Annotated in this window: 47 protein-coding genes (2 of these 47 running past the window's edge); 19 read left to right on the forward strand and 28 right to left on the reverse strand. The window is 61.0% G+C overall.

All coding sequences use genetic code 11. The annotated features are described in order from the left end of the window. The 8 genes in view from MKZ87_RS02850 to arnB are tightly spaced (each overlapping or abutting the next) and all read right to left on the reverse strand, a layout consistent with a single transcriptional unit that may run on beyond the window. A protein-coding gene (locus MKZ87_RS02850) for a UDP-glucose dehydrogenase family protein (RefSeq protein WP_085696082.1) crosses the window boundary here: on the reverse strand, nucleotides 1-789 show its 5' portion. Its footprint begins 591 nt before the window's first position; 789 of the gene's 1,380 nt are visible here — the first part of the coding sequence; it begins with the start codon at nucleotides 787-789; its stop codon lies beyond the left edge, outside the window. Further along, nucleotides 786-1,190, reverse strand: coding sequence for a 4-amino-4-deoxy-L-arabinose-phosphoundecaprenol flippase subunit ArnF (arnF, locus tag MKZ87_RS02855; RefSeq protein ID WP_085696083.1), 405 nt, complete (start codon nucleotides 1,188-1,190; stop codon nucleotides 786-788). The genes MKZ87_RS02850 and arnF overlap by 4 nt, the downstream gene beginning before the upstream one ends. Then, entirely contained in the window at nucleotides 1,187-1,531 is a 345-nt protein-coding gene (gene arnE / locus MKZ87_RS02860; protein WP_085702031.1) for a 4-amino-4-deoxy-L-arabinose-phosphoundecaprenol flippase subunit ArnE, read from the reverse strand. The genes arnF and arnE overlap by 4 nt, the downstream gene beginning before the upstream one ends. Beyond that, nucleotides 1,528-3,177, reverse strand: coding sequence for a lipid IV(A) 4-amino-4-deoxy-L-arabinosyltransferase (gene arnT, locus MKZ87_RS02865; RefSeq protein ID WP_085702032.1), 1,650 nt, complete (start codon nucleotides 3,175-3,177; stop codon nucleotides 1,528-1,530). The genes arnE and arnT (MKZ87_RS02865) overlap by 4 nt, the downstream gene beginning before the upstream one ends. After that, entirely contained in the window at nucleotides 3,174-4,058 is an 885-nt protein-coding gene (gene arnD / locus MKZ87_RS02870; protein ID WP_085702033.1) for a 4-deoxy-4-formamido-L-arabinose-phosphoundecaprenol deformylase, read from the reverse strand. The genes arnT (MKZ87_RS02865) and arnD overlap by 4 nt, the downstream gene beginning before the upstream one ends. Then, a complete protein-coding gene (gene arnA, locus MKZ87_RS02875) occupies nucleotides 4,058-6,064 on the reverse strand; it encodes a bifunctional UDP-4-amino-4-deoxy-L-arabinose formyltransferase/UDP-glucuronic acid oxidase ArnA (RefSeq protein WP_085696087.1) in 2,007 nt (668 codons plus the stop codon). Before arnA ends, arnD begins: the two co-directional genes overlap by 1 nt. Further along, nucleotides 6,061-7,083 (reverse strand): undecaprenyl-phosphate 4-deoxy-4-formamido-L-arabinose transferase, encoded by a 1,023-nt coding sequence (gene arnC, locus MKZ87_RS02880; protein ID WP_085702034.1) that lies wholly within the window; start codon nucleotides 7,081-7,083, stop codon nucleotides 6,061-6,063. Before arnC ends, arnA begins: the two co-directional genes overlap by 4 nt. After that, the gene (arnB, locus tag MKZ87_RS02885; protein ID WP_085696089.1) at nucleotides 7,080-8,228 is read right to left on the reverse strand and encodes a UDP-4-amino-4-deoxy-L-arabinose aminotransferase; all 1,149 of its coding nucleotides are present in this window, start codon (nucleotides 8,226-8,228) and stop codon (nucleotides 7,080-7,082) included. Before arnB ends, arnC begins: the two co-directional genes overlap by 4 nt. A gap of 431 nt (nucleotides 8,229-8,659) precedes the next feature. Between arnB and MKZ87_RS02890 the strand changes: the two genes are divergently transcribed. Beyond that, the gene (locus tag MKZ87_RS02890; protein WP_085696090.1) at nucleotides 8,660-9,550 is read left to right on the forward strand and encodes a site-specific integrase; all 891 of its coding nucleotides are present in this window, start codon (nucleotides 8,660-8,662) and stop codon (nucleotides 9,548-9,550) included. Here MKZ87_RS02890 and MKZ87_RS02895 read toward each other — a convergent pair whose 3' ends face one another. The 6 genes from MKZ87_RS02895 to MKZ87_RS02920 form a co-directional block, all read right to left on the reverse strand. Next, nucleotides 9,551-10,603, reverse strand: a complete 1,053-nt coding sequence (locus MKZ87_RS02895) for an ABC transporter ATP-binding protein (RefSeq protein ID WP_085702035.1) — start codon at nucleotides 10,601-10,603, stop codon at nucleotides 9,551-9,553. Continuing rightward, complete coding sequence (locus MKZ87_RS02900) at nucleotides 10,600-12,195, reverse strand: ABC transporter permease (RefSeq protein WP_085702036.1); 1,596 nt, start codon at nucleotides 12,193-12,195, stop codon at nucleotides 10,600-10,602. The genes MKZ87_RS02895 and MKZ87_RS02900 overlap by 4 nt, the downstream gene beginning before the upstream one ends. A 3-nt stretch (nucleotides 12,196-12,198) precedes the next feature. After that, nucleotides 12,199-13,212, reverse strand: coding sequence for an iron ABC transporter substrate-binding protein (locus MKZ87_RS02905; protein ID WP_085702037.1), 1,014 nt, complete (start codon nucleotides 13,210-13,212; stop codon nucleotides 12,199-12,201). Nucleotides 13,213-13,409: 197 nt separating this feature from the next. Then, entirely contained in the window at nucleotides 13,410-14,939 is a 1,530-nt protein-coding gene (locus tag MKZ87_RS02910) for an ArnT family glycosyltransferase (protein ID WP_085702038.1), read from the reverse strand. Then, nucleotides 14,936-16,645 carry a lipid IV(A) 4-amino-4-deoxy-L-arabinosyltransferase gene (gene arnT, locus MKZ87_RS02915; protein WP_085702039.1) on the reverse strand — a complete coding sequence of 570 codons (1,710 nt, stop codon included), beginning with the start codon at nucleotides 16,643-16,645 and terminating at the stop codon, nucleotides 14,936-14,938. The genes MKZ87_RS02910 and arnT (MKZ87_RS02915) overlap by 4 nt, the downstream gene beginning before the upstream one ends. Nucleotides 16,646-16,924: 279 nt before the next feature. After that, nucleotides 16,925-17,686, reverse strand: coding sequence for a histidine phosphatase family protein (locus MKZ87_RS02920; protein ID WP_371918954.1), 762 nt, complete (start codon nucleotides 17,684-17,686; stop codon nucleotides 16,925-16,927). Nucleotides 17,687-17,905: 219 nt separating this feature from the next. Here MKZ87_RS02920 and MKZ87_RS02925 point away from each other — a divergent pair, with 219 nt between their 5' ends. Then, nucleotides 17,906-19,219, forward strand: a complete 1,314-nt coding sequence (locus MKZ87_RS02925) for a sensor histidine kinase (RefSeq protein WP_085702040.1) — start codon at nucleotides 17,906-17,908, stop codon at nucleotides 19,217-19,219. On the opposite strand, the gene MKZ87_RS02930 is transcribed toward MKZ87_RS02925, so the two are convergent. The 5 genes from MKZ87_RS02930 to MKZ87_RS02950 all read right to left on the reverse strand — a co-directional run bounded on the left by MKZ87_RS02930 (nucleotide 19,177) and on the right by MKZ87_RS02950 (nucleotide 25,421). Beyond that, nucleotides 19,177-19,728, reverse strand: coding sequence for a PqiC family protein (locus MKZ87_RS02930; RefSeq protein ID WP_085702041.1), 552 nt, complete (start codon nucleotides 19,726-19,728; stop codon nucleotides 19,177-19,179). The genes MKZ87_RS02925 and MKZ87_RS02930 overlap by 43 nt on opposite strands. Nucleotides 19,729-19,744: 16 nt before the next feature. Then, nucleotides 19,745-21,400, reverse strand: coding sequence for an intermembrane transport protein PqiB (locus MKZ87_RS02935; RefSeq protein WP_085702042.1), 1,656 nt, complete (start codon nucleotides 21,398-21,400; stop codon nucleotides 19,745-19,747). Between the two features lie 99 nt (nucleotides 21,401-21,499). Next, complete coding sequence (locus MKZ87_RS02940) at nucleotides 21,500-22,801, reverse strand: NAD(P)/FAD-dependent oxidoreductase (protein ID WP_085702043.1); 1,302 nt, start codon at nucleotides 22,799-22,801, stop codon at nucleotides 21,500-21,502. Further along, the gene (locus MKZ87_RS02945; RefSeq protein WP_085702044.1) at nucleotides 22,798-23,886 is read right to left on the reverse strand and encodes a polyamine ABC transporter substrate-binding protein; all 1,089 of its coding nucleotides are present in this window, start codon (nucleotides 23,884-23,886) and stop codon (nucleotides 22,798-22,800) included. Before MKZ87_RS02945 ends, MKZ87_RS02940 begins: the two co-directional genes overlap by 4 nt. 176 nt (nucleotides 23,887-24,062) lie before the next feature. Beyond that, a complete protein-coding gene (locus MKZ87_RS02950) occupies nucleotides 24,063-25,421 on the reverse strand; it encodes a glutamine synthetase family protein (protein WP_085696443.1) in 1,359 nt (452 codons plus the stop codon). Between the two features lie 162 nt (nucleotides 25,422-25,583). Between MKZ87_RS02950 and MKZ87_RS02955 the strand changes: the two genes are divergently transcribed. Then, nucleotides 25,584-26,492 (forward strand): helix-turn-helix domain-containing protein, encoded by a 909-nt coding sequence (locus tag MKZ87_RS02955; protein ID WP_085702045.1) that lies wholly within the window; start codon nucleotides 25,584-25,586, stop codon nucleotides 26,490-26,492. A gap of 10 nt (nucleotides 26,493-26,502) precedes the next feature. Here the strand turns inward: MKZ87_RS02955 and tspO are convergent, their stop codons facing one another. From tspO to MKZ87_RS02975, 4 genes are all read right to left on the reverse strand, one after another. Further along, nucleotides 26,503-26,949 carry a tryptophan-rich sensory protein TspO gene (gene tspO, locus MKZ87_RS02960; protein WP_266200291.1) on the reverse strand — a complete coding sequence of 149 codons (447 nt, stop codon included), beginning with the start codon at nucleotides 26,947-26,949 and terminating at the stop codon, nucleotides 26,503-26,505. Nucleotides 26,950-27,007: 58 nt separating this feature from the next. Beyond that, on the reverse strand, nucleotides 27,008-29,182 hold the full coding sequence (locus tag MKZ87_RS02965; protein WP_085696103.1) for a hybrid sensor histidine kinase/response regulator: 2,175 nt from the start codon (nucleotides 29,180-29,182) through the stop codon (nucleotides 27,008-27,010). Between the two features lie 161 nt (nucleotides 29,183-29,343). Then, nucleotides 29,344-30,882, reverse strand: coding sequence for a cryptochrome/photolyase family protein (locus tag MKZ87_RS02970; protein ID WP_234205326.1), 1,539 nt, complete (start codon nucleotides 30,880-30,882; stop codon nucleotides 29,344-29,346). Nucleotides 30,883-30,907: 25 nt separating this feature from the next. Then, on the reverse strand, nucleotides 30,908-31,450 hold the full coding sequence (locus MKZ87_RS02975; protein WP_234205324.1) for a DUF3833 domain-containing protein: 543 nt from the start codon (nucleotides 31,448-31,450) through the stop codon (nucleotides 30,908-30,910). A gap of 445 nt (nucleotides 31,451-31,895) precedes the next feature. Between MKZ87_RS02975 and MKZ87_RS02980 the strand changes: the two genes are divergently transcribed. The 3 genes from MKZ87_RS02980 to MKZ87_RS02990 all read left to right on the forward strand — a co-directional run bounded on the left by MKZ87_RS02980 (nucleotide 31,896) and on the right by MKZ87_RS02990 (nucleotide 35,987). Continuing rightward, entirely contained in the window at nucleotides 31,896-33,443 is a 1,548-nt protein-coding gene (locus MKZ87_RS02980; RefSeq protein ID WP_266200243.1) for a class I adenylate-forming enzyme family protein, read from the forward strand. Nucleotides 33,444-33,457: 14 nt separating this feature from the next. Beyond that, entirely contained in the window at nucleotides 33,458-34,621 is a 1,164-nt protein-coding gene (locus tag MKZ87_RS02985) for an acyl-CoA dehydrogenase family protein (protein ID WP_085696107.1), read from the forward strand. Between the two features lie 109 nt (nucleotides 34,622-34,730). Further along, on the forward strand, nucleotides 34,731-35,987 hold the full coding sequence (locus MKZ87_RS02990; protein ID WP_085702193.1) for an MFS transporter: 1,257 nt from the start codon (nucleotides 34,731-34,733) through the stop codon (nucleotides 35,985-35,987). A gap of 34 nt (nucleotides 35,988-36,021) precedes the next feature. Here MKZ87_RS02990 and MKZ87_RS02995 read toward each other — a convergent pair whose 3' ends face one another. Beyond that, on the reverse strand, nucleotides 36,022-36,978 hold the full coding sequence (locus MKZ87_RS02995) for a LysR family transcriptional regulator (RefSeq protein WP_085702049.1): 957 nt from the start codon (nucleotides 36,976-36,978) through the stop codon (nucleotides 36,022-36,024). 216 nt (nucleotides 36,979-37,194) lie between these two features. Between MKZ87_RS02995 and MKZ87_RS03000 the strand changes: the two genes are divergently transcribed. Genes MKZ87_RS03000 through MKZ87_RS03015 form a run of 4 tightly spaced genes read left to right on the forward strand, consistent with a single transcriptional unit; the run spans nucleotide 37,195 to nucleotide 41,054 of the window. Next, complete coding sequence (locus MKZ87_RS03000; protein ID WP_085702050.1) at nucleotides 37,195-39,048, forward strand: DUF1302 domain-containing protein; 1,854 nt, start codon at nucleotides 37,195-37,197, stop codon at nucleotides 39,046-39,048. 26 nt (nucleotides 39,049-39,074) lie between these two features. After that, complete coding sequence (locus MKZ87_RS03005; protein WP_085702051.1) at nucleotides 39,075-40,385, forward strand: DUF1329 domain-containing protein; 1,311 nt, start codon at nucleotides 39,075-39,077, stop codon at nucleotides 40,383-40,385. Then, nucleotides 40,385-40,768: a YidH family protein gene (locus MKZ87_RS03010; RefSeq protein ID WP_085702052.1), complete on the forward strand. Its 384-nt coding sequence runs from the start codon at nucleotides 40,385-40,387 to the stop codon at nucleotides 40,766-40,768. Before MKZ87_RS03005 ends, MKZ87_RS03010 begins: the two co-directional genes overlap by 1 nt. After that, complete coding sequence (locus tag MKZ87_RS03015; protein ID WP_085696112.1) at nucleotides 40,761-41,054, forward strand: DUF202 domain-containing protein; 294 nt, start codon at nucleotides 40,761-40,763, stop codon at nucleotides 41,052-41,054. Before MKZ87_RS03010 ends, MKZ87_RS03015 begins: the two co-directional genes overlap by 8 nt. 17 nt (nucleotides 41,055-41,071) lie before the next feature. On the opposite strand, the gene MKZ87_RS03020 is transcribed toward MKZ87_RS03015, so the two are convergent. Both MKZ87_RS03020 and MKZ87_RS03025 read right to left on the reverse strand, forming a co-directional pair. Next, nucleotides 41,072-43,033 (reverse strand): alkyl/aryl-sulfatase, encoded by a 1,962-nt coding sequence (locus MKZ87_RS03020; protein WP_266200244.1) that lies wholly within the window; start codon nucleotides 43,031-43,033, stop codon nucleotides 41,072-41,074. 102 nt (nucleotides 43,034-43,135) lie between these two features. After that, nucleotides 43,136-44,035 carry a LysR family transcriptional regulator gene (locus MKZ87_RS03025; protein WP_266200245.1) on the reverse strand — a complete coding sequence of 300 codons (900 nt, stop codon included), beginning with the start codon at nucleotides 44,033-44,035 and terminating at the stop codon, nucleotides 43,136-43,138. Between the two features lie 87 nt (nucleotides 44,036-44,122). Here MKZ87_RS03025 and MKZ87_RS03030 point away from each other — a divergent pair, with 87 nt between their 5' ends. From MKZ87_RS03030 to MKZ87_RS03040, 3 genes are read left to right on the forward strand one after another with little or no spacing between them, the layout of a single operon-like run. Beyond that, nucleotides 44,123-45,367 carry a 3-hydroxyacyl-CoA dehydrogenase NAD-binding domain-containing protein gene (locus tag MKZ87_RS03030; protein WP_416383538.1) on the forward strand — a complete coding sequence of 415 codons (1,245 nt, stop codon included), beginning with the start codon at nucleotides 44,123-44,125 and terminating at the stop codon, nucleotides 45,365-45,367. Then, entirely contained in the window at nucleotides 45,364-47,133 is a 1,770-nt protein-coding gene (locus tag MKZ87_RS03035; protein ID WP_266200247.1) for an acyl-CoA dehydrogenase C-terminal domain-containing protein, read from the forward strand. Before MKZ87_RS03030 ends, MKZ87_RS03035 begins: the two co-directional genes overlap by 4 nt. A gap of 37 nt (nucleotides 47,134-47,170) precedes the next feature. Then, nucleotides 47,171-48,334, forward strand: coding sequence for an iron-containing alcohol dehydrogenase (locus tag MKZ87_RS03040; protein WP_266200248.1), 1,164 nt, complete (start codon nucleotides 47,171-47,173; stop codon nucleotides 48,332-48,334). Nucleotides 48,335-48,457: 123 nt separating this feature from the next. Here MKZ87_RS03040 and MKZ87_RS03045 read toward each other — a convergent pair whose 3' ends face one another. Together MKZ87_RS03045 and fnr are read right to left on the reverse strand one after the other, a co-directional pair. Beyond that, the gene (locus MKZ87_RS03045; protein WP_085702057.1) at nucleotides 48,458-49,441 is read right to left on the reverse strand and encodes a zinc-dependent alcohol dehydrogenase family protein; all 984 of its coding nucleotides are present in this window, start codon (nucleotides 49,439-49,441) and stop codon (nucleotides 48,458-48,460) included. Between the two features lie 24 nt (nucleotides 49,442-49,465). Then, on the reverse strand, nucleotides 49,466-50,212 hold the full coding sequence (gene fnr, locus MKZ87_RS03050; protein ID WP_085696119.1) for a fumarate/nitrate reduction transcriptional regulator Fnr: 747 nt from the start codon (nucleotides 50,210-50,212) through the stop codon (nucleotides 49,466-49,468). Nucleotides 50,213-50,642: 430 nt separating this feature from the next. Here fnr and MKZ87_RS03055 point away from each other — a divergent pair, with 430 nt between their 5' ends. From MKZ87_RS03055 to MKZ87_RS03080, 6 genes are all read left to right on the forward strand, one after another. Next, on the forward strand, nucleotides 50,643-50,876 hold the full coding sequence (locus MKZ87_RS03055) for an Lpp/OprI family alanine-zipper lipoprotein (protein WP_085696120.1): 234 nt from the start codon (nucleotides 50,643-50,645) through the stop codon (nucleotides 50,874-50,876). A gap of 72 nt (nucleotides 50,877-50,948) precedes the next feature. Beyond that, nucleotides 50,949-51,869: a universal stress protein gene (locus MKZ87_RS03060; protein ID WP_266200250.1), complete on the forward strand. Its 921-nt coding sequence runs from the start codon at nucleotides 50,949-50,951 to the stop codon at nucleotides 51,867-51,869. Between the two features lie 46 nt (nucleotides 51,870-51,915). Next, on the forward strand, nucleotides 51,916-55,488 hold the full coding sequence (gene mgtA, locus MKZ87_RS03065; protein WP_266200251.1) for a magnesium-translocating P-type ATPase: 3,573 nt from the start codon (nucleotides 51,916-51,918) through the stop codon (nucleotides 55,486-55,488). Between the two features lie 126 nt (nucleotides 55,489-55,614). After that, a complete protein-coding gene (locus tag MKZ87_RS03070; protein ID WP_266200252.1) occupies nucleotides 55,615-56,505 on the forward strand; it encodes a universal stress protein in 891 nt (296 codons plus the stop codon). A gap of 56 nt (nucleotides 56,506-56,561) precedes the next feature. After that, nucleotides 56,562-57,266 (forward strand): phosphoribosyltransferase, encoded by a 705-nt coding sequence (locus MKZ87_RS03075; protein WP_085696124.1) that lies wholly within the window; start codon nucleotides 56,562-56,564, stop codon nucleotides 57,264-57,266. Then, nucleotides 57,259-57,671, forward strand: the 5' portion of a protein-coding gene (locus MKZ87_RS03080) for a dienelactone hydrolase family protein (RefSeq protein WP_085696125.1). Its footprint extends 241 nt past the window's final position; the window shows 413 of its 654 coding nt (coding positions 1-413); its start codon is at nucleotides 57,259-57,261; its stop codon lies beyond the right edge, outside the window. The genes MKZ87_RS03075 and MKZ87_RS03080 overlap by 8 nt, the downstream gene beginning before the upstream one ends.

A 57,671-nucleotide genomic window follows, 5' to 3' on the forward strand; every position in this document is an offset into this window, starting at 1 on the left:
GCCGTAACCGCAACCGGGGTAGATGAAGTGGTAGCCAATACGGCTGTCGGCGCCGATGCCTTGGCGCACCGATTCGATGTCCGCACCCAGGTGTTCGGCCAGCTCGGCGATCTGGTTGATGAAACTGATCTTGGTCGCCAGCATGCAGTTGGCGGCGTACTTGGTCAGTTCGGCGCTGCGCAGGTCCATGAACATGATGCGGTCATGATTGCGGTTGAACGGCGAGTACAGATCGCGCATCACGTCGCGCACTTCTTCGCGTTCGCAGCCGATGACGATCCGGTCCGGCCGACGGCAATCGGCGACCGCCGAGCCTTCCTTGAGAAATTCCGGGTTGGAGACGATATCGAACTGCAACAGGCGTCCGGCCTTGAGTAGCGCTTTGTCCAGATGGGTGCGCAAGGTGTCGCCGGTGCCGACGGGTACGGTGGATTTCTCCACCAGAATCAGCGGCTGTTCACGGTGGCGAGCCACGGCGTCGCCTACCGAGAGCACGTAACGCAGGTCGGCCGAACCGTCTTCTTTCGATGGGGTGCCGACGGCAATGAACGCGACCTTGCCATGCTGCACCGCGAGTTTTTCATCGCAGGTGAATTGCAGGCGCCCGGCGTCCAGGCCTTCGCGGACCAGGCTGGCCAGCCCCGGCTCGAAGATGCTGACGTGGCCCTGACGCAACAGTTCGACTTTTTTCTCGTCGATGTCCATGCACACCACGTCATGGCCGACTTCGGCCAGCACGGCGGCCTGCACCAGGCCGACATAACCGCTACCAAACACTGTGATTTTCATGGCGAACTCCTCAATTCGGGCGCACGGGCCGGACGAGTATTGATGGTGATGACCCCGAGCATGACCAGCGCCACGCCCAGTGATTTGGAGAAACTGAAGGATTCGTTGAACCACGGCAGGCTGGCCGCCAGCAGATACACCAGCGCATAGCTGATGCTCAGCAGCGAATAGGCCCGGCCCAGCGGCAGATCGCGCAGGGCGGCGAGCCAGCAGAGCATCGACAGCGCATAGGCGAAGATCGCCGCGAGCACCACGGCCAGCGCGACTGAATCGACACCGGGCACGGTCAGCCACTGATCCGGTCGGGGCAGGCGCGTCATGCTCCAGCGCATGCTCAGTTGCGCCACGCTCACCAGCAGCACGCTGGCCAGGGCGAAGAAAATTCCATGGCGCCGGTTCATGACTGTTGCCCCAACAGCACCACGCCGCCGATCACCAGCAACACGCCGAACCAGTGCTGAATGTCGACGGGCTCCTTGAACGCGAAACGGGCGATCAGGGTGATGATCACGAAATTCAGGCTGAGCATCGGGTAGGCGATGCCGACCGGCAGGCGCTGCAACACCAGCAACCACACCAGCAATCCGCCGCCGAGGGCAAACAGGGCCAGCCACAGCCACGGCGAGCGCACTTTTCGCGACCACGGCAGGCTCGCGACGCGCCAGCTCTCGACGGCGAATTTCTGCGCGACCTGGCCCAGGCAGGTCAGCAGGCAGGCGAGCAACAGCAACCACAGGCTCATGACGCCTCCTGCGGAAGCATCATGATCACCAGATTGCCTTGCTCATAACGAACGCCGTCCTTGGGCAGTCTGTCGAGTTCGTCCAGTTCGTCTTGCCCCTTGACCCGCATCACCACGCCGACCGAACCGGTCTTGCGGGCTTCGCGCATCCACTGTTGCACCTGATCGGGATCGACCCGTTGTTGAATGCCGTCAGGATAGGCAAGCCCATATTTCAATTCGCCTATCGTGTTGTATAGCGCGACCTGCGGACGTTTCAGGCGCCAGGACAGGGCCGACGCGGCGCCCAGGTCGTTGCTCAGCAGGTGCGTGGCGCTCGCCAGTTCCGTTTGATGGGCGAGGATGAACTGGTCTGGCATCTTGTTCGCCACCACCGATTTGGGCAGTGATGCCGGCAGCAATGCGATCAGCAGCAAACTGCCCACCGCCGGCGCCGCCCAGCATTGCAACGGACGAAACGCTTGCAGCAGGTTGCTGATGATCCAGCCGGTCAGGGCGATGAACACCAGCACCAGACTGTGCAATTCGTGGTCGTACAGCGGGCGCTTGAGCTGCACGTAAACCAGCCCGATCAGCGTGACGATGCCCAGCAACAGGTTCAGCAGGCCATTGAGGCCCAGTGCCCGGCCTTGCTCCAGGCGCAGGCGATCGGCCAGTGCATGGCCCAGCAGCAACGCCAGCGGCAGCAGGCACGGCAAAATGTAGGTCGGCAACTTGCCGTTGCTCAGACTGAAGAACAGCAGCGGCATCAGCAGCCACAGGCCGAGAAACGCAATGCTCGTATCACGACGGGTCTGCCACGCCTGTTTCAGCGCCACCGGCAGCATTCCCACCCACGGCAGACTGAACGCCACCAGCAGCGGCAGATAGAACCACCACGGCGCGTCATGCTGGGCATCGTCGCCGGCAAACCGGCGGATGTGCTCGTGCCAGAAGAAGAATCGCCAGTAATCCGGTTCCTGACCGTGCACCGCCAACACCCACGGCAGGCTGACGATGATCGCTACGGCAATCGCAATCGGGCCGTACAGCAGCAATTCCTTCCAGCGCTTTTGCCAGAGCATCCACGGCAAGGCGATCAGCACCGGCAGCAGCCAGGCGAGAAACCCCTTGGTCATGAACCCCATGCCGCACGCCAGGCCCAGCACCGCCCAACCGGCCATGCGCTGGCCGTTGGAACGGCTGTCGAGGGCAAACCACAGCGCCACCAGACTCAGGTTGACCCAGAAGGTGAATTGCGGGTCAAGGTTGGCGTAACCGGCCTGGCCGGCAACGATGACGAAGCTCATGTAGAGCAGGGCGCAGACGAAGCTTTTGCGCGGGTCATTCCACAAACGGCGGGCGATGAGAAAGCACAGCAGCACGCTCAGCCCGGTGCTCAGGGCCGAGGCAAACCGCACGCCGAACAGGTTCTGCCCAAACACGGCCTGCCCGAGGGCGATCATCCAGTACCCGGCCGCCGGTTTTTCGAAGTAGCGCAGGTTCAGGAAATGCGGCGACACCCAGTTGCCGCTCAGCAGCATGTCCTGGCTGATCTGCGCATAACGGGTTTCATCGGGAATCCACAGACCATGACTGCCCAGCGGCAGTAAATAGGCCAGCAGAAAAATCCCCAGCAACAGCGGTAATGCCCAGCGTTTGCTCATGCGCCTTGCACTCCCAGCCAGCCTTCGCGGCCTTCGAGGGCGCCGCGTTGCACACGACCGACGGGCAGGGTGTTGAGAAACTCGGGCAGCAAGTCGCCCAGCGGCTGAAAGTGGATATGTCGCTGGCGTGCGTCGGCCAGCAGTCGACGAAAATCTTCGGCCATCAGAATCCCTTCTACTTCGGCATGAATGGTGTAGACGTTGAGGTTGTCCGGGCGGAACCGGTCGAGGATGAAAGCGTTGAAATCCTTCGCCGCCACACTCGGCCCGACCACTTCATCGAAGGTCGGCAGGTCCACCGGAATCTGCGGCGCGCCGACCGAGCCGTCAGACAGCAATGGGCGGAACAGCCGCTGCCCACGGCAATCGCTGTTGTAGCGAAAGCCGAAGGCTTGTTTGGCTTCGATCACACGCTCGTCCGCACGCCAACCGGCGGCGGCTGAACACATGACCTTTTCGCCGAGGATGTCGCTCAAGGTGTCGACGCCCTGACGGATCTGCTCGACCAGTTGCGCATCGCTCCAGCGCCCGGCATTGGCCTGCCAGCCGTGGTGATCCCAGGCGTGCAGGCCGACCTCGTGGCCGGCGGCCCGGGCCTGACGCATCAGGTGCCCGAGGTCGCGGCCGATCGGTTTGCCCGGCCACGCCGTGCCTGCGAGCAGGATGTCCCAGCCGTACAGACCGGCGGCGTTGGAGCGCAGCATTTTCCAGAGGAACTGCGGACGGATCAGGCGCCACAGATGCCGGCCCATGTTGTCCGGACCGACACTGAAGAAAAACGTCGCCTTGATCTGCGCTTCATCGAGAATTTCCAGCAAGCGCGGCACGCCTTCGCGGGTGCCGCGATAGGTGTCGACATCGATGCGCAATCCGGCCTGCATCAGCATGCCTCTTTATGAGGGCGCTTCTCGATTTCCAGCATCGCTTCACGCAGGAAGAAATCCAGCGTGTTGCCGATGGTCTCGCGCATTTCCACGGTCGGCGTCCAGTCCAGCAGGCGCTTGGCGTTGGCGATGCTCGGTTTGCGGTGCTCGACGTCCTGGTAGCCGGCGCCGTAGAACGCCTTGCTTTCGACGTCGCGGAAACCGGCGAACGGCGGGAAGTTGGAACGCAGCGGATGCGCTTCGAACTGGCGCAACAGTTCTTCGCCCAACTGACGAATGCTCGCCTCGTTGTCCGGATTGCCGATGTTGATGATCTGGCCGTTGCAGACGTCGTTGTCGTTATCGATGATCCGCGCCAGCGCCTCGACGCCATCGGCGATGTCGGTGAAGCAGCGTTTCTGCTCGCCACCGTCGAACAGGCGGATCGGCGTGCCTTCCACCAGATTGAGGATCAACTGGGTGATGGCGCGGGAGCTGCCGATGCGCGCCGAATCAAGGCGATCCAGTCGTGGCCCCATCCAGTTGAAGGGACGGAACAGTGTGAAGTTCAACCCTTTGGCGCCATACGCCCAGATCACCCGGTCCAGCAGTTGCTTGGACACCGAGTAGATCCAGCGTTGCTTGTTGATCGGGCCGACGATCAGGTTCGAGGTGTCTTCGTCGAAGTGCTTGTCCTGGCACATGCCATAGACTTCCGAGGTCGACGGGAAGATCACGCGCTTGTTGTATTTGACGCAGTAGCGCACCAGCTTGAGGTTTTCTTCGAAGTCGAGCTCGAACACCCGCAGCGGATTGCGCGTGTATTCGATTGGCGTGGCGATGGCCACCAGCGGCAGGACCACGTCGCATTTCTTGATGTGGTACTCGATCCATTCCGAGTGAATGCTGATGTCGCCTTCGACGAAGTGAAAACGCGGATGGCTGCGCAGTCGGTCGATGGCATCGGAACCGATGTCCAGGCCATAGACTTCGTAGCGCTCGTCACGCAGCAGGCGCTCGGACAAATGGTTGCCGATGAAACCGTTGACACCGAGGATCAGCACCCGTGTGCGGCGCGGGCCACGGCCGGATTCGGCACCGCGCAGCAGCGAACCGTCCACCAGACCCAGTTCATTGGCCAGTTGCGGGCCGCTCAGGTACAGGCCGTTGTCGTTGCGCTGACCGGCGTTGATCACCAGCGAGTCCTCACCGCAGGCGATGCGCAGCGGATCGACGCTGATGACCCGGCCCGGCGCCTGGCCTTCGTTGCCTTTGACGACTTCGGCGCTCCACACAATCAGCTTGTGCTCGCCCACGGCGCAGAAGGCGCCGGGGTAGGGCTGGGTCACGGCCCGCACCAGATTGAACAGTTTTTCCGCCGGTTGCGCCCAGACCAGTTTGCCGTCCGCCGGAGTGCGACGGCCGAACACCGTGGCTTTGGATTCGTCCTGCGGAGTTTCGGTGAGTTGGCCCTGAAGCATCGCCGGCAAAGCGTCGCGCAACAGGTCGCTGGCGGCGACGCGCAGTTTGCCGTGCAGGCTCAGCGCGCTGTCGCTGCGTTCGATGGCCACGCGCTGCTGGGCGACGATGGCGCCGGCGTCGGCACGTTTGACCATGCGGTGCAGGGTCACGCCGGTCTCGGTTTCGCCGTTGACCAGCACCCAGTTGGCCGGCGCGCGGCCACGGTAGCGCGGCAGCAACGAGCCGTGCAGGTTGAAGGCGCCTTTTTTGGCCAGCGCCAGCAGGGGCTCGCTCAGCAGGTGGCGATAGTAGAAGGAGAAGATGTAGTCCGGATCGAGCTTGGCAATCCGCTCGATCCACAACGGGTGGTTGGCGTCTTCCGGGGCATGAACCGCAATGCCTTTGTTGGCGCACAGTTGTGCAACCGAGGCGTAGAAGGTGTTCTCCTTCGGATCATCGGCATGGGTAAACACCGCCGCAATGTCATAGCCACTGTCGAGCAGGGCTTGAATGCCGGCGCAGCCAATATCGTGGTAAGCGAAGACAACGGTTTTTGCGCTCATGAGAGAACCTGATCAGACGTGGAGTTGGAATTGAGGCCGTCAACGGTGATGGCTGGAACCGGCTTGGCGGGGTGCCCGCGCAGGACCTTTTCGATGAAGAAACGCGGGCGGGCGCGCACATCGCTGTACATGCGGCCCAGGTATTCGCCCAGCAGGCCCATGCCGATGAACTGGCCACCGGTGAACACGAACAGCACGGCGAACAGCACGAACAGGCCATCGCCGGCCCAGCCGGCGCCAAACGCCAGGCGCATGACAATCAGCGCCGCCGCGAACAGCACGCCGAGCCCGGCCATGGCGAAGCCGACGATGCTCAGCAGGCGCAGGGGCGTGGTGGTCATGCAGGTGATCAAGTCGAACATCAGGTTGATCAGGCGCATCGGGCTGTATTTCGAATCGCCGTGTTCGCGCTCGGCGTGGGCCACGGGGATTTCGGTGGTGTGGCGGGCGAAGCTGTTGGCGAGGATCGGAATGAATGTGCTGCGTTCGCGGCAGGCGAGCATCGCGTCGATGATGGTGCGGCGGTAGGCGCGGAGCATGCAGCCGTAGTCGCTCATGGCGACACCGGTTGAGCGTTGCACGGCGAGGTTGATCAGTTTCGACGGATAGCGGCGCAACGCCGAGTCCTGACGATTGCCGCGCACGGTGCCGACCACGTCGTAGCCCTTTTCGGCCTCGGCCACCAGACGCGGGATTTCTTCCGGCGGGTTCTGCAGGTCGGCGTCGAGGGTGATCACCACGTCGCCCTTGCACTGTTCGAAGCCGGCCATGATCGCGGCGTGCTGACCGTAGTTGCGGTTGAGGATGACCGCCACGAATGGGCTGTCCTCGACTAACGCGGCGTCTTCGAGCAATTGCGCAGAGGCGTCGCGACTGCCGTCATCGACCAGCACAATTTCGTAGTCATGGCGCAATTGCTGGCAGGCGGCGCGGGTGCGGCGCAGCAGTTCCGGCAGGCTGTCTTCTTCGTTGTAGACCGGGATGACGATCGACACGCAATGAATCGGATAAGGTCTCACGGGCGTTTCCCCATCAGGTGTTGAATGGCCCCGACGACCCGGTCCAGATCCTGGTCGGTCATGTCGGGGAACAAGGGAATCGAGCACAGCCGCGCCGAGTTCCACTCGGTGTCAGGCAGGGACAAGTGCGGGTCACGCTGGCGATACCAGGTGTGCAGGTGGGTGGCGATGAAGTGGATGCCGGTGCCGATGCCTTGCTCCTGCAAACCCTTCATGAAGGCTTCGCGATCGATCCCGCAGCGCTCGCTGTCGATGCGCAGGATGAACAGGTGCCAGGCGTGCTGTTGCGCGTAATGCGGAACGGCCAGCGGTTGCACCGGCAGGCCTTCGAGTTTTTGCAGGTATTGCGTGGCCAGTTCGGTGCGGCGGGCATTGATTGCGTCCAGACGTTCCAGTTGCACCAGCGCAATCGCGGCGTTGATGTCGGCCAGGTTGTATTTGAAACCGGGCTCGATCACCTGGGCCTGGGGTTTGCGGCCATGGGTCAGGCGATCGTAGGCATCGACGCCCAGGCCATGGAACTTGAGCATGCGCACGCGGTTGGCCAGGGCTTGGTCGTCGGTGACGAACATCGCGCCTTCGGCGCAGGTCATGTTCTTGATCGCGTGGAACGAGAAGATCGCGGTGCCATGCGAACCGACGTGGCGGCCCTTATAGCGGGTGCCGGCGGCATGGGCGGCGTCTTCGATCACGGCGATGCCGTGCTTGTCTGCCAGCGCGTACAGCGGATCAAGGTCGAACGCGGCGCCGGCGTAATGCACGGGAATGATCGCTTTGGTACGCGGGGTAATGGCGGCTTCGATGCGCGCGGCGTCGGTCATCAGGGTGTCGCGGTCGACATCGACGAACACCGGCGTGGCGCCGAGCAGGGAAATCATGTTGGCGGTGGACACCCAGGTCTGCGACGGGGTGATGACTTCATCGCCGGGGCCGATGCCCAGCGCCAGCAACGTTACATGCATGGCACCGGTGGCCGAGGAAAGTGCCACGGCATGCCGGCAACCGACGTACTGCGCAAACTGTTCTTCAAGTGCCTGGTTTTTCGGCCCGGTGGTGATCCAGCCGGACCGCAGTACTTGCTCTACGGCGGCAATTTCTTCGTCGCCGATACTGGGGCGAGAGAAGGGGAGAAACGCCTGACTCATGCACACCTCATTGCAAAGAAAAAAGAAATAGATCCAATAGGAAATCGGATCCAATCAAAGCGTAGACGCGAAAAAATCCTTTGCATCAATAAGTTGCCAAGACGACATAACGTCGGGTTCGGTTGACATTTCAGGCGTTGCCCGGCAGGTTGGGCAGCGCCGGCACAGGACTCAGTGGAATTAAGGTTATGCCCGTTTTTGTGAAAGGAACATGAAAAACCGGTCGGCGAATCGTTTATCTGAAACCCATACAGCCACTGTTCAGACTTCTACCGCTTATCGCGGTTTTTAGTAGAAAAGTCCTACGGAAGTGTTCCCCTTATATTAAAAATGTTGCAGTTGTTAGTTGCTGTGTTGAACTGTTTTTACTCAAGGCCCGACGTTTGATTGACTTACCCGTTGCATCCCCCGACACCCTGAAAACCAACCCGATGACCGTGTATCTGGCGCGTCTGGCTCCCTCCAGCCAACTGACCATGCGTTACGTTCTGCAAGATGCCGCCGACCGTCTCGGCTTCGAAGACATGAACGTCGAAGACATTCCCTGGCATGCACTGCAACCGGAAGATGTGGTTGCGTTAGTCGCCGCATTGCGCGCCGACAATTACGCGCCGAATACGTCTTCGCTGTATGTAAACGCCATTCGCGGTGTGATGAATGAAGCCTGGCGCATGAGTCTTATCAGCCAGGAACATTTATTGAAGATGCGCTCGGTCAAAGGCATTGCCGGTACCCGACTGTCTCAGGGGCGCAACTTGAAGCGCACGCTGATACATGAATTGATGGAAGTCTGCGCGGCCGATCCGCGACCGCAAGGTTTGCGTGATGCGGCGGTGATTGCGCTGTTGTACGGCACCGGCATGCGCAAGTCGGAGTCGGTGGATCTGGACCTCAATCAGGTGGACTTCAACGAGCGCAGTCTGTGCGTCACCGCCAAGGGCAATAAACAACTGATCAAGTACGCGCCAGCCTGGGCGTTCGCCAAACTGAATGCCTGGCTGGAGTTTCGTCGCTCGGAACTCAAGGAAGGCGAGAGCGACGACACGTTTCTGTTCAACCGCATCCGCCGTGGCAGCCACATCACCCGTGAGCGCATTACCAAGCACGCGATCTATTACATTGCCCGCCAGCGCGGGACCCAGGTCGGTGTGAAAATCATGCCCCATGATTTCCGTCGTTCGTTCATCACTCGGGTGATCGAAGAACACGACCTGTCGATCGCCCAGAAGCTGGCCCACCACAGCAACATCCAGACGACCGCCAGCTACGACGTGCGCGACGACAACGAGCGGCGCCGCGCGGTGGATCGCTTCGACCTGTAGTCAGGGCACCGCAAAGACGTGGGCTGTCCCCAGAATGGACAACTGCACGGTGCTGCCGGCCGGTGGCGCGTGCATGCCGGAGCTGCGTACCAGCAATGAGCGGCCGGGGCTGGCCCGGGAGCGAAGTTCCACGGTCAGGGTGCAGACGTTGCCGCCGAAGTCTCGATCAGTGACCACTGCGTGGCAGCCGTCCGGGTCGGGCGGGATGTCCGAGAGTTGAAGTTGTTCCGGCCGCAGCATGATCTGCGCGGCGCCGGAAAAACCGTTGGTGTTGACCGCCACCCGACCCAGGTCGCAATGGGCCCAGCCGGCTTCGATCCGGGCGGGCATGACCACGGCTTCGCCGAGAAAATGCGCGGTCTGTTCGTCGCAGGGATAGCGGTAGAGGTCCATCGGATGCCCCGACTGCACCAGACGACCGTCGCGCATGACGGCCAACTGGTCGGCGAACGACAGCGCTTCGCCCTGATCGTGGGTCACCAGAATCGTGGTCACGCCGGCATCCTCCAGCAGGCGCGCGACCATTTTGCGCATGGCGCCGCGCAAGCCGGTGTCGAGGGCGGAAAAGGGCTCGTCGAGCAGCATCAGGCGTGGCCGCTGGGCCAGTGCGCGAGCGAGTGACACCCGTTGTTGCTGGCCGCCGGACAGTTCGTGGGGCCAACGCGCCGCCATGTCGGCGTTCAGGGCGACGCTGTCCATCAGTGCCTGAATGCGTTCGGTTCGGCGGCCGCCGGTTTCCGCCAGTCCGAATCCGATGTTGTCGGCCACGGTCATGTGCGGGAACAGCGCACCGTCCTGCGGCACGTAACCAATCTGCCGTTGATACGCGGGTACGGCGTGGTTGCTGTCGACCAGGGTCTGGCCGTTGAGCGTGAGGCTGCCGGCGTCGGGGAATTCGAACCCGGCGATCATCCGCAACAGGGTGGTCTTGCCGGAGCCGGAGGGGCCGACGATCACTGTGCGGCTGCCGGTCGGGACGGACAGGTTGACGGAGTCCAGCGCCGTTTGTGCGCCGAAGGCTTTGCTTAATGAGTTGATTTCGAGAGCGTTCATCGGCCGGCACTGCGCCTGGATTGGTGATAGAGGATGGCCGTGAGCGGCAGCGACAACAGCACCATCAGCAGCGCGTAAGGCGCTGCGGCGGCGTAGTCGATTTCGCTGGTCATGGCCCAGAAACCGGTGGCCAGGGTGCGCGTGCCGTTGGGCGCGAGCAGCAGGGTCGCGGTCAGTTCATTGGTGATCGCCAGAAACACCAGCGCCGCGCCCGCCGCCGCACCGGGCGCCGCCAGACGCAAGGTGATCTGCCACAGGGCGCGCAACGGTGAGCGCCCGAGGCTTTGCGCGATGTTTTCCAGCTCGACAGGCGCTTGCGCAAACCCGGCGCGCAGGCTGACCAGTGCCCGGGGCAGAAACATCAGCAGATAGGCCAGCAGCACGGTGATCGTGGTCTGGTAGATCGGTCGGGCGAAATGGATGGTCACGGTCACCAGTGCCAGCGCCACGACGATTCCCGGCAGCGCGCTGGTGATGTAATTGCAGCCTTCGAGCAGGCGCTGCAGCTTGCCGGGGGCACGAATTGACAGCCAGGCAATCGGGATCGCCGCGAGGCTGGTCAACAGCGCACCGGCCACCCCGAACGACAGCGTTTGCAGCAACGCCGGCAGCCATTCGTTGCCTTGCCAGACCTCGGCGCCGCCGGCGATCAGCCATTTGCCGAGGGTCAGCAACGGCACGCCGAGCGCCAGCAGGCAGGTCAGGCCTTGCAGGCACAAGCCCAGCGCGGCGGTGCGCCGATGCAGGCGCACGGTGCGTTGTTCGCGAGCGCTGCCGGAGCCGACGCGGGCGTATCGCGCATGACCACGGGCGCCGGATTCCACCATCAGCATCGCCAGGCAACACAGCGCCAATACACTGGCGAGCATGTTGGCGGCCGGGCCGTTAAAGGTTGATTTGAACTGGTCGAAAATCGCCGTGGTGAAAGTGTCGAAGCGGATCATCGCGTACAGGCCGTATTCCGCCAGCAAGTGCAGACCGACCAGCAACGCACCGCCGCAGATCGCCAGGCGCAGTTGCGGCAACACCACCCGGAAAAACACTGCCCACGGCTTGAGGCCGAGGGATTCGGCGACGTCTTCAATCGCCGGATCGAGACGACGCAACGTCGCCGCAATCGGCAGGTACAGAAACGGAAAATAGGCGATCACCGACACCAGCACCCCGGCCGGCAATCCATTGATCGACGGAATCAGGCTGACCCACGCGTAGCTGTGCACGAACGCCGGCACCGCCAGCGGGGCGACCGCCAGCAATGACCACAGCCGTCGCCCCGGGAGGTCGGTACGTTCGGTCAGCCACGCCAGAGTGGTGCCGAGCACGATGCAGATCGGCAGCGTGATCAGTACCAGCAGCACGGTGTTGATCAGCAGCTCGGCCACCCGAGGGCGGAAGACCAAAGCTTCGATGGTTGCCCAGCCGGTGTACCACGACACGCCGATCACAAAGCCGATCGGCACCAACGACAACAGCGACACCGCGATGGCCAGCACGACCACCCACGGACTCCCGCGTCCGTTGAGGGCGCGGGTCCTGCGTGACAAATGGGCGGAGGGCGTCGCAACGATCTCCGCGGGCAGCGATTCAGGCATCAATTACAGCAGTCCTGCCTGGGTCATCAGTTCGACGGCTTTCTTGCTGTCGAGCTTCGATGCATCGACTTTCGGCGCGTCCAGGTCCTTCAACGGCACCAGTTTCGGATTGGAACCGGCGTCCTTGCCAACGGCGTATTCAAAAGAGTTGCCGGTACGCAACACATCCTGGCCTTGCTTGCCGGTGATGTATTGGAGGAATTTCTGCGCGTCTTCCTGGTGTTTGCTGGAAGCCAGCACGCCGCCACCGGAAATGCTCACGAATGCGCCCGGATCCTGATGCTTGAAGTAGTGCAGGGCGGTGTTCTTGCTGTTTTCGCCGGTCTTGGCCTGATCGACGAAGGCGTAATAGTGATAGATCACGCCGCTGTCGACTTGTCCGGCGTTCACCGCTTTGAGCACCGAGCTGTTGCCTCGGTAGGCGGTGAAGTTGGCTTTCATGCCCTTGAGCCATTCGAGGGTGGCGGCTTCGCCTTTCTGTTGCAGCACGGCGGCGACGATCGCCTGGAAATCCGCACCGGCAGGCGACGCGGCCCAGCGACCTTTCCAGGCCGGGCTTGCGAGGTCCATCAGCGATTTGGGCAGGTCTTTTTCCGACAGCTTGGCCGGGTTGTAGACGAACACCGTGGAGCGCGCGGCGATACCGACCCAATGGCCGTGGGCCGGGCGATACGCCGCATCGACTTGTTCGAGGGTCGCCGGAGCCACGGGCGCGAACAGCTTGGCGTTGTCCACCAGCACCATGGCCGGGGAGTTTTCCGTCAGGAACACATCCGCTGGCGACGCCGCACCTTCCTGTACGATCTGATTGCCCATTTCCGTATCGTCGCCGTTGCGCACCGTGACCGGAATCCCGGTTTCTTCGGTGAACCCGGCCACCCAGGCCTTGGTCAGGGTTTCGTGCTGGGCGTTGTAGACCAGAAGGCCGACTGAATCGGCGGCAAAGGCCTGCCCGGCAGCAAGCAGCGCAGTCGCCAGCGCGGCCTGTTTCAGGAAGGACGGAAGGGATGGACTCATGGCGGGGCAGCTCCTGTTTTTTAGACGTTCATGGGCAAGCGTTCGCGTGAGTTTCAATGCGAATGATTTGCATATGTTGGCTGGCAATGTAGAGAAGCAAATGAGAAAAAATCGTCAAACCAACCGTTAATACATGTCATTGCCATTCAGGTTAGCAGTCACTTGGCGGGGACGCCGGGCGAACCCGGCGCTGTCTTTCAGAAACGTTGGGGGAGGTAGGCCACGCTTTGATCTTCCCGGCCGTGGAACAGCTGTTCGCCGCGCGTGGGCGTGGTGGTGATGACTTGATGGTCGCGGCTGAGGTGATTCAGCGGAATGGGATCGCCGGTGCGGTACTGGGCGACAAAGAGGGTTCGTTGCGGATCCCAATGCTGACCGCTGGTGCGTTCCAGCCAGGCGAACATGGCGGCGGTATCGCCGTCGCGGGGGAAATCCCGGTTTTCCGGTACGTAGTAGAACGGCGCGCCGCCCGTCTGCAGGTACAAGGGGACTTTGTTGTCGACGTCGACCATGACCAGGCGCCATTGGCTCAACGGTGCGCGTTGGCTGGCTTGCAGAAGGACGGTTTCGCCGAAACGGATTACACCGCCTCCGCTGTTGGTCCACGGGTAAAGCACACCGAGTATGCCGAGCAGCAGGGCAGTAGCCACGCCGAAAGCGATTTTCAGGCCACGCCCGTCGAACGGGCCTGCGCCATTTCGAACCGCCGCGCGCCGGGTGATCCACCACGCCCCGAGCAGTTGCGCGAACGGCACCAGTGGCAGCACGTAATAACTGCGTCGGCTGCCGCTGGCCGTGAAGAACAGCATTAATAATCCCAGGCCCTGAATCAGCCAGCGTGTGTCCGGTTCGATGTGTTTCCAGTTCCGCGCCGCGACCCACAAGGCAACGATCCAGCACGGCGCCCAGGGCAGGGTATAAATCGGCAGGTACAGTAAATAGGTGTAGATCGGGCCGATATTGTCGAATGGCTGGAAAAACCGCACGACGTTTTCCCGCAATACCAGCCCGAGGCCGCTTTGCCCGTAATTCGGCGCGCCGTAGAGGTGGGACAGCAGGAACGGCGTCATGTAGAACACCCCGGCAATCAACAGCGCGGCGAGCAGTCTCAGATTGAGATGACGCTTCCAGCGGCGGTCATTCAACAGGTGCGGCAGCAGCACCAGCCCCGGCAGGATAAAGCCGATCAGCCCCTTGAACAGTGAGGTCAGGGCCAGCAAACAGCAGAACACCACGTAACGCGAAAAACGGGTGTCCTCCGGCCCGCGCCAATACCACCAGACCGCTGCCAGCACCCCGCACACGGTCAGAATGTCGGCCGTGGCGACCCGTGCCCAGAACACGAAGTAGAAGGTGGTTGCCAGCATCCACCCGGCGATCAGCCCCGTGCCCTTGCGAAACAACTGCTCGCCCAGCCGATACACCAGCCACACGCTCAACCACGCGGACAGCACCGAAGGCAGACGCAGCGACCAGTGATCCAGGCCACCGGTCAACCCTGCGGTTGCGGTGATCAGCCAGTACGACAGCAACGGCTTGTCGTAATAGGGATCGCCCTTGAGGTACGGATCGAAGTAATCGCCGCTTTGCAGCATCTGCAACGCGATGTTGGCCCAGCGGGTTTCCGCGCCCCACAGTTCGCGGCTGCCCAGGCCCAACAGCAACATCAGGGCGCTGGCGGCCAGCAGGAGCAGCAGGGCGGTGCGGTCATTGTTGCGCACCGTCATGGTTGACCCTGCGCAAAGATGAAAATGTGCAGATTGCCGCGCCGATAATGCTTGCCGTCCACCGGCAGCCGTTCTACTTCCTGCTCTTCCTGAGTGCTGTTGACGCGCAACACCACACCGACGGCGCCTTTTTTCCGCGCGTCGGTCATCCACTGGTCGACGCTGTCCAGGGTGACTTTGCGTGCCGACATGGCCGGGTCTTCGAGGCCGTATTTCAATTCGCCGATGGTGTTGAACAGGTCCACTTGCGGGCGTTTCAGGCGCCACGCCAGCGCCGAGGCCGCGCCCAGATCGTTGCTCAGCAGGGACGCGGTTTCACTCAGTTCCCGTTGATGCTCGGCAATGAACTGATCGGGCATCTTGCTGTTGACGATCTGCGCCGGCATGGCCGCAGGCAGCAACGCTACGAGCAGTCCGATACCCAATGCCGGCATTGCCCACAACGTCAGTGGCCGCAGCACTTGCAAGGCGTTGGCGATGATCCAGCCCATCACCACGATGTAAGCCAGCGACAGGCTGAACATCTCGGTGTTTTCGTAGATTTCTTTCCTGGCCTGAAGATAGAGCAGGGCCACCAACGCAACACTGGCGAGCACCGTGTTGATCACACCGTTCAGGCGCAGGATCCGGCCATTGCGTTGATCCTGCCACCTGACCACGGTTTGCCCCATCAACAGCGCGACGGGCAGCAGGCACGGCATGATGTACGTAGGAAGTTTGCCGCTGCTCAGACTGAAAAAGGCCAGTGGCAGCAGGAACCACAGTGCCAGGTACGCAATTTTTGCCTCACCCCTTTCGCGCCACATGCGCAGCAAGCTCGAAGGTAGCAGCAGCGCCCACGGCAGGGTTGAGGCAAACAGCAAAGGCAGGTAGAACCACCACGGACGGGCATGTTGCGCGTCGTCTCCGGCGGCAAAGCGACGGATGTGTTCGTGCCAGAAGAAGAACCGCCAGAAGTCCGGTTCCCGGTAATGGACTGCCAATACCCAAGGCAGGCTGACGAGGGCGCAGACCGCCATAGCGACCAGTCCGTAACGCACCAGCTCACCGAACCGTCGTTGCCAGACCATGTAGGGCAGTGCGATCAGCACCGGCAACAGCAGGGCGAGGAAGCCTTTGGTCATCAGACCCATGCCACATGCGACGCCGAGCAGGACCCAGCCACCCAGGCGAGCGCGGGGCGTGCGGCTGTCGATGGCAAACCACGCAGCCACCATGCTCAGGTTGACCCACAAGGTGAATTGCGGATCGAGATTGGCATAGCCCGCCTGACCGGCGATCAGCCCGAAACTCATGTACAGCAGGGCGCTCGCGAGGCTGATTCGAGGGTTGTTCCAGAGTCGACGGGCCAGCAGATAAGTCAGCCAGACACTGGCTCCGGTACTCAGCGCCGAAGCAATGCGTACGCCAAACAGGTTGTCACCGAAAATCGCCTGGCCGATGGCAATCAACCAGTAGCCGGCAATCGGTTTCTCGAAATAACGGATGCCCATGAAATGCGGGGCTACCCAATTGCCACTCAGCAGCATTTCCTGGCTGATCTGGCCGTAGCGGGTTTCATCGGGGATCCACAGGCCGTGGTTCATCAACGGCAGCAGGTAAAACACCACGAACGCCAGAATCAGGCCGGGGATGGCCCAGCGTTCGATAGTTGTTGCCGGGGACAAGAGGGCAGCGTGTCGCAGCGGGTTGTTCTCAGACGTCATGACAAAGCCTTGGTACCGTACGAAATTCTGATGTCGATGACCTGCCCGGCGTGTTCCTGAGCGAGCGTGTCATCGTGCTGAATGAATGCAGGTGTCGGGGCATTTCCTGTATCCAGAGAACTGCCGTACCTCCAGGCCGAAGTACTCGCGATACAGCAAAGCCTGAAAAAAACAGCTGTCCAGTAAATCGGGGGCAGGTACACCGCTTATTACAATTTAATGAAGTCTGCTTTGTTTGATTGAATACAACTCGGAACTGTCAATTAGCTGTCCAAGGCGTTAATCACTATTGAGTTGAGACCAGGCCTCGGCATCCAGAATACCCAGCACTTTAAGTTGCCCCTTGGCATCAAGGCGAACAAACAGCGTGCTTCCATAATCAGCGGCGATCGCGTGAGGGAAACCGGTCTGTTTTTCAAAGTCGCTGATACAGCCGCTGTGGGTGATCAGCACCAGATTGCGTTGCGCAACTTTGTGCGCCACCACCTCGTTACGCAGCGACGGACCGCAGGATTCAAGCCAGGTCTGGGCAGTAGCGTCCTGCCCGAACATGGCACGCGCCGTTTGCACGGTCCGGGTCAACGGGCTGGTCAACACCTGCGCCTGCTGCATGCCCAGCCTCGCAAAACCCTTGCCCACCCGCGCAGCCGAGTCATTGCCTACCTGAGTGATACCGTCTTCCGGGCCCAGACAAACATGGTCGGAGCGGTCGCAACGTTCAGCATGGCGCACCAGCGCCACGACTTCGCCCGCCTGCCAGGCGTTGGTCCAATCAGCTCTTGAGGCCTTCCCCGCATGGCCCAGATCAATGGGCGAGCGGGTTACCCAGACGAAGCCGCTGACCAGTGCAATCGCAACCCCTGCACCGATAACCGTCAGCAGTTTTCCAAGTCGCAATATTCGACGTTGTTTATAGACTGCTGTTAACAGCATCTGTCGCTCCACGCCATACCCCTTAACTTCGCAGGCGCGAGTGGCCTGCGATTTAATCAACTTTATGGTTGCGTACTTGAATGCTGGCTGAATGTTGGAGCTGTTCACGTTGGGCCGCAGTGAAGAACATGTGAAAAATTTGCGAGAGTAGAAAGTGTGCAATTAATCAAGTTTCTGATAACCAGACTCAAATACGCTTTTTTTACCGGGCTGGCTTAACAACTGTTGCTGTTTGAGGTGAAGCTGAATCTGTTCGGTCACATCTACTGAGTACACACCTGATGTTGACCGCTGAGTCTGACAACAGAGGTGGAGTCCTCCAGCCGAATGGATTTCAAGCAAAGCCTGACGAAACGGATCGTCATCGTATTCGCCTCGATGAGTGCGCTGGTGGCCGGCGTATTTGCGCTGGGAATCGTTGCCACCGTGCATGTGGTGGAACACAAGTTGACCGCCACGACCTTGATGGGCGGTCTGCATCGTTTGCTGGCTATGGATGACATCAGTCGCTGGAGCCATCGACCGGAAAAGAGCGAGCTGTTTTTCTTCGAAGGCGGGCCGGGTGCGATGGCGCTGGTTCCGTCACTGGCGTCTCTGTCACCGGGGTTTCAGGAGGTCATGTTCGAGGGTGACGGTTTTTTCGCCATGGTCGAGATGGTGGGTGGACGCAAATACGTGCTGTTGCGTGATCAGGAGAGTCTCGAGCAGCGTGAGCGTCTGTTGTTCATTGTGGTCGCGGTGGGATTCATTCTGAGCATTCTGCTTGCGATTGTGCTGGGCCGATTGCTGGCACGGCGCGTGATGGCCCCGGTCATTCGGCTGGCACGCCAGGTTCGTCACCGCGACCAGCTGCTGGTGCTGGCGCCGCCCCTGCATCCGGACTACGCGGCGGACGAGGTCGGGGAACTGGCGCTCTCGTTCGATCAGACACTGGGCCGGCTGCGCGAAACGCTGAGCCGTGAAAAGCTCTTTACCAGCGACGTGAGCCATGAGCTTCGCACACCGTTGATGGTGCTCGGCGGCGCCTGCGAATTACTGCTCGCCAATCCGTCGCTCGATGCGCGTTCGGCCGCGCAGGTCAACCGTATCGCCCGGGCCAGCCATGAAATGTGTCAGCTGGTGGACACCTTCCTCATGCTCGCCCGCTCGCAGGAGGATACCGGTGGTGACATTTGCGTCACGCTTGAGGAGGTAGCGCGGGTCCAAAGTGAAATCTGGGGTCGGCTGATCCGCGAAAAAGGGCTCGATTTTTTCTGCGACATCAACCCGGCCGGCGCGGCTCGCTACAACCAGACCTTCTTGCAGTCAGTAATGGGCAACCTGCTGCGAAATGCCTGGCATTACACCGATCAGGGTTTTGTCAGGCTGAGCGTCGGGGAAAACGGTTTTGTGGTCGAAGACAGCGGCATCGGTATTCCGGAGGAGCAGCGACAAGCGATGTTTCAGCCGTTCGTGCGCGGTGACGAGCGTCGAGGAGAGGGGCTAGGACTGGGATTGTCACTGGTGCAGCGGATCTGCAACCGGGAGCACTGGCAAGTCCGGCTCACCACGCGCGAGCCCCACGGTTGTCGTTTTGCCGTCTCGCTGAGCCCGGTTCCTCAAGAGGACGGTGGACAGCCGCGCGTAGTGCCCGCTGCCTGACTGATCAGCGCAGCCAGACGCTTGACGTTGTTCTGCTGGGCCACCACCAGATCGTCGATGGTCGGTCCGGACGGGGTTTGCAGCAGCGAACGGCAGGCGAGCAGGGCATCGTCCCCGGCGTTGGCCTGGCGCAGGCGCCATTTGACGTCGATCAGCCCGTATTGCCCGGGAATCGAATCGAAGCGTTGCACATCGATGCGCACGGACGTTTTGCGCGCGCCGCCGGCATTGCTCAGTTGATCCACCAGCGCGCTGCGCAATTCATCACTGAGGCTCGCGCCCCACCATTCGGTCTCAAGAATCGCCAGGCCGCTGTTGCCCTGGCGGATCACGATTTGCGGCCGGTCGACCTGCGGCGGCACGCTGATGCTTTCGATGGCGATCTCCGAATCAGCGCGGCCGGCCACCGGTTGCGTCGGCGTCAGTGTATGAAAGCTGATCGGGGCGCTGCTGCACGCGCCGAGCAACAAGCTGATCGAGAGCACGGTGAACTTCAGCTTCAAAGCCATGGGACAGCTCCTGTGCTCAGTTGCGCGGCGGCCCTTTGAGGTCCAGTGGCGCGGCGTTGTCGGGACGGCCGCGAATCAACGATTCCGGATGACGGCCCAGATAATCGGACAGCTCACGCAGCGAACGGGACATGCGCCCGAGCTCGTCGAGGGTCTGGCTCAGTTGTTCGCGTTGCGGTGAATCTTCGGCCAGGGTCGAACTGGCCGATTGCAAGGTCTTGCTCACGTCGGCGAGGGTGTTCTGCACGCCGGGCAGGGTCTTGGCGTTGAACTGGGCCAGGCCTTTGCGCAATTCCACGAGGTTGCTGTCGAGGTTGCCGGCAATCCGTTCCACCGGCAGCTTGTTGAGTTTGTCGACCATCGCTTCGAGTTTTTCCTGCAACTGTTCGAGGCTGCCGGGGACGGTCGGAACGCTGACCGGGCGGGCAGTGGGGTCAAACGCGACTTTTTCGGCTTTGGGGAAGAAGTCCAGGGCAATGTACAACTGGCCGGTCAGCAGGTTGCCGCTACGGGCCTGGGCGCGCAGACCGTTGTCGATGAAGGTGCCGATCAGGCGCACGGCCGCCGCTTCGTCGTCCGGATTGTGCTCGAGTGCCTTGAGCATCTTGATATGAGCCTGGCCGAGGCGTGCGGGGTAGATCACGATGCCGACGTTGAGCGGGAAGCTGCGTTTTTTCGCGTCGAAATCGAGGTTGACGCTGACCACCCGGCCGATCTCGATGCCGAGAAATTCCACCGGCGCATCGACTTTCAGCCCGCGCAGCGCCTGGTCGAAACGCAAACTCAGGTACTGCGCCTTGCCGTTGGGCGGGGCGAGGGCGGTTTGCTGATCGTCGAACAGGTCATAGGTTTTTTCTTCGGCGGCAGCGACATCGTTGGGGCTGTACTCCGGCGCGCGGAAGGCGATGCCGCCGACCAGCAAGGTCGACAACGATTCGGTTTTCACCGCAAAGCCGTTGGCGCCGACGTTGACGTCAATGCCGCTGGCGTTCCAGAACCGGGTGTTTTCGGTGACAAAAGCATCGTTTGGCGCGTGGATGAACACCTCGATGTTCACCCCTTTGCCATCGGCGTCCAGTGCGTAGGCCACCACCTGACCGACTGGAATCTTGCGGTAATAGACCGGCGAGCCGATGTCCAGCGAGCCGAGGTCCGAGGCGTGCAGGTTGAAGCGCTTGCCTGGTTCGCCGTAGGTGATCGGCGGCGGGTTTTCCAGGCCTTTGAAGTGTTTTGCGCGCGAGTTGGACTGACCGATGTCGGCGCCGATGTAGTCACCGGACAGCAACGTGTCGATGCCCGAGACACCGCCCGCACCGATGCGCGGGCGCACCACCCAGAACTGTGAGTCTGCGCGGGTAAAGGTTTCGGCCTGCTTGGCCAGTTTGATCGTGGCGTTGACGTGTTTCTGGTCGTTGCTCAGCTCGACATCCGTGACCTGGCCGATCACCACGTTGCGGTATTTGACCTCGGTCTTGTTGGCGGTCAGGCCGCTGCCGGTCTTGAAAGTGACGATGATGCTGGGGCCTTCCTGCATCAGGTTGTGCACTACCAGCGAAATGCCCACCAGCACCGCGATGATCGGCACGATCCACACCAGCGAAATGCTGAAACGGCGGGTCTTGACCGACGCCTGGCCGGGCGCTCGCGGTTGATCGGCGGCTGACGACTCCATCCATGACCTCCAGAGTGTATCGGGCACTGAGCGTCAGGAACGCCAAAGCACTTCATCAATATAGAAGTGCTTCGCGATAGAGCAAATGTGCAGGACGCCTTATCCCAACAACTCTCGCAGGCGATACCAGAACATGCCCAGTGCCAACAATGGCGAGCGCAGCGCCGGACCGCCGGGGAAGGTCATGTGCGGTACGTGGCTGAACACGTCCATGCCCTGACTGTGACCGGCGTGGATCGCCTCACCCAACAGCTTGGCGCACCAGTGGGTGACGTTCAGACCGTGGCCGGAATAGCCCTGGGCGTAGAACACGTTCGGCTGTTGCTTGAGTCGACCGACCTGCGGGAAACGGTTGGCGGTGATGCCGATCTTGCCGCCCCACTGGTAGTCGATGCGTACGTCCGCCAGTTGCGGGAAGACCTTGAGCATCTTCGGGCGCATGTAGGCGGCGATGTCCGCCGGGTCCCGTCCCGAATAATGGCAGGCGCCGCCGAACAGCAAGCGGCGGTCCGCCGAGAGCCGGTAGTAGTCGAGGCCGACTTTCTGGTCGCACAGCGCCAGGTTCTGCGGAATCAGTTCGGCGGCGCGCGCCGCCGACAGCGGTTCGGTGGCGATGATGTAGCTGCCGGCGGGCAGCACCTTGCCACTGAGTTGCTGTTCGAGTTCGTCCAGGTGCGCGTTGCAGCCGAGCACCAGGCTGCCAGCGCGCACGGTGCCGCTCTGAGTGCGAACCTGAACGGTCGAGCCGTGGACGATTTTCAGCACCGGGCTCTGCTCGAAAATCCGCACCCCGAGGGTGGCTGCCAGCCGCGCTTCGCCCTGCACCAGATCCAATGGGTGCAAGTGGCCCGAGCCCATGTCGATCAGGCCGCCCTTGTAGGCACCCGCGTTCACCACTTGCTGACGAATCAGCTCACGGGCAACCAGCCGCGTTTCATGGCGATAACCCAGCTGCGCGAGACTGTCCTGCTCGGCCTTGAAGGCGTCGAACTGCGCCGGCGTGTTGGCCAGCTCACAGAAGCCCCAGCGCAGGTCGCACTCGATGGCGTTGTCGGTGATGCGCTGGCGCACCAGCTCCACCGAGTCGATCCCGGCCCGGTGCAGGTAACGCACGCCTTCGCTGCCGACATGCCGTGAGAAACCTTCGACGTCATGACCGATCCCGCGAATCAATTGCCCGCCATTGCGCCCGCTGGCGCCCCAGCCGATGCGCCGGGCTTCGAGCAGGATCACCGAGAGCCCGCGCTGCGCCAGTTCAATGGCCGTGTTGACGCCGGTGAAACCGCCGCCGATCACGCAGACATCGGCGATCAGGTCATCCGCCAGTTCCGGATAGGGTGTGCTGGCACGGGCCGACGCGGCGTAATAGGAGAGGGCGTGTTCCTGGGTGTACTGATTCATTTGTTCGACTTCACTTTGCTCCAGGACCGGGTCATCAGACGCATGATCGACTGAGGCGGGGTAGAGGAGATATAGAGCTTGTCGAGGACTTCCTGGGACGGATAGACCTCGGCATTGTTGACCAGCTCGGCATCCATGTATTGCTTGGCCGCGGGGTTCGGGTTGGCGTAGCCGACCGAGGCGCTGACCTTGGCGATCACTTGCGGGTCGAGCAGGTAATTGATGAAGGCGTGGGCTTCCTTGGTGTTGCCGGCATCGGCAGGAATCGCCAGCAGGTCGAACCACAGGTTCGCGCCTTCCTTGGGAATCGAGTAAGCGATGTTCACGCCGTTCTTGGCTTCCTTGGCGCGGTTGGCGGCCTGGAACACGTCGCCGGAGTAACCGAAGGCCACGCAGATGTCGCCGTTGGCCAGGTCGGACACGTATTTCGAGGAATGGAAATAGGTGATGTACGGCCGGATGCTCAACAGTTTCTCTTCAGCCTTCTTGTAGTCTTCGGGTTTTTCGCTGCGCGGGTCCATGCCCATGTAGTTGAGGATGGCCGGGAACACTTCATCGGCCGAGTCCATCATCGACACGCCGCACTGGGTGAGTTTCTTCAGGTTCTCCGGTTCGAACAGCACGGCCCAGGAATCGATGTGATCGATGCCCAGCACTTGCTTGACCTTGTCGACGTTGTAGCCGATGCCGTTGGTGCCCCACAGGTATGGCACCGAGTGCTCGTTGCCCGGATCGTTTTTCTCAAGCAGGGCCAGCAGTTTCGGGTCGAGGTTTTTCCAGTTCGGCAGCTGCGAGCGATCCAGTTTGAGGAATGCACCGGCCTTGACCTGACGGGCGAGGAAGTGGTTTGACGGCACCACCACGTCATACCCGGTACGGCCGGCGAGCAGTTTGCCTTCAAGGGTTTCATTGGAGTCGAAGACGTCGTAGATCACCTTGATTCCGCTGGTGGACTGGAAGTCGGCGAGGGTGGTTTCGCCGATGTAATCGGTCCAGTTGTAGACGCTGACCTGGGGTTGGGCGATGGCACCGGCACTGCACGCCAGGGCCAGAGCGGCGGGGATCAAGGATTTCAACAGACGCATATCGACACCTCTTCGAATTATTGGATTTTTCAGGCGACTCTTGCTGATCGTTCCCACGCTCTGCGTGGGAATGCCTCAATGGACGCTCCGCGTCCGCTCTTGGGACGCAGAGCGTCCCGGGCTGCATTCCCACGCAGAGCGTGGGAACGATCGTGGGTTGGTTTTTGTTGTTTTAATCAGACGCTCAGCAACAGGAACTCCCGCTCCCAGGAACTGATCACGCGCTTGAAGTTTTCATGCTCGGCGCGTTTCACCGCGACGTAGCCGCGTACGAATTTGCTGCCCAGGTATTGCGCGACGGTGTCGCACTCTTCCATTTGGGTCAGGGCTTCTTCGATGGTGATCGGCAGGCGCAGGTTGCGGCGCTCGTAAGCCCGGCCTTCGACGGCAGCGCTCGGCTCGACGCCTTCGACCATGCCGATGTAACCGCACAGCAGGCTCGCCGCGATCGCCAGGTACGGGTTGGCGTCAGCACCCGGCAAACGGTTTTCAACCCGCATCGCCTCAGGCCCGGAGGTCGGCACACGCAGGCCGACGGTGCGGTTTTCTTCGCCCCACTCGACGTTGACCGGCGCCGAAGTGTCCGGCAGGAAGCGGCGGAACGAGTTCACGTTCGGCGCGAACATCGGCAGCACCTTCGGGATGTATTTCTGCAGGCCGCCGATGTGGTGGCGGAACAGGTCGCTCATGCTGCCGTCGGCATTGGCGAAAATCGGTTGGCCGCTGGCGATCTCGACCACGCTCTGATGCAGGTGCATGGCGCTGCCGGGCTCGTCGCCGATCGGCTTGGCCATGAAGGTTGCGGTCACGTTGTGCTTGAGCGCGGCTTCACGCAAGGTGCGCTTGAACACGGTGATCTGGTCGGCCAGATCCAGCGCATCGCCGTGACGAAAGTTGATTTCCATCTGCGCCGGGCCGTCTTCGTGGATCAGCGTGTCCAGGTCCAGGCCTTGCAGTTCGCACCAGTCGTAAACGTCTTCGAACAGTGGATCGAATTCGTTGGCGGCATCGATGGAGAACGACTGACGACCACTCTCGGCACGACCGGAACGGCCCAGCGGTGCCTTCAACGGCAAGTCCGGGTCTTCGCAGCGCTGGGTCAGGTAGAACTCCATTTCCGGCGCCACGATCGGCTTCCAGCCTTTGTCGGTGTACAGCTGCAGGACTTTCTTGAGCACGTTGCGCGGCGACAGTTCGATCGGGTTGCCGAACTTGTCGAAGGTGTCGTGGATGACGATGGCGGTCGGCTCGATGGCCCACGGAATCACGTACACCGCGTCGCTCACCGGCTTGCAGACCATGTCGATGTCGGCCGGATCGAGCAGATCGTAGTAGACGTCGTCGTCGACAAAATCCCCGGTTACCGTTTGCAGCAGCACACTTTCCGGCAGGCGCATGCCTCGCTCATGCAGGAACTTGTTGGTCGGTGCGATCTTGCCGCGGGCGATGCCGGTCAGGTCGCTGACCACGCATTCCACTTCGGTAATCTTGTGATCTTTCAGCCATGTGAACAGCTGATCGAAAGGGGCATTCATAAAGACCTCGTCGTTGGTTTTGTTGACGCGGGGGAAAAGCGATTTCATCTTTCGCAGGCTTCCCCTGTGGCGCGTTGACGACTATCTTGGGCGGGCCTTGACGTTCCATCTATCCACTTTCAGCAGTACCAAAGCGCACCAAAAGAGTGCGCAAGGTCTCCCATGACGACGTGTAATCCGCTACAGGTTCAAGCTTTCAACACCGCCGATGTCACCGAACAGATCCGCGCCACGCCGGGTTGGGTTCAGCATTACCAGCAGATGTCGCCGGGGCATTTCGCCGGGCAGATCCGTTATCTGGACTTGCAGGGTGTGGAGGTCTACGAAGAACAGATGAACACCCGGGTCGAGCAGAATTTCAGCGCGCCGGAAGGCTCGCTGGCGTTCTGTTTCGATCGCAGCGACAACGCGCTTTATCTGCTCAATGAAGAGAGCCGCAACATCTGGATCACTCCGGAGAACTACCAGGAGATCGCCGTGGTGTTCGGCCCGCAATTCGTCCAGCGCAATGGGTTGGACATGGCCAGGCTGGAAGGTCTGTTCATGGCGCCGCTCAATGGCGCGCAGAACGGATTGTTCAGTCGCTGGTTAAGCTCGACACTCACGAAGTTGTCGCAAACCCTTGATCAACCAAGCAAAGAAGCGCTGACCCAGCAGTTGCTGGAGGACTGCCTGTTCATCCTCGACAACGCGAGCGTGTGCCTGGACGGCGGTGGTTTGCAGCGTCGCGCCGAAGAACGAATCACCCTCAAGCGCGTGGGCGAGTGGGCGGCAGATTCACCGGAGCAAACCCTGAATCTGCTGGAACTGTCGCGGGTCGCCGGAGTTTCCCTGCGCCAGTTGCAGCAGACGTTCAAGGCGTACACGGGGATGTCGCCGAGCCATTGGCTGCGTTTGCGCAGGCTCAACAGTGCCCGGCGAGAATTGCTCAAACGCTCGCCGGCAGATACGACAGTGGCAGAAGTCGCGATGAACTGGTCGTTCTGGCATTTGGGCCGCTTTTCAAGCAGTTACCGGGCGATGTTCAAGGAGTTGCCGAGCGAGACCTTGAAGCGCTCGTCGTCTTTGTGACGGGCGCACACTAATTCACCCGGTTATTGCGCACGATCGAGAAGTTCAGCGCCGCGGCGACACACAGCCAGGCCAGATAAGGGAACAGGATCAACCCGGTGATGACATCCAGGCGCAAGGCCAGCACCACCATCACGGCGACGACCAGCCACAACAGTACGAGAATGATCATCGCGGCAACGATCCGCTGGGCACCGAAAAACACCGGTGTCCACAGCGTGTTCAGGGCAATCTGCGCCGCCCACAACGCCAACACCATTTCGCTGCCGGGAATCAGGGTCAAGCGGTAGCCAACCCAGGCCAGCAGCAGGTAGATCGTCGTCCATGCCACCGGAAACACCCAGTTGGGCGGGGTGAACTTCGGTTTGTCGAGCTGCGCGTACCATTGGCCTGGCTTGAAAACCATGCCGGTGGTTGCGGCCGCGCCGCAGGCGATCAGGAAAATCAGGAAAGTCACCATTTCATACTCCTTGGCCGCAGCCCGTCTGCCTGGTTTGTTCCGCCGCAGCGGTCGTTCATTCGGATCTTGAGCACATCAATTCACTGACCCGCGCCACCAGCGTGTCGATCGCGAAGGGCTTGGTCAGCACCTGCATGCCGGGGCCCAGTTGACCGGCGCCGATCACTGCGTTCTCCGCGTAACCGGTAATGAAGAGGGTCGTCAGGTTCGGCCGGATCTCTCTGCCGGCGTCAGCCAGTTGTCGGCCGTTCATGCCACCCGGCAGGCCGACGTCGGTGATCAGCAAGTCGATATGCACGTTCGATTGCAACACTTTCAGGCCTGCAACGCTGTCGCTTGCCTCAAGCAGGTTGTAGCCGAGATCGCCAAGCACTTCGGTCAGCAAGGCGCGCACCGTGGGTTCATCGTCCACCACCAGAATGGTCTCGCTGGCCTTGGGAACTACAGCCGGTGCGATGTGCTTGTCATCGAGACTGTGCACGGGGTCGCCGCAGTGACGCGGCAGGTAGATGCACATCGTGGTGCCCCGGTCGACCTGCGAGTGCACGCGCACCTGGCCGCCGGATTGCTTGGCGAAACCGTAGATCATCGACAGCCCGAGCCCCGTGCCCTGGCCCAGCGGCTTGGTGGTAAAGAACGGGTCGAAGGCCTTGGCGACCACATCCGCCGACATGCCGATGCCGGTATCGGTGACGCACAGACACACGTATTCACCTTCGGGAATATCCAGCGCGGCGGCGGTCTCGGCATCCATGGTGCGATTGGCCGTTTCAATGGTAATGCGTCCGCCATCGGGCATCGCATCGCGGGCGTTGATGCACAGGTTGAGCAGCGCGTTTTCCAGTTGACTGGCATCCACCAGCGTCGGCCAGAGCTCCGGCGAGCCAATGGTTTCCAGAAAAATGCTCGGGCCCACGGTGCGCTGGATCAGTTCGGTCATGCCGGTCATCAGCATGTTGACGTCAGTGGGGCGCGGATCGAGGGTCTGGCGTCTGGAGAACGCCAGCAGGCGGTGGGTGAGGGCAGCAGCACGCTTGACCGCGCCCTGAGCGGTGACCATGTATTTGTCGACTTCGCTATACCGGCCCTGACTGATCCGCGTCCCCATCAATTCCAGCGCGCCAGAAACGCCGGCCAGCAAATTATTGAAGTCATGAGCCAGGCCCCCCGTCAGTTGGCCGACCGCCTCCATCTTCTGCGACTGACGCAGTTTTTCTTCCGCTTGCATCAACTCGGCGGTGCGCGATGACACCCGCTGTTCCAGTGTGTCGTTGAGCGCACGCAAGGCGGCGATAGCCCCGTCGCGCTCCGCCTCAACGGTGCGGCGTTCCTCGACGTCGATCAGGACGCCGGGGAAGCGTAGTGGTTTGTTGTCATCGGCACACTCAACGCGGCCGTTGGCTTCGATCCACTGGTATCTGCCGTCGGCGCGGCGCACGCGGTACTGATGGGAATAGGCGCCGCCGCGACCAATGGCTTCGTCGATCGCCGTGGTCAGCGCATCCCGATCGTCGGGGTGCACGCTGGTGATCACTTGTTCGAGGCTGAGGCCCTCGCGCCCCAGACTCGGGTCGAGGTTGAACACCTGGGCGAAGCCTTCGTCGACGGCAAAACGATCAGTCAGCAGGTCCCAATGCCAGGTGCCGATAATGGCACCGGCAGCGAGGGCCAGTTGCACGCGTTCGACGTTCTCCCGGGCGATCGCTTCACTGGCGCGCAAGCGCTCCTCGGCATCGCGTCGCTCGGTGACGTCGTTGAACAGGATCGCGATCTGCCGGTCGGCCGGATCGCCGACCCGCACGGCGCGCACATCGAACCAGCGTTCAAAGGTATTGGCGTAATTTTCGAAGTTCGCCGGTTCCCCGGTCTTGGCCACATGGCCGTAGGTTTCGAACCAGAAGCGTTCCAGATTGGGCGCGAATTCGGTAACCCATTTGCCGCGCAGGTTGACCCCGCACTGGCGCTCGAACGCCGGATTGGCCTCGACGAAGTAGTAGTCGACGGGATCGTCGTTGGCGTCGAATTTGACTTTGACGATGGCAAATGCCGATTCGATGGTTTCCAGAATGGTGCTGAAGCGTTCCTCACTGCGGGCGAGCGCAGCTCTACTGGCCTGCAGTTGGGCCGCCACATTTTGCTCAGTGTCGACTTCACTGCTCAGCAGCGCGGCGCGTAATCGCTTTACCTCGGACTCAAGTGCTTCGCGAGTAAGGTGTTTGAGGGTATCCATCTCACCTGCTTTGTTAGGTTTTTCAGGGGCCGGTTTCATGGGGCGGACAGGCCGGACTGGGACAGTGGTCATCGCAAAACGGTCAGGCTTGATTGCTGTTCATTCGTTGACAGGTGGCGCCGTCGTTAAGTTTCACCGATGGTTTCGGGCGAACACCGAGTTCAGATCGACTCCCCCTTGTCCAGGCGGGCCAACAGCTTCTCGCCGCGTTGCCACAGTGCCTCTTGCCTGGCCTGCGGCATGCGATCGAGGTTCTTGTACATCATGCTCATGCGCTGATTGCCCCGCAGCAGCTCACCGTGGCGCATCAGGAAATGCCAGTACAGCGAATTGAACGGGCAGGCATTGTCCGCCGTGCTTTCGCTGACCTTGTACGTGCAATCGCGGCAGTAATCCGACATGCGATTGATGTACTGGCCGCTGGCGCAATAGGGTTTGGAACCGAGATAACCGCCATCGGCGTGCATGACCATGCCCAGTGTGTTGGGCAGCTCGACCCAGTCGAAGGCATCCATGTAGATCGCCAGATACCATTCGCAGATCTGGCTCGGTGCGATACCGGCGAGCAGGGCGAAATTGCCGGTGACCATCAGCCGCTGAATGTGATGCGCGTAGGCGTGCTGCAAGCTTTGCCCGATGGCGTGGCGCATGCAGTTCATCTGCGTATCGCCGGTCCAGTAGAACTCGGGCAGTGGCCGGGTGTTGCCGAACGAGTTGCCCAGCGCGTAATCGGGCATTTTCAGCCAATACACGCCTCGCACATATTCACGCCAGCCGATCAGTTGCCGAATGAAGCCTTCGGCGGCGTTGAGCGCAACGCTGCCGGACCAGTATGCCGACTCCACGTCGCTGCACAGCTGCCGCAAGTCCAGCAGGCCGATATTGAGTGCTGCGCTGATGCGCGCATGAAACAGGAACGGCTCATCACTGGCCATGGCGTCCTGGTAATCGCCAAACCCGGCCAGACCGTAATCGAGAAAGTACGCCCACAGTGCCTGCGCATCGGCATGGGTGACGGGATAGTTGAAGTCATCGAGCGCGCCGTAGTGCTGGCTGAAACGCGCCTTGACCAGTGCCAGTACTTCGCTGGTGATGGCGTCGTTATGGAAGCGCGCGGGGTAGGGGGCTTTCACGCCTTTGGGCAGGGCCTTGCGATTCTCGGCATCGAAATTCCACGCGCCGCCCACTGGCGAACCGTCGCCATTGAGCAGCAAGCGGCTCTTGCGACGCATCTCCCGGTAGAAGAACTCCATGCGCAGCTGTTTCTTGCCCTCGGCCCATGCAGCGAACTCTTCGCGACTACACAGAAAACGCGTATCGGCGTGCCAGTGAATCGGCAAGCCGCATTCCTTCATCGAGTGCTCCAGCCGCCAGTCGCCGCACTCGGTGACGTGCACTTCTTCGGCCTGCAACAGCGCTTGCCAGCGCTGTAACTCACCCGGCACCAAACCGCGGTTATCTGGGTCATCCAGGGTGACATATTCAACACGTACACCCTGGTCTCGCAGCGCCTTGGCGAAGTGGCGCATGGCGCTGAAGATCAGGGCAATCTTCTGTGGATGGTGGGGCACATGGCTGGCTTCTTCCATGACTTCGACCAGCAACACCGTATCGCGCTCGGCATCGAGTGCCTGTAATGAAGCCAGGTCGAAGGACAACTGGTCGCCCAGTACCAGGCACAGACGGCGGGTTGCGTTCATTCAACTGAGCTCTGCGTTGTACGGATCATGGGCTTGCTTCTGTGCCCTGACGACGGAAGAACAAAGTCACCTGACCGACTTCCACGCCAAACTTGGACATGCTGGTGCGGTTGATCAACGTGTCCTCATCCATCAGATACATCCAGTCGTCCATGCTCATTTCATAGGTCGAATCGTCGACGGGCAGGTTCAGGCGATAACGCCAGTGCAGGGCGTTCCCGGCAATCTGGCCCTGGGCCACGCCGACCACATCGCCGGCGCGACCGCTCCAGCGTCCCTGGCCCTCGGGCGTCAAGGTCCAGACGCGCTGCTGGCGGGTACCGTCGCTGTACAGGAAGCGCTCGTCGAGAATCAGGTTGTCGCCTTCGCGACGGCTGACGATCGTGACTTCGAAACGCTTGGTCACTTCGCCGCTGCGCTTCTGGAACATTCCCCAGGCCTTGACGGGCTGGCTGAAAAAACGATGCAGATCCAGGGCTGGCTGTTGATCGGCATAACGGTTGACATCCACGCCGGTGCAGCTTGCGATGCTGAGCATCAGTGTCAGTAACAGCAGTAATCGAGACATTGCCTTACTTCCTGATTGCAGAGGTACCGGGGGAAGTATTCGCCCCGCTTTCTTGTACGCCATGCATCGCACGTACAGGGTTGTGGCCATCAAATTTCGCTTTCTCGCGGCAGGAGGGCCCGTAAAAATAGGTTGGCAGCAGAAAATGTTGTACGCATAAGATCATTTTGTATAGGTATTAAACAAGATAGGCGGAAAAACAGCACCTGACAATGAAGCGGCAATTTTTCGTGTGTATCCGAAGCCTCACATCACGACGTGAAGGCTTGGTTGAGTAGCGGGGGACGGGACGAATAGTGATCGTGACGCTCGTGAGGTCTTGCTCAACGGATCCATCGTGCTCCAGTCAAAAACGTTATAGCCCCCATCCGTAACTGTTATTACCGCCGTTGGGTTTGCGCTGTTTAGCATCGATCGGGTTTTTACTGTCGACGAGAACAACAACGTGAACCTCGGAAAAATAATTAGTCGAAGTGCCAAGTACTGGCCGCAGCATATGGCGGTCATTGATCACCGAAGCCGGCTTACATTTGCTCAGCTTGAGCGACGCACCAATCAGCTTGCTTCCAGCCTGCTGGAGAAGGGTATCCGCACCGGTGAGCATGTCGGCATTCTTGCGCCCAACCGAGTCGAGCTGGTGGAGGCCGAGGTGGCGTTCTACAAGGCTGGGCTGGTCAAGGTCCCGATCAACGCAAGGCTGTCGCTGGATGAAGTCGTTCAGATCCTCAACGACTCCTGCAGCGTGGCGCTGATCACCACGGCGGCATTCGCCGAAGCGCTGATCGCCCGACGTACCGAAGTGCCTGCACTGCGCTTGATCGTATCGCTGGACGAAGGTGGCGCCGACATCGATTATCCGACCTTGCTCAGCCAAGGCTCTGACAAGCCTGTCAGCTGTGATCTGCCTGACGACACCCTCGCCGTTTTGCATTACACCTCTGGCAGTTCCGGCGTGCTCAAGGCTGCCATGCTCAGCGTCGGCAACCGCAAGGCGCTGATCCGCAAGAGTATCGCCAGCCCCACGCGACGAGCAGTGCCGGGCGATGTCATGGCTCACGTCGGTCCGATCACCCATGCCAGCGGCATGCAGTTGATGCCGTTGCTGGCCGTCGGTGCCTGCAACCTGCTGCTGGAGCGTTACGACGATCGGCAGTTGCTGGAAAGCATTCAGCGCGAACGGGTAACGCGCCTGTTTCTGGTCCCTGCGATGATCAATCGGCTGGTGAATCTCCCAGACGTGTCACGGTATGACCTGAGCAGTCTGCGCCTGCTCATGTATGGCGCCGCGCCCATGGCACCGTCGTTGGTAAAACGCGCTATAGAGGTGTTCGGGCCGATTCTGGCGCAGGGTTACGGCGCAGGTGAAACCTGCTCGCTGGTGACCGTGCTGACCGAACAGGATCACTTGTGCGAGGACGGTGACTACCGGCGTCTGGGCTCGTGCGGGCGTTGTTATTTCGAGACAGACCTGCGGGTGGTCAATGATGAATTCGACGATGTAAAGCCCGGTGAGATTGGCGAAATTGTCGTCAAGGGGCCCGACATCATGCAGGGCTACTGGCGGGCGCCACAGCTGACCGCGGAGGTGATGCGCGACGGTTACTACCTCACTGGCGACCTGGCGACGGTGGACGAGGAGGGTTATGTATTCATCGTCGACCGCAAAAAGGAAATGATCATTTCCGGCGGCTTCAACGTCTACCCGACCGAGGTCGAACAGGTGCTTTACACCTTGCCGCAGGTCTTTGAGGCGGCGGTGGTCGGCGTCCCCGACGAGCAGTGGGGCGAAGCGGTGCACGCCGTCATCGTACTCAAGCCCGGCGCCGAGATCAGCGCAACCGAAATCATCGAGCATTGCGCCCGGATCCTGGCCGGCTTCAAGAAACCGCGCGGCGTGGATTTCGTCAGCGAGTTGCCGAAAAACCCCAACGGCAAGGTGGTCCGCCGCCTGATCCGCGATGCCTATTGGCAAAACAGCGAACGCCGCATCTGACCGAGGACATCATCATGTATCAACCAAGTGAAAAGGCGCGCGGCATTATCGAAGGCATCGAGGGCTTTGTACGCGAAGAAATCCGCCCGCTTGAACAGCGTGAAGGCCTCAGTTGGGCCGAACCGCATCCCCGCCAGGTATTGCAGCAGGTCTGGCAGCGTTCGTGCGAATTGGGTTACTACAACATCATGCTGCCCGAAGCCATCGGCGGCGCGGGGCTGAGCGTCGCCGATCTGTGTGCGGTGAAGGAGGCGACGGTGCTGACCGGTTCGATGCTGGCGCCACACATTCTGGGCGAACTGTCCGGTCCGCCGCGCATTGGTCATCTGTTCAAAGTCGCAAGTCCCGTGCAGGTCGAAACGATCCTGCAGCCCATCTGCAAAGCGCAGAAAGCCGTGTGCTTCGCCCTCACTGAAAGCGAGGCCGGTTCTGATGCGGCGGCCATTCAGACCCGTGCGCGGCTGGAGGGTGACCATTACGTTCTCAACGGCGGCAAACGCTTCATTTCAGGCGCACCTTACGCCGACATTGCCGTGCTATTGGCGGTCACCGGACCGGGCACGGGAGCACAAAACATTTCGGCTTTTTTTGTCGACCTGAAAGCACCCGGCGTACGCATCGAAAGCGACTATTCGGTGATGTCCGGCGGCGGTGCGCATGGGGATATTTTTCTCGATGAAGTTCGCGTACCGGTGACCCATCGCATCGGCGAAGAGGGGCAGGGCTTCAAATTGGCGATGGGCCGCATTACCCTCAACCGCCTGCTCCATTGCCCGACGTTGCTGGGGCTGGCCGGTCTGGCGCTGAACCTGTCGATCGACTACGCGCGAACCCGCAAGCAGTTCGGTCAGCCGATCGCGATGTTCCAGTCGATCAATCACATGATCGCCGACATGGCCACCGAACTGCACGCTGCCCGAAGCATGGTGTACGCCACTGCGGCAGTAAATGACAGCGGTGGCGACATTCGTACCCAGGCACCGATGTGCAAGCTGTTCGTCTCGGAGACCGCGTTCCGGATCGCTGACCGTGCGGTGCAGATCCACGGCGGTGCCGGTCTGTTGCGCGGGCATCCCGTGGAGTGGATTTTCCGTGCGACGCGGATGATGCGCATCCTGACCGGAACCAGTGAAATCCAGCGCAACACCATCGCCAAAGGCGTGCTGATGCCCGCTTAGGGTCGCTTGCTGTACGTCCGGCCTTGCGGGCCGGACGCTCCGATAAAAACAATAACGAGAGATGACCATGACTCACACTGACAAACCTGCGCGTCCGGGCACGGCCTGGATGATTGCGGTACTGCTGGCGGTTTTGATGCTGGTGAACTTCCTCGACAAAGTGGTCATTGGCCTGGTCGCGGTACCGATGTCCAAGGAGCTGGGCCTGACCCCCACCGAATTCGGTCTGGTGGGCGGCGCCTTGCACTGGTTTTTTGCCATATCCGCTGTGATCGGGGGATTTGTCGCCAACCGCCGCCCCACGCGCACATTGTTGCTGGGCATGGGGGCGTTCTGGGCGGTGATCCAGTTACCGATGCTGTTCGTCAGTTCGCTGTGGGCCATCATTGCCTGCCGGGTGTTGCTCGGCATTGGCGAAGGCCCGGCGTCGCCAGTTGCGACCCATGCGCTGTACAAATGGTTTCCCAATGACCGTCGCAATCTGCCGGTTGCGCTGCTGCACACGGGCAGTGCGCTGGGGCTGCTGGTCGCCGGTGCGATGATCCCGTGGATCAGCGTGCATTACGGCTGGCGCATGAACTTCATCGTGCTCGCGGTGATCGGTGCAGTGTGGTGTGTGTTGTGGTGGTTGCTTGGCAGCGAAGGCACCCTCGACAGGATTCGCACCGGGCAATTGAGACTGGACGAAGGGAGAGTCGCTTATCGGCGGCTGCTGCTCGACAGCACGGTACTGAGCAACTACCTCTGTCATTTCGCCGCCAACTGGTCGCTGGCACTGACCCTGACATGGGTGCCGAGCTACCTGCAGACCGGTTTGGGCATTGACCCGATCATGACGGGGCGGGTGTTTGTACTGTTCGTGGTGGTGACGACACCGTTGAGTCTGTTTCTGGCCTGGTTATCGCAACGGTTCATGCGTGCGGGCATCACGACCCGCTGGTCGCGGGGCGCATTCGTTGCCATTTGCCTGGTTGTCAGCGGCCTGCTGTCCGCCGCGCTCATGCTTGAGGGACTGAGCAACGTGGAGCGGATCGTCTGTCTGACGTTCAGCGGGGGGCTGGCCCTGGTGATGTATTCGGTCGGCCCGGCGATGCTCGCCGAGTTCACGCCGGGCAGCCAGCGTGCAGGCGTCCTCGCGATTGGCAACGGCATTGCGTCGCTGGCCGGTCTGTCGGCTCCGGTGGTCACCGGATTGTTGGTGCAGGGTGCTGGCGCCGAGCATCCGGCGGGTTACGCCGAAGGGTTTCTGGTATGCGGGGCGGTGCTGGTGGTTGCCGGGCTGGCAGGCTTGTTGTGGATGAATCCGCAGAAGACTCGCCAGCGCTTGCTTCAGGTCGACGCTGTCGGGCGGCCGGCAGTGATTTGAGCAAACGGCGCCGTCCGACTGCGCCGTGACAGCTTCAGGCTTCGCCGACAAAACTCAGCGGTGGCTCGATAGTGCGTTCGATCAGGCTGCCTTTCCAGCGGCCTTCGATGACAGCGTCTACAAGCAGGCTGCGCACCAGGTCGCGCATGCAGGTGGCGGCGAACGACAGTGGCTTGTGCTGCGAATGGGCGAGGGACACGGTGCGCGTGATGCGCGGCTCGACGATCAGTCGCGCTGAGATCGGTTCAAGCAGATCCGTCAATGGCGGCCAGTTGCTGATGGTCGCTGCCAGTCCCGCGCGCACCAGACTGCTGATGCCCGGCGCCGACTGTTGTTCGTAGCTGGAATCGAGTGTCACGCCGGCTTCCATTGCGGCCTGTTCGATACGCCGGCGCAGATGCAGTGCACGCGGCGGCATCACCAGGCGCGTCGCGGCCGCTTCGGCGAGGCTGATCGGTGAGTGATTGGCTTCTTGCGCGGTGGCACCGACCCAGAAAAGGTCCTCGGTAAACACCGGTTCGGCGATGACGTGTTCCAGCTCCTCGGCATTGGGCACCACACCAAAATCGACCTTGCCCAACTCGATCGCCTGGCCGCCTTCACGGCTCAGGCCGTCCCACACCGTCAATTTGATCCCCGGAAATTTGTTCTGCGCCTGGGTGATGATCGCTGGCAGCAGCAGTGCCGACGCCGTCGCCGGAATGGAGATCGACACGTGCCCCATGGGATTGCCACGGCTTGATTTGAGCTCATCCTTCACCGAGTCGACTTGCTGAATCACCGAACGCGCCACCTCATACAACTGCCGGCCGGCGTCGGTCAATTCGATGCCGTCATGCAGGCGCGACAGCAATTGCATATCCAGTTCGCTCTCCAGCAAGCCGATCTGTCGACTCAACGCCGGTTGGGCAATGAAGGCGCGTCGCGCGGCGCTGGAGAAGCTTCCAGCCTCGACAATCGCGATGAGGTAACGCAGCTGTTTCAACGTCATGGGGACAATCTCTGGTATGCCGAAGTGTTATGGCAACTATCTGAAGACGCTATTTGTTCAGGTCGGGGCGCCTACTTAGTATCCATAGAGACATAACAAGAGGCCCAGATCAACCCGCAACAATCCGCTTGCCTGCTGAGTCAGCAGCCGCTGTCCCCGCTACAAGACATCCCCGGAAATCTCACTCTCGATAAACACAATAAGAGGTAAAGAGTGATGCAATTGCATATTCGCGGTCTCGCTCGACCGTCGTTTTTTTTATTGTCTTGCTGTTGTGTTTCCAGTCCTGCCGTCGCCCTGCAATTTCAATGGAACGATCTCGAAGCCCAGTTCGATTCGGCGCTGAGCCTGGGCACGAGTATTTCCACGGCTAACCCTGATCCGGCGTTGCACAACAGCGCCAACAGCGACGATGGCAAACTCAACTTCGCCTCCGGCGATGTGTTCTCGGCGGTGTTCAAGGGTACCCATGACCTTGAGCTGAAGCGTGACAACATTGGCGTGTTTTTACGCGGCACATATTGGTACGACACCGCGCTGCGCGATCGTGACCAGCGCTTCAAGAAGGTCGCCGACAACAACCGCAAGCGATCGGCGAAAACCGCGGGCACTCAGTTGCTCGATGCTTTTGGCTACTACCTCTACGACATCGACGGCCAGCCGGGCTCGGTGCGCCTGGGCAAGCAAGTGGTGAACTGGGGCGAAAGCACCTTCATTCAGGGCGGGCTCAACGTCATCAACCCGTTCAACCTGTCCGCGCTGCGCCGTCCGGGTTCCGAAGTCAAGGATGCGCTGGTGCCGGTCAACCTGTTCTATGTCACGCAAAACCTGACCGAGGCACTGTCGTTCGACGCTTTCTATCAACTTGATTGGGAGCAGACTCAACTCGACAACTGCGCGACGTTTTTCTCCAACAACGATTTTCTGCCTGACGGCTGCGATGGCCTTGATGTCGGCGCCAAATTGCTGGGTAACCCTGCCGCCGTGGCCGGGTTGACGCCGTTGGGGGTCAACCTGACGGAAGAGGGCGTGCGCATTCCCCGCGCAGCAGACGATGACGCACGCAACGGCGGGCAATGGGGATTGTCGCTGCGCTGGTACGTCAGCGCTTTGGACACCGAATTCGGCGCCTACGCGGCCAACTATCACAGCCGCACGCCTTACATGGGCACCGTCAGCAGCCCGTATTTCAACAACACCGCGTTCGCTCCACAGTTGTGTGCCAACCTGGGTATTGGCGCTGCCGGGTGCGGGGCATTTGTGGCCTCGGCCGCAGGCCAGTCGCTGACTGGCGCACTGCGTCTGGGGACTTCGCAATATCAGGTCCAGTACCCGGAAGACATTCGCCTGTATGGGCTTTCGTTCGCGACCACCCTGCGTACTGGCACGGCGCTGCAGGGCGAACTGAGCTATCGGCCGAACATGCCGATGCAACTCAATGGCACGGACATTATTCAGTCACTGCTCAATATCGACGGTCGCTCGCCATTGCTGGGCGAAGGTTTGAGAACCGACCGCGACAGTGCGCTGTTCGATGGCTACCGGCGCAAGGAAATGACCCAGGCACAAATCACCGCCCTGCATTCGTTCGGTCAAATGATGGGGGCCAGTCAGCTGCTGCTGGTGGGCGAAATCGGCGCCACGTATGTCGGCGGTCTGGAGGGGCGCGGCGGCCCCCGGTATGGACGCTCGGGCACATTCAACAGCGGAGAACTGGCCGATCCTCGCGTTTGTCAGGCCATCTCGAAAACGCCGCAGCACTGCAACAACGAAGGGTTTCTCACGCCGTTTTCCTGGGGCTACCGCGTGCGCGCAACGTGGACCTATCCCAATGTTCTGGCCGGTTTCGATTTTCGCCCGAACCTGTCCTGGGCTCATGACGTGCACGGCACAGGGCCGGTGGAGGGCTCGGCATTCAGTGAGGGCTCGAAAGCCATCAGCGTCGGTCTGGACGCGACGCTCGCCAGTACCTACAGCGTAAGTCTCGCTTACACCGATTACATCGATGGCGATTACGGCACGCGCGGCGACCGCGATTTTCTCTCACTGAGCTTGGGCGTCACTTTCTGAAGGGCACGACGATGAAGACCACATGCATGATGCTATTCGGTTTGCTCTGGATCACCGGTGCGATGGCGGCGGACGGCCTTGGCGAACACCTGACCCCGGCGGGAGCGGAACGTGCCGCCAGCGCCGATGGCAGAATTCCAGCCTGGCAGGGCGGACTCGACACCGCGCAGTTTAGGTTGGCCAGCAATGGTACGCCGCTTGACCCATACGCCGATGAACAACCGCTTTATGAGATCACCGCCGCGAATGCGCAGCAGTATCAGGATCAGTTGACACCAGGCCAGATCGCCATGCTCAAGCGGTTTCCCGAAACAATGCGATTGCCGGTCTACCCGACCCATCGCAGTGCCGGCGTACCTTCAGCGGTGGCCCTGTCGGCAGCACGCAATGCTGCCAATGCAACGCTGGTGGATGGTGGCAATGGCTTGAAGGGTTTTTCCGGGGCGATTGCCTTTCCCATTCCTGCCAACGGCCTGCAGGTGATCTGGAACCATCTGACACGCCCACGCAACGCCAGTTACAGCCTGATGTCCGACAGCGTGACGCCGCTGAAGAACGGTCGCTTCGTGCGCATGAGCTCGCGTCAGGACGTCGCTCTCCCGCAACCCGTCTCAGATGATGCGACAGATAATATCCTGTACTACTTCACCTACCGGATGACCGCGCCGTCACGTGTAGCCGGCGATGCCATCGTCGTGCACGAGACGCTCGATCAAGTCGCCCAACCACGCCTTTCTTGGGTCTACAGTGCCGGCCAGCGACGGGTGCGCCGCGCCCCGGGAGTCGACTATGACACCACCGGCCCCGGCACGGCAGGCCTGCGTACCGCAGACAGCCGCGACATGTTCAATGGCGCACCCGACCGGTACGAGTGGAAATTGCTCGGCAAAAAACTGCTGCATGTGCCCTACAACAGCTACCGGCTGGCGTCACCGGACCTGCGCTACAGCGAGCTGATCCAGCGTGGTCATCTCGACCCGGGGCCGACGCGCTACGAACTGCACCGTGTCTGGGAAGTGGTCGCTACCCTGAAGCCCGGCGCCAGGCACATCTACACCCAACGCCATTTCTACGTTGATGAAGACACCTGGGCGATTCTGGAGGCGGACGTCTACGACCAGCACGGCGAGCTGTGGCGCACCACTGCGGCACACAGTTTTTATCACCCGGTCGGGCAGGTGGCAGTGAACGCGCTGGAGGTCACTTATGACCTCAAGAGCTCGCGCTATCACGTCTCCGGATTGATCAACGAACAACAGCGCCCGTTTGTGTTCAACCTCGCCACCAGCCTCTCGTACTTTTCGCCCGGCGCATTGCGCAGCTTCGGAGTGCGTTGATGAGCGAGCGATCAACCCGTTGCTGGACCGAACGGCTGCTGGGCGAGGGCGAGCCGCCGGACCCACGCTTTACATTAGCCAACGAGCGAACCTTTCTTGCCTGGATGCGCACCTCCCTGGCATTGCTCGGAGGGGGCATCGCAGTCGAAGCCCTGGCGGTGAACGCCTTCGCGCCGCCATTGCGCATGGGCATGGCGCTGAGCCTGATGCTCGTAAGCCTGTTGATCAGTTCGGGGGCTTGCTTGCGCTGGCTGCGCGTGGAGCGAGCATTGCGACAGCGCCGGGCGCTGCCACTGCCGACGTTGGTGCCCTTGTTGACCCTCGCTTGCGTCTTTGCGGCATTGATGCTCGCGGTAGTGTTGTGGCCGCGTTGGCATGGTTGATCCAGGCTTGCAGGCCGAACGTACTGAGCTGGCGTGGCGACGCACGACCGTCTCGCTGCTGGTCGTAGCGGTGCTGGCGTTCCGGGCGGGCGATTGGCTGCAGTCCGCCGTCGCAATGGTGCCGGTGCTGGTCATGATGTGTCGGCCCGGACGGCGATATCGGCAGGGCCTGGCGATGCTGGAGGCGGAGCGTGCAATGCCGGCGCCGGGTTCGATATTGAGCCTCGGCGCTGGCGTATGTGTCATGGCAGTCATTGGCGTGGCGGGATTGTTGAGCGGTGATTGACACACCGCTCGGCCTATTCAAGGGGTGACGATGTTGAATCGCGCATCCGCTTCGTCGAGACCGCCCATGAACTGCAAAAACTTCAAACGTTCGCCTTGAATGGAAATGTCGCCCAGGGTGGCTTCCTTGAGAAAACCGGTCTGCTTGAGGGCAATGCGGTCGAGCGTTGACTTGGCCATGCTGACCTCGACATCGGCGTGCTCGTGGCGGGTTCGGTCACGGTGGGTCAATACACCGTTGCGCAGGGTCAGGGCGTAATCCTCGTTCAGGTCGGTAAAGCGCCAGTTGATGGTCAGGTCGCGATCAGCGGCCTTGAACGCATCAATGCGCACCGCCAGGTAATCAAAAAACAGGGTGGGTGTGAGGGCTCGCACCATGTCATCGGCGTTGCCACCGGCACCGCTTGCCGCAGCTACGCCATCGCGCAATTCCTGTGCGCCGCTGAGGTAGGCATTGCGCCACGTGGCGTTTTCGCTTTGATAACCCAATTGTTCCAGTGCGTCGGCCTGCAGTTGTCGCGCCTGAACGTTGTCCGGTTCGGCAAACACCAAGTGGTTGACCAACTGCGCCACCCAGCGATAGTCGCCTGCGTCGAACGCGGTATGCGCTTGCTTGAGTACCTGATCGGCACCGCCCATGGCCGCCACGTAACGCTTGCCGGCATCGCGTGGCGTCAGCGGGTCGAGATTGGCGGGATTACCGTCATAGAACCCCATGTAACGCTGGTAGACCGCGCGTACGTTGTGGCTCAACGAGCCGTAGTAGTCACGGCTATACCACTTGCTCGCCAATTGCGGCGGCAGACTTGTCAGGGTCGCCGCGATTTCCATTGGCGTCAGGCCCTGGTTGATCAGGCGCAGCGTCTGGCTGTCGATGAAAGCGTACATGTCACGTTGATCGGCGAGGTAGTCGCGTATTTGCTGGCCACCCCAGGTCGGCCAGTGATGCTGGGCGAAAACGACCTGCGCCTGATCACCGTATTGGCGTAATGACTGATCGAGATAATGTGCCCAGATTTTCGGGTCACGTACCAACGCGCCACGCAAGGTCAGCACGTTGTGCTGAACGCGCGTGGCGTTTTCGGCCATGCACAATGCCTTGAATCCTGGAAAATAGATGTTCATTTCTGCTGGGGCTTCGGTGCCGGGGGTGAGCTGGAACTCGGCCTCAATGCCGTCCAGTATCAGCCGTTCCAGCGGCTGGGTGATTTCCCGTGTGGGGGCGATGAGGCTGATGGTGGCATTGGCCGGAATTCCTTTGCCCAGGCCCGCATCCACCTGACCGCGCTCACTGCGCGGCAACGCGGCGCCGTACATGTATTGGGCGCGACGCTTCATCGCCGGCCCGGCCAATACGTTTTCACCGATGGCGTGCTCGAAAAACCCCTGCGGTGCAATGACCTGAACCTTGCCCGCCTTGACGTCGGCCTCATCGATCACCCCGCGCACGCCGCCAAAATGATCGACGTGCGGATGGGTGTAAATCACTGTGTTGACCGGTTTGCGCGGTCGGTGTTTGAAATACAGCGCCATGCCAGCTTTTGCCGTCTCGACCGACAGCAGCGGATCCATCACGATCAGCCCGCTGTCGCCCTCGACAATAGTCATGTTCGCCAGGTCCAGGCCGCGGATCTGATAAATGCCTTCGGTGACCTTGAAGAGCCCCGCGATGCTGTTGAGTCGGGCGATCCGCCACAGACTCGGATTGACCGTGCCAGGCGCGTCAGCGTTGTTGAGAAACGCGTATTGACCTGGGTCCCAGACACTGTTGCCCGCGCCATTGCTGACCACTGCGTCATAACGCTCGATCAGGCCACGGTTCGCGGCCTCGAAATCACTACGGTCGGCAAATGGCAGACGTTGCAGCCATTGCGCGTTGCTGTCGAGGGTGATGGCCGTTGCATCCTTGGCTGGCGTAGCTGCCAGGCCGGACAACGGTGCAAGCACGGCCAGTGCCAGCAATGAGGGTCGCAAACGCATGGGGTGTTCCTTGTTATTGTTGAGGGCCAATCACTCTAAGTAGCCTGCCAAAGCGCAGCCAATACCAGAGCGGCATGGTGGCCATCTCATTTTTCGATGCTTTCAAGACTGCGCGATGGCGAGGATCTGCTCCGACAGCCAGGTCAGCGCCGGGTCATGTTGGCGATGGCTCAGATACACCAGATCCAGTTCGAACGGATCCAGCGCAAACGGCAGATCATGCAAGTCCAGTGGCAGCAATTCGGCGAACTGCTGGGCGAGCTGAGTGGGCAGCACAACGCAGAGGTCGGTGGCTGCTACAAGGTGCGCGGCCTGCAAGTAATTGGGTGTGGTGTACACGATCTGTCGTTGCAGATTCTGTTCGGCCAGCCATTGATCGACCATTCCGCGGGTTTGCCCGCCGTGCACCCAGAGGTGGCGCAACCGCAAGAAGGTTTGAAGATCCAGAGAGTGGTTGACCTGCGGATGATTGCGGCGCACGGCAACCCGCAACGTTTCCCGGCGCCAAAGTTGCCGGGTGAACCTCGCCGGCAGCTCGTTGAAGCGCCCGAGCACCATGTCCAGATCGCCGCGGTCCAGCGCATCGGCCGGCAGATTGGGTGCCAGGTGCACAACGTCGATGCGCAGGTGCGGCGCCGCTGTCTGCAGATGCGCCAGCAAGGGTGGCATGCACAGCTGTTCGACAAAATCGGTCAACGCAATGCGCAACTGGCGGTGGCTGAGCAGCGGCTGGAAGACATCGCCGATAGCCAGCGTCTGCTCAATTTGCCCGAGTGCCGCGCGAATTGGCCCTTCGAGGGCGAGTGCGCGAGGCGTCGGGCACATGCGACGGCCGACACGCACCAGCAGCGGATCGTCAAGCAGGTCACGCAACCGCGCCAGTGCATTGCTGACCGTAGGTTGCGTCAATGCCAGCCGCTCAGCTGCGCGCGAGACATTTTGCTCGCGCAACAGCATGTCAAGGACGCGCAATAGATTCAGATCAAAGTTCGACATATTCATGGGGAAAATATATTCAATGGTTAATCTAAATTTCAAAAATATCTGATGCGTGCTTAGGGTGGCGGCTGTTCTTTTCGTCTCTGGAGCATGCGTGTGAGTACCTCTTTGGATATCAGACAGGTTGCTGTCATTGGTGCCGGCACCATGGGCCGCGGCATCGTCATTAGCCTGGCCAGCGCTGGACTGTCAGTGCTTTGGCTGGACAGTAATAGACCGACTCTCGACGCAGGGTTGAGTGCGATCGAGCAGATCTGGTCGCAGCAGGTCGTCAAGCAGCGCATCAGCCAGCCTGAGGCTGAAGCCAACCGCCAGCGTGTCCAGGCCGTTCACGATTATGCGGCGCTGGCCGAGGTCGATCTGGTGATCGAAGCGGTGTACGAGAGCCTTGAGCTCAAACAGGAAATCTTTCGCGCACTCGACCGCCAACTCAAGCCGCAGGCCATTTTGGCCAGTAATACGTCCGCGCTGGACATCGACGCCATTGCCGCCGTCACGGCTCGCCCGCAGCAAGTATTGGGACTGCATTTCTTCAGCCCGGCGCACGTCATGAAGCTGCTGGAAGTCATCCGTGGTGCACGCACCGACAACGCGGTGCTCGATGCTGCGTGCAGGCTGGGCGAGCGGATCGGCAAGGTTGTGGTCGTCGCAGGGAACTGTCCCGGCTTCATCGGTAATCGCATGCTCGCCAGCTACGTGGCCGAAGCGCGCAAGCTGTTGCTTGAGGGCGCATTGCCCCATCAGGTCGATGCGGTATTGCAGCAATTCGGTTTCGCCATGGGCCCGTTCCGCATGTATGACGTGGTCGGTATCGATCTGGAGTGGCGCGCGCGGCAACTGGCCGGGGAGGGCATGGAGGCACCTTTGGTACAGGTTGATAACGCGCTGTGCGACCTTGGCCGTTTCGGTCAGAAAACCGGCCATGGCTACTACAGCTACCCGGAGGACAGCCGTCACGCCGAACACGATCCTCAGGTCGACGCGCTGGTGCTCGAAATCTCTCATGGGCTGGGTTATCGCCGCCGCGAGATCTCCAAACAGGAAATCCTCGAGCGCTGCCTGCTGGCCTTGATCAATGAGGGCGCGAAAATCCTCGAAGAAAAGATCGCTGCCAACAGCCATGACATCGATCAAGTCTGGCTCAACGGTTACGGGTTTCCCAAGGACGCAGGTGGCCCGATGCGCTGGGCTGACGCACAAGGTTTACCCCTGATTGCCGCACGGCTCGAACATTTGCAAAGCCTGTTCGGTGAGTGCTGGCGACCGGCAGCGCTGATCCGCCAATTGATTGCTGACGGCAGGCACTTCTTCAATGTCCAGGAGGGTGAGGTATGACTTACCAGGCGCCACTGCGTGAAATGCGCTTTGTTTTGCACGAACTGTTCAACGTCACTGAACATTGTCAGCAAATGCGCACTGAGCTCGACCGCGACACGATTGATGGCATCCTCGAGGAGGCGGCGCGTTTTGCCGGCGAAGTCATCGCTCCGCTCAATCGCAACAGTGACGAGCAGGGCTGTCAGATGCATGGCCGTGAAGTCAGCACGCCACGAGGGTTTCGCCAGGCGTATCGACAATACGTTGCTAACGGTTGGGCCAGCATGACCGGGCCGCTGGCGTTCGGGGGGCAGGGCGTGCCGCAGATGGTTGCGGCATGTTTTCACGAAATGCTGATGTCGGCTTCCCTGGCCTTTCGCATTTACTCAGGTCTGACTGAAAGCGCGGTGCTGGCCGTTCATCGACACGGCAGCCCAGCGCTCAAACAAGCGTATCTGGCGAAAATGGTCAGCGGTGAATGGACCGGAACCATGTGCCTCACCGAACCTCAGGCCGGCACCGATCTGGCCCTGTTGCGCACCCGTGCTCAGCCCGAAGGTGATGGCAGTTACCGGGTCACGGGTACCAAGATTTTCATCAGCGGTGGCGAGCAGGATCTGACCGATAACATCATCCACCTGGTACTCGCCCGTCTGCCGAGCGCGCCGCCGGGGGTGAGGGGGATCAGCCTGTTTCTTGTGCCGAAAATTCTGCCCGATGGCCAGCGCAACAGTCTTGGTTGCGGTGCGCTGGAACACAAGATGGGCATCAAGGGCACCTCGACGTGCGTGATGAATTTCGACGGTGCGCAAGGCTGGCTGGTTGGTGAGGCGAATCAGGGATTGGCCTGCATGTTCACCATGATGAATGACGCGCGTTTCCAGGTGGGCCTGCAAGGCCTGGGTATTGCCGAAGCGGCGTTTCAGGGTGGCCTGAGCTACGCCCGTGAGCGTTTACAGTCCCGCTCCCTGGCCGGTGCGGTCGCGCCTGATCAGGCCGCCGATCCGATCATTGTTCATCCCGACGTGCGCCGCATGCTGTTGACGCAAAAAGCGCTGACTGAAGGTTGCCGGATGCTCGCTGCCTATACCGCGCGGCAGCTGGACCAGGAAGGGGGAATGGGCGAGGAACATAACGCGGCGAAGCGCCGTGCAGCGCTGCTGATTCCGATTGTCAAAGCGTTCTTCACCGATGTGGGTCAGGAAGTCGCCAGCCTTGGCGTGCAGCTCTATGGCGGACACGGCTATATCCGCGAGTGGGGCATGGAGCAGTTAATGCGCGATAGCCGCATCACTCAACTCTACGAAGGCACCAACGGTATCCAGGCGCTGGATCTGATACGCCGCAAACTGCTGGCCGACGGCGGTGCCGAACTCGATGCGTTGATCGATGAATTGGCAACAGGGCTTGATACCGCCCAATCCCATGAAACGCTGCAGGAAATGGCCCGGGTTGTCAGCCTGCGGTTGACCGAATGGCGCGCACTCGGCACCTCGGTCATCGAAGCCTGTCAGCGCGATCCGCAGGAAATCGGCGCGGTGTCGGTGGATTTTCTTGCCTACTCGGCATACGTCCTGCTGGCCGCTCTTTGGCTGCAGGCTGCTGTCCGCGCGCAGCAGGCCTTGTCGCAAGGAAGTCCTGATCGTGAGTTTTATCAAACCAAATTGCACACTGCTGACTTCTATTGGCGACGTCTGCTGCCCCGCGCCGGCGCTCATCGCGAAGCGTTACTGGGCGGAGCGAATTGCCTGATGGCAATTGCGGCCGGCGATTTCAACGCCTGATCAGGCCTGTCACTCATAAAAACAAGGAATCGTGTCGATGCAGTCCTTCAGCTTTGTCACCGCCGCGCAGATTCTCTGCGAAGCCGGCGCGGTGCAACGACTCGCCAACCTGTGCCGGGAACGCGGTGCCCGGCGCGTTTTGATCGTCACCGATCCGGGAATTGCCCGGCTCGGTTTACTTGACGACCTGCTGCCAGGGTTCAGTACTGCGAAAGTCGCTGTGGCGATTTTCAGTGATGTATCCGCCGACCCCCATGAAAACTGCGTACTGGCGGCGGTCGAGCGCGCCCGGCATATCGGTGCCGACCTGATTGTCGGTTTCGGTGGCGGCAGCTCGATGGACGTCGCCAAACTGGTCGCGTTGCTCGCCCATCCCGACAATGCCCAGACACTCAACCAGTTGTACGGCGTCGATCAGGCCAAGGGCAGGCGCCTGTCGTTGATTCAGGTGCCGACCACGGCGGGCACCGGTTCGGAAGTCACGCCGATCGCCATCGTCACCACCGGCGAAACCAGCAAAATGGGCATCGTTTCGTCATTGCTGCTGCCGGATCTCGCCATCCTCGACGCCGTCTGCACCCTGGGGCTGCCACCACAGGTCACGGCCGCTACGGGTATCGATGCGATGGTCCACGCCATCGAGGCTTACACCAGCAAAATCAAACGCAACCCGCTGTCCAGCCTGCTCGCTCGCGAGGCGTTGCGACTGCTGGCGACGAACCTTGATCAAGCGGTACATAACGGCGGTCATCTCGCTGCACGTCAGGCCATGCTGCTCGGCGCCTGCCTTGCCGGGCAGGCGTTTGCCAACGCACCGGTTGCCGCAGTGCATGCCCTGGCTTATCCGCTGGGCGGGCACTTCCATATTCCCCACGGCTTGTCCAATGCGTTAGTGCTGCCGCACGTTCTGCGTTTCAACCTGCCCATGGCCCAAGCGGATTACGCTGAACTTGCCGCGCCATTGCTTGGGGACCGGTTGCAGGCAGGTGATCGCAGCAGCCTCGCCGAGCAGATGATTACGGAACTGGAGCAACTGACGCAGCGCTGCGGCCTGCCGGCTCGCCTGCGTGATATCAACGTCCCCGGGAATTGCCTCGAACAATTGGCCAGTGACGCGATGCTGCAGCAACGACTGTTGGTGAACAATCCGCGCGAAGTCAGCCATGACGATGCTTTGGCCATTTACAGGGCGGCTTGGTGATGAGCGATCCGCGGTCTGGTGCCAGCTACCGCAACTTCACCCAGATCACTATTCAACCAGATCACTACGCGTTGGCATGACAACGATGCCTGTGGTCACGTCAACAATGTGGTCGATCAAGCATCAGGGAGTGAGCACGATGGCGCCGTTGAACCGACCACTGCGCAAACAGGCCAAGGCCTGATTGGCCTCATCCAGCGCAAACCGGGTGACGTCGCAGTGCACTGACGTGTGTTGCAGCTCGGCGAAAAACGCAGTGCCGTCCTCACGGGTCAGGTTTGCAACCGAGCGCAGGATGCGTTCGCCCCAGAGCAGACGATAGGGGAAAGCGGGGATGTCGCTCATGTGAATTCCGGCGCAGATCACGCAACCGCCCTTGACTGTTGCCGACAGCGCCAGAGGCACCAGCGCGCCGACCGGAGCGAAAATCAGGCCGGCATCCAGCGGATGAGGCGGCAGTTGATCCGAAGGGCCGGCCCATACGGCCCCCAGCTTGCGGGCATAGGCCTGGCTTTCGTGATCCTCGGGCCGGGTGAAGGCGTACACCTGTTGGTGGCGGCCCCGGGCGATCTGGATCGCCAGGTGGGCTGCCGCGCCAAACCCGTAGAGACCGAGGTGGCGGGCGTCACGGGCCATTTGCAACGCACGAAAGCCGATCAGTCCGGCACACAGCAGGGGCGCGGCCTGCAGATCGCTCAGGGCATCGGGAATCGGGAAGCAGAATCGCGGATCGGCAACGGTGTACTCGGCGTAGCCGCCGTCGAGTTGGCAGCCGGTGAACTGCGCCTGATCGCAGAGGTTTTCTCGGCCCGATCGGCAGAACGAGCATTCGCCACAGGTCCAGCCCAGCCAGGGAACACCGACCCGTCGTCCGATCCACTCAGAGGCGACGTCGCTACCCACTGCGGTGACTTCACCGACGATTTCATGCCCCGGCACCCGAGGCAGCACGGCTTGCGGCAGTTCGCCGTCCAACAGGTGCAAATCGGTACGGCACACACCGCAGGCCAGGACTTTGATCAACAGTTGCCGTTCGCCGGGAACGGGAACCGGACGTTCTTCCCGTTGCAGCGGCTGTCCGGGCGAGTGCAGAACCATGGCGCGCACAGGCAGGCTCCAGATTGGACGAGATCAATGCCCGACAGGGCGATGGCAACCGGCGATCATCTGCTTGAGCCCTTCCAGGTCGAGGACCTTTACGTCACGCCCGGAGATCTCCACCAGATCCTTGTCGCGCAAGTGCGCGATGCCCCGGCAAATGGTTTCCAGGCGCAAACCCAGGTACGAGCCGATTTCCTCGCGGCGCATTTTCAGTACGAAGTTTTTCGCCGAGTAACCGCGCTGGTTCAGGCGTTGCGAGAGGTTCAGAAGGAAGGCTGCCAGGCGTTCGTCGGAGTTCATCGTACCGAGCAACATGAGCATGTCGTGGTCTCGCACGATTTCCCGGCTCAGCAGCTTGGTCAGGTTGTGTTGCAGCGAGGGCAGTTGCTGCGCGAGTTTTTCCAGATGGGAAAAATGGATCGGGCAGACTTCGCTGTCTTCCAGTGCAAAGGCGTTGCAGGTATGGGAGTCAGTGCTGATGGCGTCCAGGCCGAGCATTTCTCCCGGCATTTGAAAACCGGTGACCTGCTCACGCCCGTCGAGGGACAGCAAATTGGTCTTGAATGAACCCAGGCGGACGGCATACAGGGATCGCAACGGATCACCTTCACGGTAAAGGGCCGCGCCTTTCCTGACTTTGAAGCGCTGGGCGATGAGTGCATCCAGCCGCTCTACCTCCGGCCCGGACAGGCCGATCGGCAAACACAGCTCCAGCACACTGCAGTTGGAGCAGGCCGACTTGAGGCGACGAAATTGCAACGCTTTGGTGTCGGACATGAATGTGATCCCCATCACACGGGCGTTTAATTATAGTTGCCCGTCTGTCAGGGGCACTCAAACCGGCGTCGGCAAAGAAAAAAAACGACCAATGGAATATGTCACTCATCATCTACTTTCGCTTCAGGGCGAGTCGTCAATTGAACCTGTGCGCTGAGGGTGACGCTTGATTTAAATCAAGTTACGGCGGGGGCCGCCCTCCAGAATCGATCATTTGATCGGGACCTTCGACCTTGACGCGAATAGCCTTGGCCAAGTCTTTTTTCTACGCCTGGCCGACAAAATTTCGTTGAGGAATATCAACAATGGCGCTTCGGGCCGCAGCGGCCGCAAGCGAGCGATTTGTTGACAAAGATCAGAGCCGGCGGCGGCCAACGCCAGATACTCAAGCCAACACGGCCTTCAGCATTGATCCATTGAGGAGAAAACCATGAACAGGCGCTTGGTCATCGTCGTGCTCGGTTTGCTGGTGGCGGCGACTGGCGGTTGCGGTCATCGCCAGACCGAAGAATTCGACGCTCGGCTGGAGTCCGCCGAGGACAACGCCGCAACCGCCAGGCTTCGGGCCGATGAGGCGTTGCTCAAGGCAGAGCAGGCGCAGCGAGCGGCTGAAGAGGCGTACGAGCGCGCAAGACGCATGGCCGAAAAAGCGGTGCGCAAGTAATCGAGATCGGTCACGAGTCGGAACAGGGACGTCAGGCTGGCAGGATCAGCCAAGCATTGCCGGGGAAAAGTGATGCTCAAACTCAAACGCATTTTGTTGATCGCTCGCCCCGAGATGAATCGTTCTCCGGCCTTCGAACGTGCCGAAGCGCTGGCCAGGGCAACCGGAGCGCTTTTGCACATCGTGGCATTCGATTATGTCCAGGCGCTGGCGGTAGCGGGCCTCTTGGACCCGAATGCCATGACCCAGGCGCGGGAGGGCTATCTGCAAGTGCACCGGCAGTGGCTGGAACAGCAAGCGCAGTTTCAGCGCAGCGCCGGACTGCCAGTCAGCACCGAAGTGGTGTGGGCCAGGACCACGCCCGCCCATGTACTCGAATACATCAATGACTTCCATGCCGATCTGGTGATCAAGGACATGCAGTATATGCCGGCACTCGAGCGTGCCTTTCATCGGCCGCTGGACTGGGTATTGCTGCGCGACTGTCCGGCTCATCTGCACCTGGTGAGCGAAGGCGCCAATCCCGTGCCTGCGAAAATACTGGCAGCCATCGACCTTTCTCATCTGGAAGAACTGACCCAGGGCCTCAACGACCGGATTCTTGATCTCGCCAAAACCCTGGCAGACGCAACCGGCGCGACGTTGCAGCTGTTGAACGTCTGTAACTGGTCGGTGCTGGGGGACGCCGCGATGAGTGTGCCGACACCAAGTCTGGACCACAGCTTGTGCGAGGCGATTACCGATACCCAACAAGAGGCATTCGATGCGCTCGCCGAACGCTACGGCATCGACAAGCCTCGGCGGCATCAACTGACCGGCATTCCCCACAAGGTGATCGAACTGTTCGCCCGCCAGAATACTTTTGACATGCTGGTGCTGGGGTCGGCCTATCAACGCGATGTCGATGGTTTTGTCGGCAGTACAGTCGAAACGTTGACGAACCGGGCACCGTGCAGCCTGATGATCGTCAAGCCCACTTCCGGTTTCGACTGATGGCAGCGCCAGTACCCGGGTGCCTTCATTTGCGCAGGGGCACGGCATGTCGTTAAAACCACCCGTTTCAGAGATCGACCGACAGCCAGCACTGGAACGTGGCCGGCATTACAGCCGGTCGGCCCTGTGGCTGACCTGGCTGCTGGGCGCCGCGATGTTTGCGACGGTGGTAGGGGTTGCTCTGCATTTTACCGATGTCGAATCCTTCAGCCGCTTGCTGACGCAGGCTCAGCCGCAATGGCTCATCGTTGCTTTCGTTCTGCAGGCCCTGACATACGTCGCCCAGGGCCAGGTCTTTCGCGTAGTGCTCAAGGCCGGGGGCCAGGACCTGTCCCTGTGGGTCGCGGGCAAGCTCAGCGTGATGAAGCTGTTTGTCGACCAGGCGCTGCCATCCTCCGGGATCAGCGGGGCGTTCGCTGTCGTGGCCTCGTTTGTTCGTCTGGGCTTTGTCAGGCCGGTGGTGCTGGCGTGTCTGGTACTGGACCTGTCGGGGTATTTTCTGGCCTATGCCTTGTCGGTGGGCCTGGCGTTGCCGGTCATCATTGTTCAGGGGCACGGTACCACCGCCGTGCTGACCACCTGCGTGATCTTCGTCGCACTCAGCCTGCTGCTGGCGCTTGTCACTCCGGGGCTGGCGGGCAATGCACGACTGATGACCCATGTGCCGGGCCAACGGTTGGCGATCGTTGCCAGAAGCCTTGCCTTGCTGACCGGCGCGGACCGGCGTCTGGTGCGCAGCCGCCTTCTGCTGTTGCGCATCACCTTGCTGGAACTGGCAATCATCCTTCTGGACAGTGCAACCCTGTGGGTGCTGGTGCGCTCGCTAGGTGTTTCGGCGCCGCCCTTGGGCCTGTTTGCCGGGTTCATGCTCGCCAGCGTCTTGCGCAGTATTGGCATTGTGCCGGGTGGTCTTGGGGCGTTCGAGGCGGCTGCCGTCGTCACCATGCACTGGGCCGGTATCGACGTGGCGGTGGCGCTTTCCGCAACCTTGCTGTTTCGCGGCCTGACGTTCTGGTTGCCGATGCTTCCCGGCCTTTGGCTGGCGCACCGGGAATGGCATTCCTCCGCTCACGGGCACGGCCTTGCGGCAAACCCGGATTACTGGAGTCCGGCGGTCAATCAATTGTTCATTAGCTTGCACAGTGGGCCAGCGGGATTGAGTCACGCTCAAGCCAGGGCACGACGGCGTCGAGCCCCCACCCCAATCAAGGATCGACCCAAGGGACTGGGCAGGCTGGTGCTGGAGCAGATGCGTACGCCGTTGGTATTGATTCTGATCGCCGGCGCCGGTATTGCCGTGTGGGTGGGGGACTGGCTGGATGCGGCAATCGTTGGTTGCATTGTGCTGATCAGCGCGGTGCTCAGTGCCTGGTACGAGAATCGTGCCAGCCGTGCGGTTGAGCAGTTGCGCAGCAAGATTGCCTTGCGAGCGACCGTGCGGCGAGAGGGCCACTTGCTGGATGTTGCCGCCAGCGATGTGGTGCCCGGGGACATTCTGGTGCTCAGCGCCGGCAGCCTGATCGCTGCCGACGGTCGTATCCTGCAGGCACTCGATTGTTTCATCGGCGAGGGCCTGCTGACCGGCGAAACCTACCCGGTGGAGAAAACACCGGGGGATTGCGCCCCGGAAGCCACCCTCGCGCAGCGTCACAATTGTGTGTTCATGGGCACGTCGGTGCGCAGCGGTTCGGCCGAAGTTCTGGTGACCCGCTACGGCCAGGACAGTGAAATCGGTCATATCGCCAGAACTCTTGCGCTACGCCCTCCGGAAACGGAGTTCGAGCGAGGCCTGCGGCACTTTGGCGGCCTGCTGCTGCGCGTAATGCTGGTGATCACCATCGTCGTGTTCGGCATCAACATCCTGCTGCATCGTCCCCCCCTCGACACGCTCATGTTTGCGATTGCCCTGTCCATCGGACTGTCGCCGGAACTGTTGCCGGCGATCCTCAGTATCACCCTGGCCAAAGGTGCGCAGCGCATGGCCGGCAAGGGGGTGATCGTGCGTCACCTCAATGCCATTGAAAATCTCGGGACCATCGACATTCTGTGTACCGACAAGACTGGAACCCTGACCCGCGGGGTTGTGGTTCTGGACGCAGCGATGGATGTCGAAGGCATCGCAGCACCGAGCGTTCTGCAACTGGCAGTGCTCAACGCGAGCCTGCAGACCGGCATGCGCAACGCCATGGACGATGCCATCACCCTCGCGGGCAAAGACCTGGGGACGGACGACGGGGTGCGGAAAATCGATGAAATCCCTTATGACTTCGTGCGCAAGCGCCTGAGTGTGGTGGTCAGCCAGAAGCCGCCGGCTCCCCGCTTGATGATTACCAAGGGAGCGTTGGACAACGTGTTGCAGGTCTGTACGCAGGTGCGGCATGGGGGCCAGAGCGTGGCACTGGACACCGCTGAACGGGCATTGATCGCGCAACGCTTCGGCGAGTGGAGCGAGCAGGGCTACCGCGTCCTGGGACTTGCCACGCGTGAGCTGCCGGAGCAGATGCATTATGGCCGCGAGGATGAGCGAGACATGAGCTTTCGCGGTTTCCTGTTGTTTTTTGATCCGCCGGAACCGGGAGTCACGCAAACCATCGCCACCCTCGACAGGCTCGGAGTGCAGGTGAAAATCATCAGCGGCGACAATCACCTGGTGGTGCGGCATGTCGGCACGGCAGTCGGCCTGCCTGTGGAGCGCATCATTACCGGCGCCGAGCTGGCAGTAATGAAGGACGAGGCGCTGATGCACCTGGCGGCGCGCACGACCCTGTTCGCCGAAGTCGACCCCAATCAGAAGGAGCGCATCATCCGCGCCCTGCAGAAGACCGGTCATGTGGTGGGGTACATGGGGGACGGAATCAACGATGCCCCGGCGCTGCAAGTGGCGGACATCGGGATCTCCGTGGACAACGCTGCCGACGTGGCCAAGCAGGCCGCCGACTTTGTGCTGCTGGAGCACGACCTGGACGTGCTGCGCGAGGGTATCGAAGAGGGGCGGCACACGTTTGCCAACACCTTGAAGTACATTTCCATCGTTTCCAGCGCCAACTTCGGCAACATGATCAGCATGGCCCTCGCGTCGCTGGCGCTGCCCTTTCTGCCGCTGCTCGCCAAGCAGATCCTGCTTAACAACTTCCTGTCGGACATTCCCTCCATGGGTATCGCCAGCGATAACGTTGACCGGGAATGGCAAAGTACCCCGCATCGCTGGGACATCATTCAGATCCGCAATTTCATGGTGGTCTTCGGGCTGGTGAGCTCGTTGTTCGACATCGTGACGTTCGTGGCTTTGTACCTGCTGTCGCAGATGGTGCCCGAGGTTTTTCGCAGCGGCTGGTTCGTGGAGTCGCTGCTGACCCAGCTGCTGACGATTTTCATTGTGCGTACCTACAAACCGTTCTATCGCAGTCGCCCGGCAACGCTACTGACGGTCAGTGCCCTGGCGGTCGGGCTGCTGGCGATCGGGCTGCCGTACAGCTCAATCGCCGCTTCGCTGGGATTGGCGCCTTTGCCGTTACCGATCCTGGCATCGGTGCTGGCGATCAGTCTGCTGTACACGGTGTGTGCCGAAGGCGCGAAGCGTGCGCTTGACCACAAGTCGCCTGCTCGTACAGGCACTTGACATAAATCAACGTCAAGGCCGCCTTCACGGTGGATTCTGAAATCCATACAGGTGCCTGGTCACCGGACAGCAAGCGGTTCGTTCAGGGTGGCGGGCAGCGACAAGCAAGTTTCGTGGAGTCCGATCATGAGCCAGTATCAACGATTATTGCTGATCATCAACCCGGCCCTGCGCCAGTCCAAAGCCCTGGATCATGCCGCCGCGCTGGCCAAGGCCAGTGGTGCCAGCCTGCACGTCGCCGCCTTGATCCCAACCTGGAAGCTCTTGTCGCTACTCGAAGAAGGCGATCGGGAAAAAGCACGTGAAGAGTACCTGCAAGACCAGCGCAACTGGCTCGAATACCACGCCGGTCACCTGCGCAGCAGGGGGCTTGAGGTGACGGCGGAGGCGAAATGGGCCGATGACCTGCAGCAAGACATTCTCGATTATGTCGCGGAAATGCAGCCCGACCTGTTGATCAAGCAGGTGCAGCGCGAGCCCGCGCTCAAGCGCGGTTTCTTTACCCCACTGGACTGGCGTCTGTTGCGTCATTGTCCGGTACCGGTGTACCTGCCTGGCGAAGGTGATCATCCTTTGCCGCGCAAGGTAGTGGCAGCGGTCGATGTGGCCGACACCCTGGAACAGGAGGACGGGCTCAATGAGCGAATCATCCAGCAGGCGTCCAGCCTGGCTATCCAGTGTCAGGCCGAGTTGCACCTGGTGTATGCCTGCGACGCATCTGCGCTGTTCCTGGGTGATATGGGCGGCGGGGGCCTGACCCTCCCGGATCTCTACAGTCAGTTGCGCCAAGGCCATGAAAAATCCTTCCTCGACCTGGCTGGTCGGTATGGCGTGCCGGCTGACCGGCGGCATTTCATCGAGGGGCATCCCGTAGCCGTGCTGCAAGCGTTCGCCGATGAGCGAGAGATGGACGTGATTGTGATGGGCAGAGTCGAGCGCCACGGCATGGACAAACTGTTGGGCAGCACCACCGAACATGTCCTGTACCAGGTGACGTGCAGCATCCTGGCCGTTTAGCGCGGTCATGAATCGCCATTGTTCAACTTCCTTCTTCAACTCCCCAGGAGGTTAACGTGATCCACAGTCCCTCACTGCAAACGACCTTGCCTAACCGCGCCGAAGCCGGTCGGCGCTTGGTCGAACCCTTGCTCAAATACGCTGACAGGCCTGAGGTAATCATCCTGGCCTTGCCCCGTGGCGGTGTCCCGGTGGCCTATGAAGTCGCCACCGCCCTGCGTGTGCGGCTGGACCTGATGCTGGTACGCAAGCTCGGCGTCCCTTCGCATCCCGAATACGCCATGGGCGCCATAGCCAGTGGCGGTGTACAAATCCTCAACGAGGATGCGCTGCGGGCGCACCCGATCGATCGAGCCGGTTTCGAGGCGGTGGTCGCCCGGGAAGCGCAGGAACTGTCGCGACGTGAAAAAGCGTATCGGGGAACCCGCCCGCCACCGAAAGTAAGGGGCCAGGTGGTCATCCTGATCGACGACGGTCTTGCCACAGGTTCTTCGATGATGGCTGCGATCCAGGCGGTAAAGATGCAGGCGCCGGAGCGCGTCATCGTTGCGGTACCGGTTGCTCCTCGGGAAACAGTCGAGGATTTATCGATGCAAGTGGACGAAGTGATCTGTCCGCTCATTCCTGACTGGATGATGTCGATCGGCTACTGGTATCTGGATTTTCCCCAGACCTCGGACGAAGAAGTCATCGATCTCTTGCAACGCGCTTGGGAGCGAAAATTGCCGAGCGTCTCCTGCACGGAACATCGCGATGCCTGAAGCTGAATTTAGATGCCTGGATCTGCCTGGCGTTGAATTGTCCGCCGATTTGCGTTTGCCGGAGAACGCGCGCGCCCTGGTCATCTTCGTACACGGCAGCGGGAGTGGTCGATTGAGCCCGCGCAATCAATACGTGGCCGATGTATTAGCCCTTCGGGGCTTGGCCTCGCTGCTGTTCGACTTGCTGACGGAACCGGAGCAGCGCCTGGATAATCTTAGCGGGGTCCTGCGCTTCGATATTTCCCTGCTGGCTAGACGGTTGATCGATGTGATCGATTGGGTCGGGCGGGACCGTGAGTTGTGTTCTTTGCTCATGGGTCTGTTCGGCGCCAGTACCGGTGCGGCGGCAGCAATGGTGGCTGCCGCCGAGCGGGCGTCAGTGGTAGGGGCAGTGGTCAGCCGGGG

Origin of the sequence: Pseudomonas sp. MCal1 (assembly GCF_026341415.1) — a bacterium.
Classification (GTDB): Bacteria; Pseudomonadota; Gammaproteobacteria; order Pseudomonadales; family Pseudomonadaceae; genus Aquipseudomonas.

What these genes read in the sequence shown, in the direction of transcription:
- arnF (WP_085696083.1), bottom strand. Translation starts at nt 1,190, where the DNA reads ATGAACCGGCGCCATGGAATTTTCTTCGCCCTGGCCAGCGTGCTGCTG.
- arnE (WP_085702031.1), bottom strand. Translation starts at nt 1,531, where the DNA reads ATGAGCCTGTGGTTGCTGTTGCTCGCCTGCCTGCTGACCTGCCTGGGC.
- arnT (WP_085702032.1), bottom strand. Translation starts at nt 3,177, where the DNA reads ATGAGCAAACGCTGGGCATTACCGCTGTTGCTGGGGATTTTTCTGCTG.
- arnD (WP_085702033.1), bottom strand. Translation starts at nt 4,058, where the DNA reads ATGCAGGCCGGATTGCGCATCGATGTCGACACCTATCGCGGCACCCGC.
- arnA (WP_085696087.1), bottom strand. Translation starts at nt 6,064, where the DNA reads ATGAGCGCAAAAACCGTTGTCTTCGCTTACCACGATATTGGCTGCGCC.
- arnB (WP_085696089.1), bottom strand. Translation starts at nt 8,228, where the DNA reads ATGAGTCAGGCGTTTCTCCCCTTCTCTCGCCCCAGTATCGGCGACGAA.
- MKZ87_RS02890 (WP_085696090.1), top strand. Translation starts at nt 8,660, where the DNA reads ATGACCGTGTATCTGGCGCGTCTGGCTCCCTCCAGCCAACTGACCATG.
- MKZ87_RS02895 (WP_085702035.1), bottom strand. Translation starts at nt 10,603, where the DNA reads ATGAACGCTCTCGAAATCAACTCATTAAGCAAAGCCTTCGGCGCACAA.
- MKZ87_RS02900 (WP_085702036.1), bottom strand. Translation starts at nt 12,195, where the DNA reads ATGCCTGAATCGCTGCCCGCGGAGATCGTTGCGACGCCCTCCGCCCAT.
- MKZ87_RS02905 (WP_085702037.1), bottom strand. Translation starts at nt 13,212, where the DNA reads ATGAGTCCATCCCTTCCGTCCTTCCTGAAACAGGCCGCGCTGGCGACT.
- MKZ87_RS02910 (WP_085702038.1), bottom strand. Translation starts at nt 14,939, where the DNA reads ATGACGGTGCGCAACAATGACCGCACCGCCCTGCTGCTCCTGCTGGCC.
- arnT (WP_085702039.1), bottom strand. Translation starts at nt 16,645, where the DNA reads ATGACGTCTGAGAACAACCCGCTGCGACACGCTGCCCTCTTGTCCCCG.
- MKZ87_RS02925 (WP_085702040.1), top strand. Translation starts at nt 17,906, where the DNA reads ATGGATTTCAAGCAAAGCCTGACGAAACGGATCGTCATCGTATTCGCC.
- MKZ87_RS02930 (WP_085702041.1), bottom strand. Translation starts at nt 19,728, where the DNA reads ATGGCTTTGAAGCTGAAGTTCACCGTGCTCTCGATCAGCTTGTTGCTC.
- MKZ87_RS02935 (WP_085702042.1), bottom strand. Translation starts at nt 21,400, where the DNA reads ATGGAGTCGTCAGCCGCCGATCAACCGCGAGCGCCCGGCCAGGCGTCG.
- MKZ87_RS02940 (WP_085702043.1), bottom strand. Translation starts at nt 22,801, where the DNA reads ATGAATCAGTACACCCAGGAACACGCCCTCTCCTATTACGCCGCGTCG.
- MKZ87_RS02945 (WP_085702044.1), bottom strand. Translation starts at nt 23,886, where the DNA reads ATGCGTCTGTTGAAATCCTTGATCCCCGCCGCTCTGGCCCTGGCGTGC.
- MKZ87_RS02950 (WP_085696443.1), bottom strand. Translation starts at nt 25,421, where the DNA reads ATGAATGCCCCTTTCGATCAGCTGTTCACATGGCTGAAAGATCACAAG.
- MKZ87_RS02955 (WP_085702045.1), top strand. Translation starts at nt 25,584, where the DNA reads ATGACGACGTGTAATCCGCTACAGGTTCAAGCTTTCAACACCGCCGAT.
- MKZ87_RS02965 (WP_085696103.1), bottom strand. Translation starts at nt 29,182, where the DNA reads ATGGATACCCTCAAACACCTTACTCGCGAAGCACTTGAGTCCGAGGTA.
- MKZ87_RS02970 (WP_234205326.1), bottom strand. Translation starts at nt 30,882, where the DNA reads ATGAACGCAACCCGCCGTCTGTGCCTGGTACTGGGCGACCAGTTGTCC.
- MKZ87_RS02975 (WP_234205324.1), bottom strand. Translation starts at nt 31,450, where the DNA reads ATGTCTCGATTACTGCTGTTACTGACACTGATGCTCAGCATCGCAAGC.
- MKZ87_RS02985 (WP_085696107.1), top strand. Translation starts at nt 33,458, where the DNA reads ATGTATCAACCAAGTGAAAAGGCGCGCGGCATTATCGAAGGCATCGAG.
- MKZ87_RS02990 (WP_085702193.1), top strand. Translation starts at nt 34,731, where the DNA reads ATGATTGCGGTACTGCTGGCGGTTTTGATGCTGGTGAACTTCCTCGAC.
- MKZ87_RS02995 (WP_085702049.1), bottom strand. Translation starts at nt 36,978, where the DNA reads ATGACGTTGAAACAGCTGCGTTACCTCATCGCGATTGTCGAGGCTGGA.
- MKZ87_RS03000 (WP_085702050.1), top strand. Translation starts at nt 37,195, where the DNA reads ATGCAATTGCATATTCGCGGTCTCGCTCGACCGTCGTTTTTTTTATTG.
- MKZ87_RS03005 (WP_085702051.1), top strand. Translation starts at nt 39,075, where the DNA reads ATGATGCTATTCGGTTTGCTCTGGATCACCGGTGCGATGGCGGCGGAC.
- MKZ87_RS03010 (WP_085702052.1), top strand. Translation starts at nt 40,385, where the DNA reads ATGAGCGAGCGATCAACCCGTTGCTGGACCGAACGGCTGCTGGGCGAG.
- MKZ87_RS03015 (WP_085696112.1), top strand. Translation starts at nt 40,761, where the DNA reads ATGGTTGATCCAGGCTTGCAGGCCGAACGTACTGAGCTGGCGTGGCGA.
- MKZ87_RS03020 (WP_266200244.1), bottom strand. Translation starts at nt 43,033, where the DNA reads ATGCGTTTGCGACCCTCATTGCTGGCACTGGCCGTGCTTGCACCGTTG.
- MKZ87_RS03025 (WP_266200245.1), bottom strand. Translation starts at nt 44,035, where the DNA reads ATGAATATGTCGAACTTTGATCTGAATCTATTGCGCGTCCTTGACATG.
- MKZ87_RS03030 (WP_416383538.1), top strand. Translation starts at nt 44,123, where the DNA reads ATGCGTGTGAGTACCTCTTTGGATATCAGACAGGTTGCTGTCATTGGT.
- MKZ87_RS03035 (WP_266200247.1), top strand. Translation starts at nt 45,364, where the DNA reads ATGACTTACCAGGCGCCACTGCGTGAAATGCGCTTTGTTTTGCACGAA.
- MKZ87_RS03040 (WP_266200248.1), top strand. Translation starts at nt 47,171, where the DNA reads ATGCAGTCCTTCAGCTTTGTCACCGCCGCGCAGATTCTCTGCGAAGCC.
- fnr (WP_085696119.1), bottom strand. Translation starts at nt 50,212, where the DNA reads ATGTCCGACACCAAAGCGTTGCAATTTCGTCGCCTCAAGTCGGCCTGC.
- MKZ87_RS03055 (WP_085696120.1), top strand. Translation starts at nt 50,643, where the DNA reads ATGAACAGGCGCTTGGTCATCGTCGTGCTCGGTTTGCTGGTGGCGGCG.
- MKZ87_RS03060 (WP_266200250.1), top strand. Translation starts at nt 50,949, where the DNA reads ATGCTCAAACTCAAACGCATTTTGTTGATCGCTCGCCCCGAGATGAAT.
- mgtA (WP_266200251.1), top strand. Translation starts at nt 51,916, where the DNA reads ATGTCGTTAAAACCACCCGTTTCAGAGATCGACCGACAGCCAGCACTG.
- MKZ87_RS03070 (WP_266200252.1), top strand. Translation starts at nt 55,615, where the DNA reads ATGAGCCAGTATCAACGATTATTGCTGATCATCAACCCGGCCCTGCGC.